Origin of the sequence: Pseudomonas fungipugnans, assembly GCF_029955235.1 — a bacterium.
Taxonomy (GTDB): Bacteria; Pseudomonadota; Gammaproteobacteria; order Pseudomonadales; family Pseudomonadaceae; genus Aquipseudomonas; species Aquipseudomonas fungipugnans.
The window spans coordinates 1-54660 of sequence record NZ_JARBWL010000001.1 but is presented as its reverse complement, the minus strand read 5'-3'; the positions used below and the strand labels follow the sequence as shown (position 1 = coordinate 54660).

68 protein-coding genes and 3 pseudogenes (1 of these 71 only partly in view) are annotated in these 54660 nt (G+C 55.4%); 18 read left to right on the top strand and 53 right to left on the bottom strand.

Features of this window, described 5'->3' with window-relative positions; genetic code table 11:
* From POF45_RS00355 to POF45_RS00315, 9 genes are all read right to left on the bottom strand, one after another.
* On the bottom strand, positions 1–278 hold the 5' portion of the coding sequence (locus POF45_RS00355) for a phage tail protein (protein ID WP_282315980.1). It extends 52 nt beyond the left edge of the window; the window shows 278 of its 330 coding nt (coding positions 1–278); the start codon lies at positions 276–278; the stop codon falls past the left edge of the window.
* Between the two features lie 374 nt (positions 279–652).
* Positions 653–1381, bottom strand: a complete 729-nt coding sequence (locus POF45_RS00350; protein WP_431978597.1) for a phage tail protein — start codon at positions 1379–1381, stop codon at positions 653–655.
* Positions 1382–1495: 114 nt separating this feature from the next.
* A complete protein-coding gene (locus POF45_RS00345) occupies positions 1496–2383 on the bottom strand; it encodes a hypothetical protein (RefSeq protein ID WP_282314730.1) in 888 nt (295 codons plus the stop codon).
* A gap of 2 nt (positions 2384–2385) precedes the next feature.
* Complete coding sequence (locus POF45_RS00340) at positions 2386–2649, bottom strand: hypothetical protein (RefSeq protein WP_282314729.1); 264 nt, start codon at positions 2647–2649, stop codon at positions 2386–2388.
* Between the two features lie 40 nt (positions 2650–2689).
* Positions 2690–6538 carry a TipJ family phage tail tip protein gene (locus tag POF45_RS00335; RefSeq protein ID WP_282314728.1) on the bottom strand — a complete coding sequence of 1283 codons (3849 nt, stop codon included), beginning with the start codon at positions 6536–6538 and terminating at the stop codon, positions 2690–2692.
* A 58-nt stretch (positions 6539–6596) separates the two neighbouring features.
* On the bottom strand, positions 6597–7202 hold the full coding sequence (locus POF45_RS00330) for a tail assembly protein (protein ID WP_282314727.1): 606 nt from the start codon (positions 7200–7202) through the stop codon (positions 6597–6599).
* Positions 7203–7248: 46 nt separating this feature from the next.
* Positions 7249–7677: a hypothetical protein gene (locus POF45_RS00325; RefSeq protein ID WP_282314726.1), complete on the bottom strand. Its 429-nt coding sequence runs from the start codon at positions 7675–7677 to the stop codon at positions 7249–7251.
* 111 nt (positions 7678–7788) lie between these two features.
* Complete coding sequence (locus POF45_RS00320) at positions 7789–8148, bottom strand: hypothetical protein (RefSeq protein WP_282314725.1); 360 nt, start codon at positions 8146–8148, stop codon at positions 7789–7791.
* On the bottom strand, positions 8145–8564 hold the full coding sequence (locus POF45_RS00315; RefSeq protein ID WP_282314724.1) for a hypothetical protein: 420 nt from the start codon (positions 8562–8564) through the stop codon (positions 8145–8147). Before POF45_RS00315 ends, POF45_RS00320 begins: the two co-directional genes overlap by 4 nt.
* A gap of 253 nt (positions 8565–8817) precedes the next feature.
* Here POF45_RS00315 and POF45_RS00310 point away from each other — a divergent pair, with 253 nt between their 5' ends.
* On the top strand, positions 8818–9072 hold the full coding sequence (locus tag POF45_RS00310; RefSeq protein ID WP_282314723.1) for a hypothetical protein: 255 nt from the start codon (positions 8818–8820) through the stop codon (positions 9070–9072).
* 224 nt (positions 9073–9296) lie between these two features.
* Here the strand turns inward: POF45_RS00310 and POF45_RS00305 are convergent, their stop codons facing one another.
* The 18 genes from POF45_RS00305 to POF45_RS00220 all read right to left on the bottom strand — a co-directional run bounded on the left by POF45_RS00305 (position 9297) and on the right by POF45_RS00220 (position 24330).
* A complete protein-coding gene (locus POF45_RS00305; RefSeq protein WP_282314722.1) occupies positions 9297–10061 on the bottom strand; it encodes a C40 family peptidase in 765 nt (254 codons plus the stop codon).
* 2 nt (positions 10062–10063) lie between these two features.
* Positions 10064–10816: a phage minor tail protein L gene (locus POF45_RS00300; protein ID WP_282314721.1), complete on the bottom strand. Its 753-nt coding sequence runs from the start codon at positions 10814–10816 to the stop codon at positions 10064–10066.
* 11 nt (positions 10817–10827) lie between these two features.
* Positions 10828–11169 carry a phage tail protein gene (locus POF45_RS00295; protein ID WP_282314720.1) on the bottom strand — a complete coding sequence of 114 codons (342 nt, stop codon included), beginning with the start codon at positions 11167–11169 and terminating at the stop codon, positions 10828–10830.
* Between the two features lie 3 nt (positions 11170–11172).
* Entirely contained in the window at positions 11173–14202 is a 3030-nt protein-coding gene (locus tag POF45_RS00290; RefSeq protein ID WP_282314719.1) for a phage tail tape measure protein, read from the bottom strand.
* 27 nt (positions 14203–14229) lie between these two features.
* Positions 14230–14502 (bottom strand): DUF1799 domain-containing protein, encoded by a 273-nt coding sequence (locus POF45_RS00285; RefSeq protein ID WP_282314718.1) that lies wholly within the window; start codon positions 14500–14502, stop codon positions 14230–14232.
* A 47-nt stretch (positions 14503–14549) separates the two neighbouring features.
* Positions 14550–14930, bottom strand: a complete 381-nt coding sequence (locus tag POF45_RS00280) for a phage tail assembly chaperone (protein ID WP_259494406.1) — start codon at positions 14928–14930, stop codon at positions 14550–14552.
* Positions 14931–14933: 3 nt separating this feature from the next.
* Entirely contained in the window at positions 14934–15590 is a 657-nt protein-coding gene (locus POF45_RS00275) for a phage tail protein (RefSeq protein WP_282314717.1), read from the bottom strand.
* 73 nt (positions 15591–15663) lie between these two features.
* Complete coding sequence (locus POF45_RS00270) at positions 15664–16080, bottom strand: DUF4128 domain-containing protein (RefSeq protein ID WP_259494410.1); 417 nt, start codon at positions 16078–16080, stop codon at positions 15664–15666.
* A 2-nt stretch (positions 16081–16082) separates the two neighbouring features.
* A complete protein-coding gene (locus POF45_RS00265; protein WP_282314716.1) occupies positions 16083–16673 on the bottom strand; it encodes a hypothetical protein in 591 nt (196 codons plus the stop codon).
* Positions 16670–17041, bottom strand: coding sequence for a hypothetical protein (locus POF45_RS00260; RefSeq protein ID WP_282314715.1), 372 nt, complete (start codon positions 17039–17041; stop codon positions 16670–16672). Before POF45_RS00260 ends, POF45_RS00265 begins: the two co-directional genes overlap by 4 nt.
* 16 nt (positions 17042–17057) lie before the next feature.
* Positions 17058–17561, bottom strand: coding sequence for a DnaT-like ssDNA-binding protein (locus POF45_RS00255; protein ID WP_259494415.1), 504 nt, complete (start codon positions 17559–17561; stop codon positions 17058–17060).
* A 59-nt stretch (positions 17562–17620) separates the two neighbouring features.
* Positions 17621–18181: a hypothetical protein gene (locus POF45_RS00250; RefSeq protein WP_282314714.1), complete on the bottom strand. Its 561-nt coding sequence runs from the start codon at positions 18179–18181 to the stop codon at positions 17621–17623.
* A 45-nt stretch (positions 18182–18226) separates the two neighbouring features.
* Positions 18227–19192 carry a major capsid protein gene (locus tag POF45_RS00245; RefSeq protein WP_282314713.1) on the bottom strand — a complete coding sequence of 322 codons (966 nt, stop codon included), beginning with the start codon at positions 19190–19192 and terminating at the stop codon, positions 18227–18229.
* 12 nt (positions 19193–19204) lie between these two features.
* On the bottom strand, positions 19205–19933 hold the full coding sequence (locus POF45_RS00240) for a hypothetical protein (RefSeq protein WP_259494419.1): 729 nt from the start codon (positions 19931–19933) through the stop codon (positions 19205–19207).
* An 82-nt stretch (positions 19934–20015) separates the two neighbouring features.
* On the bottom strand, positions 20016–21101 hold the full coding sequence (locus POF45_RS00235) for a minor capsid protein (protein ID WP_282314712.1): 1086 nt from the start codon (positions 21099–21101) through the stop codon (positions 20016–20018).
* Positions 21076–22491 carry a DUF4055 domain-containing protein gene (locus POF45_RS00230; RefSeq protein ID WP_282314711.1) on the bottom strand — a complete coding sequence of 472 codons (1416 nt, stop codon included), beginning with the start codon at positions 22489–22491 and terminating at the stop codon, positions 21076–21078. The genes POF45_RS00235 and POF45_RS00230 overlap by 26 nt, the downstream gene beginning before the upstream one ends.
* Entirely contained in the window at positions 22488–23807 is a 1320-nt protein-coding gene (locus POF45_RS00225; protein WP_282314710.1) for a phage terminase large subunit family protein, read from the bottom strand. The genes POF45_RS00230 and POF45_RS00225 overlap by 4 nt, the downstream gene beginning before the upstream one ends.
* Positions 23782–24330 carry an HGGxSTG domain-containing protein gene (locus tag POF45_RS00220; protein WP_282314709.1) on the bottom strand — a complete coding sequence of 183 codons (549 nt, stop codon included), beginning with the start codon at positions 24328–24330 and terminating at the stop codon, positions 23782–23784. The genes POF45_RS00225 and POF45_RS00220 overlap by 26 nt, the downstream gene beginning before the upstream one ends.
* A gap of 310 nt (positions 24331–24640) precedes the next feature.
* Here POF45_RS00220 and POF45_RS00215 point away from each other — a divergent pair, with 310 nt between their 5' ends.
* On the top strand, positions 24641–24829 hold the full coding sequence (locus tag POF45_RS00215; protein ID WP_282314708.1) for a hypothetical protein: 189 nt from the start codon (positions 24641–24643) through the stop codon (positions 24827–24829).
* 11 nt (positions 24830–24840) lie between these two features.
* On the opposite strand, the gene POF45_RS00210 is transcribed toward POF45_RS00215, so the two are convergent.
* The 18 genes and pseudogenes from POF45_RS00210 to POF45_RS00125 all read right to left on the bottom strand — a co-directional run bounded on the left by POF45_RS00210 (position 24841) and on the right by POF45_RS00125 (position 34952).
* Positions 24841–25029, bottom strand: coding sequence for a hypothetical protein (locus POF45_RS00210; protein WP_282314707.1), 189 nt, complete (start codon positions 25027–25029; stop codon positions 24841–24843).
* A 413-nt stretch (positions 25030–25442) separates the two neighbouring features.
* On the bottom strand, positions 25443–25790 hold the full coding sequence (locus POF45_RS00205; protein ID WP_282314706.1) for a hypothetical protein: 348 nt from the start codon (positions 25788–25790) through the stop codon (positions 25443–25445).
* The gene (locus POF45_RS00200; protein WP_282314705.1) at positions 25787–26116 is read right to left on the bottom strand and encodes an MFS transporter; all 330 of its coding nucleotides are present in this window, start codon (positions 26114–26116) and stop codon (positions 25787–25789) included. Before POF45_RS00200 ends, POF45_RS00205 begins: the two co-directional genes overlap by 4 nt.
* A 393-nt stretch (positions 26117–26509) precedes the next feature.
* Entirely contained in the window at positions 26510–27472 is a 963-nt protein-coding gene (locus POF45_RS00195) for a DUF6242 domain-containing protein (protein ID WP_282314704.1), read from the bottom strand.
* A gap of 38 nt (positions 27473–27510) precedes the next feature.
* A complete protein-coding gene (locus POF45_RS00190) occupies positions 27511–27675 on the bottom strand; it encodes a Com family DNA-binding transcriptional regulator (protein WP_282314703.1) in 165 nt (54 codons plus the stop codon).
* A gap of 170 nt (positions 27676–27845) precedes the next feature.
* On the bottom strand, positions 27846–28427 hold the full coding sequence (locus POF45_RS00185) for a hypothetical protein (protein ID WP_259494438.1): 582 nt from the start codon (positions 28425–28427) through the stop codon (positions 27846–27848).
* Positions 28424–29035, bottom strand: coding sequence for a recombination protein NinG (locus POF45_RS00180; RefSeq protein ID WP_282314702.1), 612 nt, complete (start codon positions 29033–29035; stop codon positions 28424–28426). Before POF45_RS00180 ends, POF45_RS00185 begins: the two co-directional genes overlap by 4 nt.
* Positions 29032–29619: a DUF1367 family protein gene (locus POF45_RS00175; protein WP_259494441.1), complete on the bottom strand. Its 588-nt coding sequence runs from the start codon at positions 29617–29619 to the stop codon at positions 29032–29034. The genes POF45_RS00180 and POF45_RS00175 overlap by 4 nt, the downstream gene beginning before the upstream one ends.
* On the bottom strand, positions 29612–29794 hold the full coding sequence (locus tag POF45_RS00170) for a DUF1382 family protein (protein ID WP_259494442.1): 183 nt from the start codon (positions 29792–29794) through the stop codon (positions 29612–29614). Before POF45_RS00170 ends, POF45_RS00175 begins: the two co-directional genes overlap by 8 nt.
* Positions 29791–30351, bottom strand: coding sequence for a hypothetical protein (locus POF45_RS00165; protein ID WP_282314700.1), 561 nt, complete (start codon positions 30349–30351; stop codon positions 29791–29793). Before POF45_RS00165 ends, POF45_RS00170 begins: the two co-directional genes overlap by 4 nt.
* Complete coding sequence (locus POF45_RS00160) at positions 30348–30854, bottom strand: hypothetical protein (protein WP_282314699.1); 507 nt, start codon at positions 30852–30854, stop codon at positions 30348–30350. Before POF45_RS00160 ends, POF45_RS00165 begins: the two co-directional genes overlap by 4 nt.
* On the bottom strand, positions 30854–31648 hold the full coding sequence (locus POF45_RS00155; protein WP_282314698.1) for a hypothetical protein: 795 nt from the start codon (positions 31646–31648) through the stop codon (positions 30854–30856). Before POF45_RS00155 ends, POF45_RS00160 begins: the two co-directional genes overlap by 1 nt.
* Complete coding sequence (locus POF45_RS00150; protein ID WP_282314697.1) at positions 31635–32561, bottom strand: helix-turn-helix domain-containing protein; 927 nt, start codon at positions 32559–32561, stop codon at positions 31635–31637. Before POF45_RS00150 ends, POF45_RS00155 begins: the two co-directional genes overlap by 14 nt.
* Complete coding sequence (locus tag POF45_RS00145) at positions 32558–32755, bottom strand: HNH endonuclease (RefSeq protein WP_431978596.1); 198 nt, start codon at positions 32753–32755, stop codon at positions 32558–32560. The genes POF45_RS00150 and POF45_RS00145 overlap by 4 nt, the downstream gene beginning before the upstream one ends.
* Positions 32756–32758: 3 nt before the next feature.
* Positions 32759–33145: pseudogene (locus tag POF45_RS29765) on the bottom strand (phage replication protein); the annotation flags it as partial.
* 1 nt (position 33146) lies between these two features.
* Complete coding sequence (locus POF45_RS00135; RefSeq protein WP_282314696.1) at positions 33147–34007, bottom strand: BRO-N domain-containing protein; 861 nt, start codon at positions 34005–34007, stop codon at positions 33147–33149.
* Between the two features lie 64 nt (positions 34008–34071).
* The gene (locus POF45_RS00130) at positions 34072–34689 is read right to left on the bottom strand and encodes a DUF8585 domain-containing protein (protein WP_282314695.1); all 618 of its coding nucleotides are present in this window, start codon (positions 34687–34689) and stop codon (positions 34072–34074) included.
* Between the two features lie 50 nt (positions 34690–34739).
* Positions 34740–34952, bottom strand: coding sequence for a transcriptional regulator (locus tag POF45_RS00125; RefSeq protein WP_282314694.1), 213 nt, complete (start codon positions 34950–34952; stop codon positions 34740–34742).
* Positions 34953–35004: 52 nt separating this feature from the next.
* Between POF45_RS00125 and POF45_RS00120 the strand changes: the two genes are divergently transcribed.
* Positions 35005–35697 (top strand): LexA family protein, encoded by a 693-nt coding sequence (locus tag POF45_RS00120; protein ID WP_282314693.1) that lies wholly within the window; start codon positions 35005–35007, stop codon positions 35695–35697.
* A 2-nt stretch (positions 35698–35699) separates the two neighbouring features.
* Positions 35700–35902: pseudogene (locus POF45_RS00115) on the top strand (hypothetical protein).
* 171 nt (positions 35903–36073) lie between these two features.
* Here POF45_RS00115 and POF45_RS00110 read toward each other — a convergent pair.
* The gene (locus POF45_RS00110) at positions 36074–36529 is read right to left on the bottom strand and encodes a hypothetical protein (RefSeq protein ID WP_282314692.1); all 456 of its coding nucleotides are present in this window, start codon (positions 36527–36529) and stop codon (positions 36074–36076) included.
* A 215-nt stretch (positions 36530–36744) separates the two neighbouring features.
* Here POF45_RS00110 and POF45_RS00105 point away from each other — a divergent pair, with 215 nt between their 5' ends.
* Both POF45_RS00105 and POF45_RS00100 read left to right on the top strand, forming a co-directional pair.
* Complete coding sequence (locus POF45_RS00105) at positions 36745–36996, top strand: DUF1654 domain-containing protein (protein WP_282314691.1); 252 nt, start codon at positions 36745–36747, stop codon at positions 36994–36996.
* Between the two features lie 424 nt (positions 36997–37420).
* Positions 37421–38206 (top strand): hypothetical protein, encoded by a 786-nt coding sequence (locus POF45_RS00100; protein WP_282314690.1) that lies wholly within the window; start codon positions 37421–37423, stop codon positions 38204–38206.
* Positions 38207–38392: 186 nt separating this feature from the next.
* Here POF45_RS00100 and POF45_RS00095 read toward each other — a convergent pair whose 3' ends face one another.
* Positions 38393–38737, bottom strand: coding sequence for a hypothetical protein (locus tag POF45_RS00095; RefSeq protein WP_282314689.1), 345 nt, complete (start codon positions 38735–38737; stop codon positions 38393–38395).
* A 192-nt stretch (positions 38738–38929) separates the two neighbouring features.
* On the opposite strand from POF45_RS00095, the gene POF45_RS00090 reads away from it, so the two are divergent.
* The 6 genes from POF45_RS00090 (at position 38930) to POF45_RS00065 (ending at position 42974) form a co-directional block, all read left to right on the top strand.
* A complete protein-coding gene (locus tag POF45_RS00090) occupies positions 38930–39367 on the top strand; it encodes a hypothetical protein (RefSeq protein WP_282314688.1) in 438 nt (145 codons plus the stop codon).
* Entirely contained in the window at positions 39364–39555 is a 192-nt protein-coding gene (locus POF45_RS00085) for a hypothetical protein (RefSeq protein ID WP_282314687.1), read from the top strand. Before POF45_RS00090 ends, POF45_RS00085 begins: the two co-directional genes overlap by 4 nt.
* On the top strand, positions 39552–39755 hold the full coding sequence (locus POF45_RS00080; RefSeq protein ID WP_282314686.1) for a hypothetical protein: 204 nt from the start codon (positions 39552–39554) through the stop codon (positions 39753–39755). Before POF45_RS00085 ends, POF45_RS00080 begins: the two co-directional genes overlap by 4 nt.
* Before the next feature lie 154 nt (positions 39756–39909).
* Positions 39910–40800, top strand: a complete 891-nt coding sequence (gene recT / locus POF45_RS00075) for a recombinase RecT (RefSeq protein WP_282314685.1) — start codon at positions 39910–39912, stop codon at positions 40798–40800.
* Entirely contained in the window at positions 40797–42413 is a 1617-nt protein-coding gene (locus POF45_RS00070; protein ID WP_282314684.1) for a YqaJ viral recombinase family protein, read from the top strand. The genes recT and POF45_RS00070 overlap by 4 nt, the downstream gene beginning before the upstream one ends.
* 81 nt (positions 42414–42494) lie before the next feature.
* The gene (locus tag POF45_RS00065; RefSeq protein ID WP_282314683.1) at positions 42495–42974 is read left to right on the top strand and encodes a hypothetical protein; all 480 of its coding nucleotides are present in this window, start codon (positions 42495–42497) and stop codon (positions 42972–42974) included.
* Here the strand turns inward: POF45_RS00065 and POF45_RS00060 are convergent.
* On the bottom strand, positions 42971–43273 hold the full coding sequence (locus tag POF45_RS00060) for a hypothetical protein (RefSeq protein ID WP_282314682.1): 303 nt from the start codon (positions 43271–43273) through the stop codon (positions 42971–42973). The genes POF45_RS00065 and POF45_RS00060 overlap by 4 nt on opposite strands.
* A 106-nt stretch (positions 43274–43379) precedes the next feature.
* On the opposite strand from POF45_RS00060, the gene yejK reads away from it, so the two are divergent.
* Positions 43380–44387: a nucleoid-associated protein YejK gene (yejK, locus tag POF45_RS00055; RefSeq protein ID WP_282314681.1), complete on the top strand. Its 1008-nt coding sequence runs from the start codon at positions 43380–43382 to the stop codon at positions 44385–44387.
* A 101-nt stretch (positions 44388–44488) separates the two neighbouring features.
* On the opposite strand, the gene POF45_RS00050 is transcribed toward yejK, so the two are convergent.
* Positions 44489–45145: a hypothetical protein gene (locus tag POF45_RS00050; RefSeq protein WP_282314680.1), complete on the bottom strand. Its 657-nt coding sequence runs from the start codon at positions 45143–45145 to the stop codon at positions 44489–44491.
* Between the two features lie 48 nt (positions 45146–45193).
* On the opposite strand from POF45_RS00050, the pseudogene POF45_RS00045 reads away from it, so the two are divergent.
* The 4 genes and pseudogenes from POF45_RS00045 to POF45_RS00030 form a co-directional block, all read left to right on the top strand.
* Positions 45194–45616, top strand: a pseudogene (locus tag POF45_RS00045) (DNA cytosine methyltransferase); the annotation flags it as partial.
* Positions 45617–45739: 123 nt separating this feature from the next.
* Entirely contained in the window at positions 45740–46960 is a 1221-nt protein-coding gene (locus POF45_RS00040; protein ID WP_282314679.1) for an ApeA N-terminal domain 1-containing protein, read from the top strand.
* Positions 46961–46998: 38 nt separating this feature from the next.
* Positions 46999–49080 carry an ATP-binding protein gene (locus tag POF45_RS00035; protein ID WP_282314678.1) on the top strand — a complete coding sequence of 694 codons (2082 nt, stop codon included), beginning with the start codon at positions 46999–47001 and terminating at the stop codon, positions 49078–49080.
* A gap of 3 nt (positions 49081–49083) precedes the next feature.
* The gene (locus POF45_RS00030) at positions 49084–50262 is read left to right on the top strand and encodes a PP_RS20740 family protein (protein WP_282314677.1); all 1179 of its coding nucleotides are present in this window, start codon (positions 49084–49086) and stop codon (positions 50260–50262) included.
* Positions 50263–50277: 15 nt separating this feature from the next.
* Here the strand turns inward: POF45_RS00030 and POF45_RS00025 are convergent, their stop codons facing one another.
* Positions 50278–51531 carry a DNA cytosine methyltransferase gene (locus POF45_RS00025; protein WP_282314676.1) on the bottom strand — a complete coding sequence of 418 codons (1254 nt, stop codon included), beginning with the start codon at positions 51529–51531 and terminating at the stop codon, positions 50278–50280.
* A gap of 406 nt (positions 51532–51937) precedes the next feature.
* The gene (locus POF45_RS00020) at positions 51938–52417 is read right to left on the bottom strand and encodes a hypothetical protein (protein ID WP_282314675.1); all 480 of its coding nucleotides are present in this window, start codon (positions 52415–52417) and stop codon (positions 51938–51940) included.
* A gap of 192 nt (positions 52418–52609) precedes the next feature.
* Between POF45_RS00020 and POF45_RS00015 the strand changes: the two genes are divergently transcribed.
* Complete coding sequence (locus POF45_RS00015; protein WP_282314674.1) at positions 52610–52894, top strand: helix-turn-helix domain-containing protein; 285 nt, start codon at positions 52610–52612, stop codon at positions 52892–52894.
* A gap of 8 nt (positions 52895–52902) precedes the next feature.
* On the opposite strand, the gene POF45_RS00010 is transcribed toward POF45_RS00015, so the two are convergent.
* Both POF45_RS00010 and POF45_RS00005 read right to left on the bottom strand, forming a co-directional pair.
* Entirely contained in the window at positions 52903–53307 is a 405-nt protein-coding gene (locus POF45_RS00010) for a TetR/AcrR family transcriptional regulator (RefSeq protein ID WP_282314673.1), read from the bottom strand.
* 13 nt (positions 53308–53320) lie between these two features.
* Positions 53321–54660, bottom strand: a 1340-nt coding sequence (locus POF45_RS00005; RefSeq protein WP_282314672.1) for a hypothetical protein, incomplete at its 5' end; no start/stop codon positions are given.

The following is a 54660-nucleotide window of genomic DNA, read 5'->3' as shown; positions in this document are numbered from 1 at the left end:
TCCGGCTCGGCCGGCCATACCGGTGCGGCGTACCAGGTCGGTTGGGCGGTGACCTTGCCCAGGGCAAACTTGTAGGCCTTCCAGGCTTTCAGGCTCAGCAGCAACCCGGCCTGCTCCACCTCGTCCTCTTCAGTCGCCTCACCAGCATCGATGCCGTAACCCAGGGTGTCGACACGATCCTGAATACGGGCAATCTGCGCCACGGCCTTGGTGTTCTTGGCAGTAAGCTCTGTTCTGGCCTCGGCCAGTCGCGCCGCTGCCGTCGCTTCCGCCTTCATTTCGGCCGTGATCAGCAGCGCCCAGTCGATTGCGCCGACACGTCCCTGCACCGGTGCCCACTCCGGTGCCGGCGTATCGATCGGCGACGGCGGAAGCCTTACGGCGCCATCGGGCACATTTTCCAGAGGCGCCGGAAAAGCCTGCTCCTGGGTGTAGTTCGCCGGGATCGGCAGGAACATGGCCAACCTGATTTCCCCGTCCACCTTATCGATGTCGCCCATGAACCACCTACTGGCAACCGCACCGCCCGGCAGCGTGCCGCCGTCGGCAAGGCGGGTGAAATCAAATACCTCACCATTCACCGTCAGCACGTCGCCACGCTTCTCGATTCGCAAAACATCATCGCATCGCGTCGGCCATAATTTGATCCGCATCAGAACCACCTCCCCACACACAAGATTTTCAAATTAACGATGTTCTGCCCGACCGGGCCGTTTTTGAAAACGAACGACATACTGGTTTGCGATACCGAGTACGCACTGACCACGCCGGACGTATCGTTGGTTGCGGCGGGAACGGCTACGGCATAGCAAAAGAAATCCCCACTCGCGAACGCCACAGGGACTGCAAAAGGGCCCACTACCGTCGCAGCGTTTGCCGCTACAGGGAAAGGCCCCGCATTTTTAATAATGCTGATCAGCGTCCCATCAGCGAACTTGGTGTATGAACCGCTGGAAGTGCTGCCTGACTCAATAATCGCGCCAGTCGGGACACCGCCCGACTGAGCAACGGTGCCAACGATATCGGTGATGGCGGTTCTCTTCAGCTCAAGCGCTGTCCTTGCTGCCGCTGCCGTCGTCGCGCCCGTACCACCTTTCGCGATGGGAACGACATTTTCAGTCGAGACCGCTCCCAGCCCGGCCAGTGTCGAGCCCCACTGCTGGATGATGCTCTGCGCCTGATCGGCAAGTTGCTTCACGTATCCCTGAACCGGGGCCAGCGTATAGCTCGCGCCGGCGACTGTGGGGCCGGCATATGCCGGGAAGATTGCCAGCACCGTTGCGCTGGCGATATTGGTCACCTCGTGAAGCGCACCATTCGGGCCAATAAGTGCGTCACCTACTCGGCTGTTCGATGCAAAATCGGTTCCCAAGCCGGTCACACTCGTTGACCCGTTTGTGACAGTTACCTTTCCTTCTCTGTACCAGGGCATGGAGCCTCCAAAATTTGGTCATGAAAATACCCGCACTGGGCGGGCATGAAAGTTTGAGTTGAATCAGTTAAATGGAAGTGGAAGTCCAGCGGTTTGTATGATGAGCGCTGTCGGGTATCGATCAGTTGCTATGTTGCTATAACTTATTCCAGCGGGTACGCCGCCGCCCGCCATGGCCCTGGAATCTGTGGTCCCAGCAGAAGCCCCAAACATGAAACTGATGCCTCCAGTGCGCCCATAAGCCCCCTCCACGACGCCATAAGCAGCAGCATCGCCGCTATATCCAGAGCTAAAGTCCATGATCCCTCCGCCCCGGGACCAAGGAAGAAAGGCTGCATACTCCACTCCGGGACTCAGAGGTACGTCGTAAATGCAGTCAGCCTGCGGCATTGGGTAGTTAGGCGGCACTCTCAACTGGCGGCGCTGTGTTCTTCCTCCCAGATATGTTAAATAAATCCGGCCACCTTGCGTGCGCGGGTCGGGTGGCGGAGCGGTATATTGACCAATTATATTGAGAGGTGGCTGCAGGGAATTAAATGTAAGAGCCCCGCTCTCGTTATAGATCTTCAGAAACGGTGTCCCGACGAAATTATCGGCCATCAAATCGAAACAGTAATACCGCGTTGCAGCCGTAGCATTCGAGTACAGGAATGTAATGGTGTCGCCGATTCGCTGGGAGCCGTTAAGCGTTCCAGATCCAACGAGAAAAACAATGGGATTACGCGCATTGGTCAGAGTGAACCCAAACAGGTTGTCTCCCTTATCTTGAGCGACGTTTTGAACAGGGGTCCAGTTTGTCCCCTCTCCAGGATCAAGCTGAACTGACCTTAATCCCCTTCGCGACCACGACTGCTGGAAAGTCATGTATCCACTCTTCACTAAACCATAGGAAATCTTGGTGGTGTCGAAAAGCATCTGGCCGTTGTCTTTGTATACGGTTAAGCCTGCCATGCTTAATAGTACCCATAGAAAATTCTGGCGTTGGCTGAAAAGAACCCCCAACCCCTGGTTACATAGCTGTACGCCCAAGACAAGGCCCCTGGTGTCATCGTAACGCCAGGCAGGTGACCGGCCTCCCGCTGCACGTCAACGAGCGGAACAACTGCAAAGAACTGAGTCTTTCCAATTGGCGGAGGAGGAATGGCAATAGAGCCATTGATCCCACCGGTATCGACGTATCCCTGGTCTTGGCTAATGCTCATAGTCATATCGAGCATGACCGCTCCTGCGGGACTTTGAATTGTCAGTCCAGTCATTTCACACACTCATATTGATGGCGAGATTGCCGTTTGGGTGATAAAGCTTCACGGAGTTGTTATTTATCGCCAGGCGAGCCTGCCCCACGCCTTGTCCGTTCATTTCAAACCCCCCATTCTTGAAAATTGCCCAGCCGGTCTGCCCGAGCACATAATTCGTAGAGCAGATGTAATCGCCGATCTTCGCGTTGGTGATGGTGCCGTCCTGGATAAACGCGTCACGAATGAACGTCTGCCCGCCCGATACTGCGAACGGCGAGACCGGCGTGCCGTTGATCAAGTTCAGCAACATGAAGGTGTCCGCCCTGACGACGAACTGCGACGACACTCCGCTTGGGTCAACCTGAAGACCCAGCCCGAACGAAGCGGCGTACTTTTGCCCGCCTGCGGTGGTCTCCATTTTTACCGACCACAGCGTTTCCATCTTGCCCTCGGCCGTTGCCTGGGCCTTGGATACCGTCTGTACGGCGGCGGCATTGCCATTGATCGATGCCTGCAACTGCTCCGAGCGTTCAACCTGGGCTTTGTCCGCCGTGGCCAGGGCGCGGGTTTCCTGCGCAAACAGCGCTGTGCTCTGCCAATCCTTGATCACCCCCGATAGCGCTCCGTCACCGGTATCATCCCTGCCCATGGAGTACACCGCTCGCACGGTATTCTTCACGCCAGCCACTGCTTCATCGGTGGCCGCTTGAGCAGTCTCGACCTGCTGAATGTCCGCTGCGTTGCCATCGACGCCCGCCTTCAATTGGTCCAAGCGTTCGGCGGTGGCCAGCTTGTCGGACGCGACCACAGTTTCCAGCGAGCGGATGCCCGCCTTGTTCTCGCCCACCGCTGCATCCAGTGCCGTGGTGCGCTCGACCTGCGCCAGATTATCGGAAGCCTGAACCTTCACCTGCTGCGCAAACGACGCGCTGACCTCCCAGTCGTTGATAACCCCGGCCAGCGATGCCGATCCATCGTCAGCACGGTATGCCGCCCGCAGCGACTGCAAGGCCGTTGCCGAAGCAGTGACCTTGCCGTCCACCTCGGTGATCTTGGTGGTGTTGAGCGCCACCTGCTCGGCCAGCGCGTTGGCGGATTGCAAAAGGGTTCCGACATCTGTCCAGTAGCTAGCGTTTGGTGGTGCCGTGTCGACTGGCACTGCTTCGATTGCCTGATACAGGTGCTGGCCCTGCCGAACGATCTCGCCGATGACGTACGTCTTCGCTGGGTCATACACCAAGGCATCGGTCACCTGATCAATCAGCTCGGCCAGCTCTTCTTTGGCCTGACCCAGGCGATCATTCACCGACCCCGGCCCGCTGCCAGAAATCAAATCAATCTCATCCAGCAAGTGCTTTCCGAGCTCCGTCTCAGTGATCTTGCCGGTCAACAGGTCGAGAATCGGCGCTGCTTCCGAGCTGGCCTGCCCCATCACCCCGCTGCCTACCGGGTAGAACGGCCCCACGTTGCCGGTCCGATCCACCAGGCGCGCCCAGAAGAACAACGTGGCACCGGCCTTTATCTGCTGCAGGCTGTAGTCGCTTTGTGGGTAGGCCAGATCCGCCAGCTTGGTCGCGTCTGGCAGGTTGGTGGTCTGCCCATACCAGATTTCCGTGCGCTGAGTGTCCTCGGCGCCGGCGGGGAAGCCCCACTTCAAGCTGATGCCGAACAGCAGCGGCGTGGCCGTGAGGAATGACACCGCCGGCGGCAGGCCTTCCTTGCCCTTGAGGTTGGTCAGTATCGAGCTGCGCCAGATCGACGAGATGTCGAAGGCGCTGACGGCGCGGACGCGGGCCAGGTAGGCGCCGGCGTAGATGCCGACCACGTCCACGCTGGTCGTGCCAACCCGCTGCAGCTTGATCCAGTTGCCGCTGTCTTTGCGCCACTCGACGTCATACGCGACGGCGCCGTTCACCGCTGGCCAGGCAATGGTCAGGGTGGCGACAGCAAGGCCCTGGGATACGACCGAGTTCGACGTGAGGGTGACGCTGGCCGGCGCCGGTACAACGGTGATCGGGATGACGCTGATCGGGCGCTCTTCCAGGCGGGCGCCGGTGTCGATGTGAGCGAACTTGCTCGGGTCGTACTGAACGGCCGAAATTTCGAATACGCCGGGCTCTGGCCGGGATACGCTGGTCACCCGGTACAGCGGCACGGCCAGGTCGTCGGCATCCAGCGCCCAAACGAGCTCAGGCTCTGGCGACGCTGAGTAAGCGACGGTGACGGTCAGCACGCGGCCAGCCACGGACTGAACAGTGCGGCCTTCGCACTTACCATTGGACAGGTTCAGGATTAGCCGGTCCCCAGCCTTGGCCTGCGTGTCGCGATCCAGCGTGATGGCGCGTCCGGCCACCGCCGAGATACGACCGCCGATTGCACGGCCAGCCAGCAGCTCGTCAGCAATCGGAATTACATAGCCAGGCAGCGGGATGCGGCCATCGAGGCCCACGCGGAAGCTGACCGCACGATCCTTGGAGTTGGTGAGCAATGCCCACTTGCCCCGACGCTGCGCTTCCGACTCGCGGGTGCAGCCGATCGCACTGATCTCCAGCGGATTGTCGCCGTAGCGCCGCTGCAACTTGGCGTCAGTCACTGCGGTGACGTCGGTGTCGTAGTTGTTCGCCGGGTTGTCGTAGCTGATCAGCGCGCGACTGTAGCGGGTGCGCTCCGACGCGCTGGAGTAGGTGAACTTGCCATCAATGACATTCGCCCGGGTATAGGCAAAGTCGAAGTCCGTGGCGCGCGGCATATCCGACAGCGAGAAGACCTGGCCCTGGGCCCAGTAAGTCATGCCACGATAGATGGCTGAGATGTCGCGCAGCAGCGACCAGGCATCTGCCTTGCCCTGCAAGTTCAGGTTGCAGATGAAGCGCGGCTCCTGGCCACCCTTCCCGTCCGGAACCAGTTGGTCGCAGTACTGGGCGATCCGGTACAGCTCCCACTTATCGACCTGCCACGGCTTGATGCGGCGGCCGAGGCCGAAGCGGTCGCTGACAGTGATGCCGTAGGTCACCCAAGCAGGATTGTCGGTCCATGCCGACTTGAACGTGCCGTCCCAAATGCCGGTGTAGGATCGGCTGTCCGGATCGTAATTGCTGGGCACCTGCCACTTGCGGGCGCGGCAATCGACCGTCACTGCTGGGATGTTGCGAAACTGTTCGGCAGAGAATTCGATATAGAGCAGCGCGGTATTGGGGTAGCGCAGCTTGGCGTCGATGACTTCGGTGAAGCCAGCGATCTGCATGGTGTCGGCGATTTTGTTGTTGTTCTGATTCGGCGTGATCCGGGTTACTCGGATCAGCCAACCACTCGACGCCACAGGCAAGTCAATACGCCGCGTACGCTCGTAGGTACTGGTGGTCTTGCCATTTACAGCCTCGCCCAGCACCTGCTGATAGGCGCCGCCATCAGTGGCCAGTTCGACCTTGTACTCAATCTTGTAGCCGTTTACGTTGCCGCTGGCATCGATCGATTGCAGGGCGGGCCACGCGAAACGCAGCCGCACGGCTGATAGCTCGGTGTTGTTGATTGCACGAACCCACGGCGTGCCGCTGCGCAGCTCGATACCCAGGCTCGTTTCGTTCTCTACCGACGGAATGCCCTGAATGTAGCCTTGCTCGACCGAGCCGCTGCGGAATTCCCACTTCACGTTCGGGAAGTTCATGTTGCCCTGTGGGTCTTGCAGGGGTGTGTTGTCGAGGTAGATGTCCCGCGCAGTCGGGTTACCGGCAAACTCCCCTTCGCCCATCGCGATCAGTATCTTGGCCACCGCCACCGAGCGCAGGCTATCCGGCGCCTCGGTCGGAGTCTTTGGCTTGTCCGACCCGCCTTTTTCGCCGTAGATATCAATTTTCTGTGCTGCGCCCATGCTTTTCTCCAGGCAATAAAAAACCGCCTCATGGGCGGCTGTGGTGTTCGGTGATTGGCTACATCTGGTCTTCAGCATAAATCGCAGCACTGATGATCGCGCCACCCCACCGACGCTTGCCAATACAGAGCGGCACCGGGTTGCCGGATGCCGTGGTGTTCTTGGCACTGCCAAACGCGTATCCCGGCGTGTTTTCGGGGGCTGCGCTGGTTTTCAGGCCGCCGGCCTGGGGGCTGAGCATTTGAATGACGCCGCCTGCGACCATTGCGATGCCGGAACTAAGTAAGTAGGGAGATATTGGGTTGCCGGGGACGAAGTAGTTGCCGATTAGCGCTGCCGCAATAAGTACAACCCCAACCACCGTCTGAAATACCCCCCCGCGCTTGCTTCCAACCACCACAGGCACTATTCGAATCTCCCCATCTCCGCTGTAGCTCAGCTCGCTCTCCCCAATGTTCCTCTTGCCCCGAAATACGGCGAACTCCAAGCCTCTTGATTTGGCGTTCGAAAGGAAGCGCTCGAAACCTGGGATCTGAATGCAAAGCGCCTTGATCGCTTCGGCTGGAGTTCTGATCGACAACCTGAATGAGCGGCCAAACTGGCGCAATTGCCCGTAGAGCAAAATGGTGGTGAGGGGTTGGTATTCGACTGCTGTAGCGGCCATTGAATTCTCCAGGTAATAAAAAACCGCCCGGAGGCGGTTGGTTTGTTTATTTGATCGAGCTTGGCCTGATATCAAATCCAGCCTGATCTCCACTGACTCGAAAAAGCCTGACTTGTCCCGACTTCACCGGTGCGGATTGCTCTTTGAGCATATCGGTGAAGCTGCAAAGACCGCCGCCCTGCTTATCAATTCCCATGCCGATCAGGTGGTCGCCAGCCGGTACTTTGAACCTGACAACTTCGCCAGTATCAATCCTGGCTGCGACATCTCCGTCGAGGTAGATAGCTAGATAGCAACCGCCCCCCAGCGTTCCTGTGTCTCTCGCAACAACAATCGTGCCGAATGGCACAGCTGGCTGTGCCTGAGTTGCGAAAACGCGTTCCTTGGGGACTAGTTTCGCCTGACTCAAAGGTACTGGCGAAGTCGAACACCCTGCCAGCGCCACCAGCGCCAAGGCCCCTACGATAAATTTCATGCAGGTCACTCCTGTGGAAAGCGGGAAATGTAGCACTGGGGCGTCAGAAACGAAAAAACCCAGCTTGTTGCTGGGCTTAAGTCTAATGGCATCGATGGTAACTTAAATATATCAAGGTGCTTGATGTTCCCACTCTCGAACATTCAACAACACTGCAGTATTATTTGATTCTTTATCCCATATAGCTTTATTTAGATGCCAATAATAGAAATGTACAACTTTTCCAGTATCAAGCGTTTTTTTACTGGACTTTCCTTTCTTACTGTAGATAACAACAAGATCTCCCGACTTAACCATCAAGTCAGGCAGCCAGTATGCAGATTTAGACCCCGACAGCGGGTTTCCTGACGCGCCTCGTTTAGATCGCATGAGCACGTATTTACCAATATCTACGTCCTCTTTTGCTTTCAGAACGACTCGTTCTTTCTCAATATTCCCAGCCTCTGGAATTCTGTCAATTTCGAGTTTCATTGGTTACTCCGCTTCGACCAGAAACTGCCACCCACAAGAGCCGTCCCACCTATGACAACGATAAATGTCAGAGGCCAGTTACCCCAGGCAGTTGGGAGATATCCGAGAACCAGGCAGCCGACACCAAGCATCGTTGACTGCACAGTGTCAAGCGACGCCATTCGCTTGAGCGATGACTCAGCTACGGCAAGACTGCTTTTCACCTCATAATAATCAGATCTAAATTTTTCCAAGATCAGGATTTGTTCTTCTGCAACATCAAGCCGATCCAGAATCATTTTCTGGACTCCCGGGTCTTTCAACTCCTCGTCGTTTAGTCGCCTTTCCACTCTGGCGAGCGCTCTCTTTTCGACAGCGCTTTCATTTCTTACTGGTATCGCGTCACTGTCATCAGAGGCCTGATCAATCTGACCCATAGTCCGTTATCCATTCCAAGCCCATCGGCACCTAACGCGCGAACCCATTCAAAAAAGGTCAGCGTCCAAATTAGCTTGTCCACTCTACAGCTAGCCAGTTCGATCATCCAGCTGGATGCAAAGCCAGTAACGCCCCACACCCCTTCGATAGTAGCCTCCTGCCTCCACGCAACGGATTTCCCAGTCCTTTGCCTGCAAGCCCAAGGACTGGGATGGCGCCAATTTCGGCGCGGATATGACCTAGGAGGTCAATGTGACAGAGCAAGCCCGCTTTCCCTATGTACTGATAACCAGCAGCGCATCGGTCATCAATAAAGCCTCATCGCTATCACCTACAGGCATCCATCGAGGAAAGGGAATCACCACCTTTTTGGCTGACCATCAATTCGACAAGGTTTTCTCAAGTCTGAGCGAAATCGGCGACGAGTTCGGGTTAGTGCAAGCAAATGACCTCAAATACAACCACGCCGATGGCGAACTGGCCCGAGTGTTTGATCACATCAAGTAGGCCGAGAACAACCGCTGCGATATAGCACCTTGCCGTCTCGCACCTCGATTAATGCTCCCTCAGTAAGATGATATGGGCCGCTGAGTACATACTCGGCGCGCCCATCCTGAACGTCTATTTCAATAGGTTCTCGCTTCGGCAGATTGCTCTGCCGGCTGCGCCAAGCAATCACTGGCTGATACGGGTCGCCCTGTTGCATATTTCTCTCCTGCAGCTCTGCCGCATTATATTGTTTGTTGTGCATCTTTGTGCCTGAGAATCAGGCGTGTTCGGTCCAGCCATGGGCCGCCAAATACGATGATCTCGCTCGGGCGTCCATAGAGGTGGTGCAGAAGGAAAGGCCCGGGGCCGAAGGTCGCGGCATCCTCACCCGGCAATGCCGGATCGGCTCCGAGGAATATCCCCGCATGGTTCGGGTGAACCGTCCGCCCCACCTCCAGCACAACCATGTCGCCGCGCTGCAGCTGATCAACTCGAAAGAAGCCGGCGGCCTCGTAGTTGGCCTCGTACAGGCTGGTGTTCTCTGCGCTTTCCCACCAGCCGTCAGCCCGCTGGAACGCTTCGAACTCAAGCCCCCACTCGCGCCTGTACCAATCGGCGCAGACCTGCCAGCAGTCCCACGCACCATGTACGAATGGACGATTGAGTAGCAGCGTGCTGCCTGTCGGGACGATGGTGCGCAGATCCGCTTCGGGCCAGCTAAAAATGTGCCAGGGCAAGGCCGTGGCCTCGCACATGGCCAGGTCGCGCGGTGACGGCCTGCTGGTCGCGTTTGGGTGCGAATGGACAATCCCAATGATCTCGCCCAAGTCTTCCGCTGCCGCGTAGTCCTCCGGGTCAATCCGGAACTCTTCGTTCGGCTCGGCGGCGATGTTCCGGCACGGGTAATACTGCTGCTTGCGCCCAATACCTAGCACCAGGCCGCAGCACTCTTTCGGGTACTCGGCCGCTGCGTGAGCCTGGATCGCGCTCAGGATGTGCTTGCGCATGGTCAGCTCCTGGCAATGAGGGATACGGCGGGGAACCCCCCATGACTTAACTCTTGATTCTCGCCAAAGCGCAATTTGCAGGACTTGAGCCCGCCCTTGCATTGGTCCTTGCTCGGGTCATCCGTGGGGTTGTCGTCGTCATCGAACATCGCGCCGCCGGTGTAGCCGCAGTTCGGCCCGCGAAAACCACCGGTCATCGCCCAGTGGCAGTAGGTCGTCATCTGGCGCCCAGGCAGGCCGTGGTTGTCGATCTCGCCCGGGGAGGACAGCTCCCACTGCACGACCTCGCCGTCTTCACCGGTCTTCTGGTCGATAAACCAGATTTCCAGCGCTTCTTGTGTCGGATCTGCCGTCGGATTGCCTTCGGGAAAGTTGGCCGCATCCAGGTACTGGGCCAGGGTTTCGCGAACGGTCAGTTGAAACTTCAGCAGGTCATCGAAAGCCAGGCAAAGAGCGGTGATCCGCCCATTGACGTTGCCAGCCATGAATGTCGGTCGGGTGGCACTGCCGTTACTGTCCGCGCCGATGCCTTCAATCTGCACCGGCCAGGCCGCGTACTCGGCTCCCTGCCAAATAATCGACTTCGCCGGCAGCTCGTCAGGCGAACCTTCGTAGGCCAGTAGCTCCTCCGGCGTGTGCGGGATCGCGTGGGCATGGAAGCGCAACACATCGGCGCCGTATTCCGTGCCGTCGATTTCAAACAGCCGCACTTCCCCGCCGGGCTCCAGTTTCTGGATGTCCGCGATCAATGCCATTTGGGATTACCTCAGGGGTGAAAGGTTTGTTCGAAGGTGACGGTCAGGGTGTAAACCGAGCCGCCTTTGTGTGATGGCTGGAAGCCGGCGGGGCATTTGTATAGGCCGAGTTCGCCGAGCGGAGGCGTCCACAAGAATGCTTGCGCTCCCTTGTGGCGACGCAAGAAGTCGATGATCTCCTTAATCTTCGCTGCGCTGCCCGTGAAGCTGACTGGCCAGGACTGCTGCTCATTGTTGATGCCGTCCGATACCGTCTGACTGTAGCCATCGCCGAACTGCTTGGTCCGGGTGCGCTGTTTGATCTCGCCAGCCACACCCTTCTCTGTCGGCCAGGTGAATCGCTCAATTGCCATAGTTCACCCCTTGATGGCCCGGTTGATTTTGCCGCCCTGCCGCAGGTCCTGACTCACCAGTTTCTGGTAGCGCTGGTCGACGAAGTCAGCCAGGTCTTTGCCAAACTGCTCGTAAGCTGGATCATCGGTTTTAGAGCTGGTCGAGCCGTCGCTGGCCACCACGACCTGCACGCTGATGGTCGTGCCGCCGCCCAAGCCGCCGCCGAGCGCCCGAACACCGAGCGCGCCGCTAGCAGTCCGAGTCAACGGCATGATTGCTTCTGGCCCAGCCTCCCCCATGACACCGGCTTTACCGCCAGCCATACCGAACGATGTCGGCGTATTGACCACGCCATTGGTGAAGGCGCCGCCGTTGGCAAACATCTGCACGCCGCCGGACCACGCACCACCATTGGCCTGGACGCTCCCGGGCGTGAAGTTCGACAGATCCGTACCGGTGTATCCGGCTTGCGTCGAGCCCGCCGATGAGCCACCTGTAAAATAGCTCGTCGCCGCGCCAACCAAACTGCCGAGCAACGCCGAGCTGGCCTGCCGTGTAGCAATACGCGCCATGTCCGCCAGAATCGACTTGGTGAAGTCCGCAAACGACAGCTTCCCGGTCATGGCGAAGTTGACGATCGAGTCTTCCATCGAGGTGAAAGCATTGCCGAACAGGGCTTTCGTTTGGCCGGCAACGTTGCTCGCCGAATCCAGATAATTGGCCCAGGCCGATGTCGCACCCTTCGTCCAATCGCCTTGGGCGTTTTCCACATCCGCGTAGTTCTGCCGGATCTGGTCGGTGGCTTTCTTGTTTGCGTCGGCGAGCGCCTGCGACTTACGCTTGAACTCTTCCTCCGACATATTCCGCGACGGGTCAGACTTTTGGTTGGCCAGCTCCAACGACTGCTGAGCAAACCGGTCTTGTTGGGCGTTCAGTTCACCGCTGAGTGCGTTCTGGCGGTCTCCCTGGCCCACGCCAAGCACTGCGCGTTGACCGGCAAGCTCCAGAGCCCGCTGCTGCTGCCCCAGCGCCTGCATGTAGGTGCTGATTGCGCGCTCTTGCTTGGCCAGGCGCCCGGTCTCGTTGGTAGCCAGCACTTCAAGCTGGCTATCAGCGTCCTTCTGCGCTTTGACCATCCCGGCGCGCGCGTCCGCGATCTTCTGGTCCAACTGAATGCTTTGCGCGGCGGATGTGGTCTTCTTGCCCTTGGCGGCTTCCAGCGCGGATATCTCGGCCTCGTAGGCTGCCGTTACCTGGTCGCGCTCATTACCGATGAGCGCTTGGCGTCGAAGCAGGTAGTCGGACTCCGATATCAGCCCGGCCTTCTGCGCTGCGTCCAGTTCCTTCTGGTAGTTCTTGTAGTCGGCAGCTATGGCCGCCAGGTTGTTTTTGGCGGCGTTAAAGCCAGTCAAATCGACCTGAGTTGCGGCAGACTTTGAATCTTTGAACTGATCATTGATGTTCGCGAGGTTCTTATCGATCGCAGCCTGATTCAGGCGCGGGTCATTCGGTGCAACCTTGCGAATATCTTCGAGCTGCCGTTTGTATTCCTTGATCGCTTCGCTGCGCTTTTGCTCATTCGTCCATGCGGACTTGGTGAGGGCGTCGATTTTCGTCATCGACGTTACGGCATCACTCTGCGCCTTGGCCTGCTCGCCTTCCCACTTGGCGATGTCGGCCTGAGCTGCCTTCTCATCTTCCAGCATGTTCACGCGATTCTGCCGGAACTCGATCAGAGCATCTTTGGACTTTTTGTTTTGGAACAATCCATCCATGTTCTGCGCTTCTAGCAGGTCAGTCTTCGCGCTTTCGATATCTGCATTGATGTCGCGTCGACCTATATTCTTGATGCCGTCAGCAGCACGAGCTACTGCGTTGTATGCCTTCTCCCAGAGGCCGAGATTCGCAAGGATCTTTGGCGTGCGCTCGTTGATCGCATCGGCATAAGTATCGGTCGCGAGCTTTACGGCGCCAGCGTGGTCGCCTTGCTTCTCCAAGGCGACAATTTGCGAGTAAACCGAGGCCGTCAGGTAGTGGTATTGCTCATTCAGGGCGGCGGATGCCTTGACTGGGTCATCTGCCAACTTGGAAAACTCGGCGACCGTCTCGCTGACAGCCTTACCGGTCGCCTCCTGCATCGATACGGCGGCCCGAGTGATTTCCGCAAAGCTCGCACCCGCGATCTTCCCGTTATCGGCCAGTAGAGCCAGAACAGCGGCTGCTTGCCCAGTGGAGCCGACAGTCGCGCTTACCTGGCGCGCCATATCCCCAAGCTGGCCAGCGCTGACTCCAGCATAGTTTCCGGTCAGGATTAGCGACTCGTTGTATTTGCCGGCCTCAGCCCTGCCTTGGACAAAACCGTAAGCCAGTGTGCCGACCGCTGCGACAGCAAGTCCTATAGGGGCGGCCATGGCGGCTATCCGAACGGCCGAGGCGCCGGCATTGGTCCCGAGCTCCAGAACGTTATGTGCCGCTACACGAATGTTTCCTTCAGCCAGAGCATTTCCGAGCTGCACTACATTCTGCCTGGCGGCTTTGGTGTTCAATCCGAGGCCGGCAAACGCTGAGCTCGTCTTGTCTATGTCGGCATATTTGCCGTCAATCTTCTTCAGTGCTTCGTTGTACTGAACTTGGCTGATGCGGCCAGCATCCAGATGCTTGCCGAGTTGCTCGACCTGAGTATCGAGCTTGGCCATAGCCGCTCGGGCCGGATCAATCGCCCCCAGCAGGCTGTTCAAGGCCTTTTGTTCATCCAGGGCAGACTTGGCCAGAGCGATCTGCTGCTTGTCGAGTTGCGCCGAGATCTTCGCGGCCTCGGCCTCGCCATAGGCACCGGTCTTGGTCAGCTTCGCCAGAGCGTCACGCTGCTTTGCCAGGTCCTGGGTGGTTTTGGCGCTGGTGGAAAGCGATTTCTCCAGCGCTTGCATTTCGTTCATCAGCGAAACAGCGGACTGCTCGGCCCGGCCGCCGGCCTTCGCCATCTCATCCAGATTCGTTTTCGCCTGGATTGCATCGGCCGAGTCGATCTTGACGCCGAGTTCTGAAATGTTCATCGACTCACCTTAAATAAGTGCCCGTAGTTACGGGCTGTTTTCCCTTTCCTCTGCCATGACGCGCAGGGCTTCGCCTTCCAGCACCTGGAGATCAGGAAAGATTTCAGCGAGTTTCTTTTTCTTGATGCCGAGGAATCCGGACACATCACGAATGCACGTGTAGTCGAGACCGATCGCGCCGCCGGCGCCCGCTCGCCATTGAGTCGACATCCTGTTGAACAGGTAAAATGCCGGCCAGTTGCAGGGCCAGACTTCGGTCACCTCTTCAAGGTCGCCCGGGGCAAGGCCGAAAAGCCCCATCAGTTCAGCAGGCGCCGCCGGCGCGTAGAGTGCACGAGCGGCGTCCGTCAGTTTCCCAGGCGGGCCTGGTTGAATGCGTTCTGGTAGGCATTCACGACCGCCTCAGCAGCACCCTGGCAGGACGTCACCAAGGCCCGAATACCCTTATCGTCGAACTTGTCATCGAAGCCCCAGCCGACTACCAAGTCCTTGATCTGCTGCGACTGCTGCTCAGTGTCAGCGGCAACGATTTCGGAAAGCGTAGGGCTGTCACCCAGGGCGGTCCGAGCTTCGTCGCGCTTCAAGTTCCACTCATCAAACAGAGCGGCAAGCCCCAGGCGATCCCGATACTTGAAGGTGAACTCGATTTTCTCGGGCTCACCCCCAACGATCGGGATCGACACGAAGGCCTTAAACGTCGGGTTCTGGGCGATTCTGATCTTTGCCATGGGTTACGCCACCGCAGTCAGGTAACGGGTCGGTTCGCCCTGTAGCGCCAGGTTCACGGTGCGGGTAAGCAGGTTGCTCCGGGACACGGTTGGCTGGTTGGAGAACGAGGTGAAGGCGCCGTAGAACAGCGTGTCGTTACCCGGCAGGTTGAGGCGCGCGGCCTGAATGGTCTGGCTGGCGTCAGCAGCGCGCAGGATGGCGTTGAACGCCTGCGCCGGGTCATCGGCGATGGTCAGCGCCAGGCTCGCGGCAGCCTTGTCGGTTGGCATCTGGCGGCCCTGCTTGTCTTCCAGGAACACCACGTCCAGATAGTTCTGGGTGCCGCCGGCGAAAGCCACATCGGTGATTTGCGGAATCTGTACCCAGGTCAGCACCTTCTTCAGCGAGCCGATGCCGGAACCGGCCGGGTAAACCTGCAGGTCAGTGGTGTCGATGCCTTCAAGGGTGATGGCAGTAGCAGTGGCCGCCTTTACTCGCACAACGCGATTGCCCAAGCGAGTCCAGCCAGAGGTAACGATCACGATGTCGCCAGCCGACAGTGTGCCGCCCGATACGGTGGCCACGGCTTCGGCCGAGTTGCTCAGCGCCGAAAACGGGATATCAGGGCCGTAGGTTGCGCCGTGCTGGAAAGTGCCGCCGTCCGGAATTTTGTAGCCCATGGGGTATTTCCTCTTTGCAGATATGAAAAAACCCGCTCAATGGCGGGTTTGTGGGGTTGCCCAATGGGCGGAATCAATTGGTGTCGGCTCGATACAAGAACGAAACCGGAACGGTGTAGGTGGAATCGCCGGTGATGCCGGGGCCCGGGTCAACGGGAGACATGGTCACTACGGTGAGCCCCCCCTTCGAGTCCCGGGCGTAAAGCGGGAATAGAGTCGTCAGCTCGGACGAAATCGGGTTCGTTTTAGCCTTGCCGGTGCCCGCCAGCGCGATGATGTTTACCTGAAACACGCCTGTGAAAAGCCGGTGATCGCCGCCGAGCGTGTTGCTCGCGGTATCGCCCGGGATCGTGAACGCCCGCAGGTAGGTTTCGCCCGCTGCCGGCGTGTAAGCCGTGTTCTCGAAGACGATCTTCAACTTCTCTGACCTGGCAGCATTCCAGGCGATCAACTTTGCCTCGTAGATTGAGGCGATGATTGCGTGACTCATACCTAGTTGTTCCTGATGGCCTCCAGCACGATCTGCTGAAAGCGAGCTACGGTTACCCGGACCATGCCGCCGGGGGCCTGGGCGGAATGGCCGAACTCCAGCGGAATCGCATAGGGCAAGTTGTTGATGATGTAGGCAATTTGGCCGGCGGTGAAGTCGCTCATCGCAGCGACCAGCGCGGCAGTGGTTTCGGCGCCGCTCGGGTCTACCTCGTCGAAGGTGACGCTCTCGATCACGCCGAGCGATATATGCCAGTTCGCGCGGAACCGGCCGCCGACGTAACCTTCAGGCGCCACGATATCCATGCCGTCGTTGAGCTTGCGACCCTTCTTCAGCCTGCCACCCTTGGTGAGGTTGGCCGGGTCGCTGCGCAGCGCGCTGTTGTGATCGTCGACGGCCTTGTTGTACTGCGTCGCCACGGCGTTCTGCGCCCAGATCTCCGGGTTACCCACAGGAGACATGCGGATAAGGCTGCTGCCGACCTCGATGATGATCTCGCGCACACTGGCGTCGATGGCCTCACTTGTCTGAGCGGCGAACTCGGCCAGACTCAGGGCGAAACTGCCGGACTGTCCGGCGCCTGCACGGCTCACGACCGCACCTGCAGCTCATACAGAATCGGCGTTCCGGCCGGGTTGATTTCTTTCAGCGGCGGGACAATTGACCAGGCGCGGCCTTGGACAACGACCTTGTTCAGCAGATCAGGTACCCACTCAAGCCCCTGTGCGGCGATCTTGAGCTTCTTGTCACCAACCTTGATCAGACTGTTGTTTTGGAATTCTTGGCCGGTGAAGTCGAGCAGGATGCCTTGGGCGATCTGCTCGATGATCGCACCCGGCACTTCACCACCCATCTCGGGGTCGTACTCGCCCGGCTCCGCCTTGCTGATGGTCACGGGCTGGCCGAACTCTGTGATCATCTCCAGAGCCATCACGGCCATTTCATCGTAGAAGCTGGCCATGAAAGCTCCATTTCAGTTATGCGCGGACGGCGAACAGCCCCCGCTTTTGTAGGTAGTCAGCGAACTGCGTAGCGCTCGGCCGATCCGGCGCCGCTGGCAATAGTCGATTGCTGGTGTTCGGGATAGCGGCGTATTGCCGCGTTACTGCCCCCTCGACACGATCCAGCAGAACCGCGCCTTTGCGCTTCTCCACCGGGTCAATGTCGTCCTGATGAATCTCCGCAGCCAAAGCCATCTGGCCGTACTGGATTCGCGCCGGGAGATAGTTGTCAGGCTTGATCTGCTGATCCAGATGCACACCACGACGAGGCCACGCCAGGGCCTGATCGCTATCTGTCTTGCGCCCTTTCCATGTCATGCCATCCATAGCCAGGGCGGCCCGGCGCAGCAGTGCTTCTTGCGCAACGACATCGACAGGAATGACCACGCCAAACTTCACGGCGTACATGGCCAGGTCTTCGGCGCTCGCGTAGCTTTCGGCGTCTGGCTTGCCGGTGCCGTCCTCGATGATGAGTGTCATGGGTCAACTCGCTGGAATAGTTTGCAGATTGGCCGTCGGCTTACCGACAGCCAGCAGTATTACGTTCTGGGCAGATCAGCGACGAGCTTTTCCAAGGACTCTTTCGAGGCGTTGGCTCGGTAGCTGACGCCAGCTGCGTCGAGTTTAGCCTTCAGCGCTTCAACCTCAACGCCTTGAGCCTTCAACTCGGCGAGTTCATTGCGTAGCACCTGGTTCTCCGTCGCGAGATCGTCACGCGCACCGGCCAGATCGACCATTTGCAGGCGAATGCCGTCGAGCGCCTGGAACAGCCGGATCGCGAGCTCGCCAGCTTCTGGCTTTTCAATCTCGCCGGCATCGAGACCGTCGATGACGACGCGAACCGTATCGCTTTCGATCTGCAACTTGCCAACCAACTCTTCCAGTTCGGCATTGTTACCACCGAGAGCAACTGGAGCTCGAGCAACCTCATCAGCTGATACGCCGACACCAATTTTCTCGTAGGCATCGACCACCTTTGGCCAGTCGCCAATGACCAGGACACTGGTCACACCAGCCTCTGGCTTATCGAAATGCTCGGGGTTCCTGTAGCGCTTCTCGGGGTCGAATCCGCCAAGCTGATTGCTGTAAGTCAATTCCACGATGTTCTCCATGGCGGCCATTACTGGCCGCGCAGTGATTTAGGTTTAACCGCCAGTGACAGGAGGCGTCGCCGTCAGCTTGATCATCACGCCGGCGGTGACCTTGTTGCTGCCGGCGTGCTTGACCCAGTTAGCAGCGGAGCCAACAGCAGCCAAAGTCGGATTGGAACCACCGGTCGATGCTTTCCAGCTGTAACCCAACACATCAATATTCACGGTGCCTTCGGCGCGGTAGCCGATGCCGAGGTTTTCTTCGTCGTTTACTTCATACGAGCGGAAACCAGGGGCTTGGGACTCGGTGATCGTCACAGCGTTTGGCAGCAGGCCGAAGATCACGTCCGAAGGCGCGGTGTCGGTCACCAGTACTGGCTTGCCGAGGGTGCCCGGCAGGCCGCCGTAGATCACAACGCCCGCTTCTTCGTAGATCTTGTTGGTGATCGCTTCGTCGACAATGTCGAAGTAGGCGCTGGAGTGCATGACCCAGAGAGAGATGCGGCCGAACTTGTCACCAAACTTGCGCATACCGCGAGTCAGCGTCTTCTTGCCGTCGGTTTCAATGTTGGCGGACACCACCATATCGACGTTGGAGCCAATGGCTGCGCGAAGACCGGCGGTGGCGTACTGGATGAAGCCTTCCAGTGTCGCATCGGCCACGTCGGCGCCGACGATCTGGGAGAACTCTTCGACCGGACGGCCGCGGCGTTTGAACGCCTCTTCGGTCGTCTGGTACGGGCCGTACTTCCACGGAGCCTTCACGCCCACCGCCTCGCCGGCGCTGATCTTCTTGGCAATAACCTTGCCTTCAGAGTTGACGTCGCGGTGCTCCAGCGAGCCGTTCAGCTTGTAGAGGGCGCGCTTGCGGAAGTCGCCTTCGATCAGCTCGTTGTCCAGCACCATCGCGCCGTTAGATGATGCATTGAACACGTCGAGGTTGTCCTGAACGCGTTCCAGGTAGGCGGTTTGCGCCTCGTCGTTGTAGATGATCAGGTCGCTGTTAACGGTTGTAGCCATGGGTCAATCCCCTTACTTGGGCAATTGCAGATATGCGGTTTGGCCGTGCTTGCGCTGGTAGTCGCGCTTCTGCTCGGAGGTCATTTCGGAGCGCTTGAATGCAGCCTGGCCGCCACCCCCGCCCGGGGCTTGTGTACCTGAAGCCCTTGGCCACAGGTGAGGTGCGCTTTCGCGCAAAGATTCCGCCCATTCGAGCGGTGTCAGAGGCGTCTTGCCGTCTTTACCGAGGATGGCCTGGCCTTCCTTGTCGACTGCAACAGCATCGCCCTCTTCATTCAGGGTGAATTGCCCGCGTGCGCGCAGGATCAAGTCGTCCGTCGCTTCAGGCAGCGCACCGGCCTTGATCGCCGCTGCGCGAATCGAATCACCGAGGACCTTGTCCCGGAATTTGTTGGCGAACGATTCGGATTTGTCAGCTCGGGCTTTCTCGCCAGCGAGCTGCTTCTCGAACTCACCGCGCAGGCGCTCTGTGCGCTTGCCGAAGACCTCGTCGATCTTGCCCTCGGTGAGCAGTTTGGTTTCTTCATCTTGACCAGCCTTCGCAAGCAGCCCTTTCACGGCGTCGATGTCGATGCCCTGAAACTGGGTTTCGAAGTCGGTGAGCTTGCCGGAGGTTTCCTTCAGCTTGCCGAGCAGCTCGCTGTTCTTCGTTTTCAGACCCGAAACGGATGTTTCAACGGCAGTCGCGATAGCGGCCTTGATTGCCGGGTTGTCCAGGTCGATTTCGTTTTCTTCTGCCACGTTGATGCACCCCTTGGGTATGTGCTGCCCGCTTTGCAGGCAATAAAAAACCGCCCGGAGGCGGCTGATTGAAAGTGTTTGATCAAATTCCGGACTTAGCGAATGCGAGTGGTTCTAAAGCCTTCATCTGCGCCAGGGTCAGCGGTGCAAAGTTGCGATCAAGCTGCAGCTCGGCGAAGCGCTGGACGCTCAGCCCGCCCTCGCGAAACAGCTTTGCCCGCATCGGGCCGATAGCCACATCCTGAAACGTCGCCGGCTGCCGCTGGAGCCAGTGGTAATAGTCGAGGCTCGCGCTGACTTGCCCAGGGCCATCAGCACCGACCGAAGCCCGCGTCGCGCCCTTGGCGAACATCTCGCTCATCTTGGTCAGGAATATGAACGTGGTGCGGCAGTTCGGGTGAAACGGCGGTCTTGGCCCGGAATCAACCGGGAATCGGCGGCCATCCATCGAGCGACATTGCTGGCTGGTCTTGCTGTCCAGCGTGGCGACCATTTCAATTTCGGCCACGATATCCGTGTTGGCCTTGGCCACCTCCATGCGCGCCTGGGACGAAACATGCTGAATCGCCGTGTGCACGACCGTGCTGGCATTGCGGTTGGTGGTGGCCAGGATGCCGTCTTTGTACCCTGCCGCCTTGGTACCGCGAATGTTGCGGATGATCTGGAAGTTCGTCTGCCCTTCGAAGAAGCCCTGCCGGATCTTCCCAGTGACGCGCTCGCGCTCGGCAGTGGTCCAGCCCTTGATAAACGACTTCAGCAGCTTGCCGCCGCCGGTGCCACGCACGCTGAGTGGATTCGTCAGCACCGCCGCCCTGATGGCCGCCGCTGTCGGCGCCGCAACGTCCAGTGACACGCCGACCGGCGCCGACCTGGCCAAACTCGTCGCCTCGAACTCAGCTTCGTAGTTGGCAATGTCGATCAGGTCGAGGCTCAGCTGCACGCTGTAGCGGTCAAAGATGCCCAGCAACAGGCTATCGACTTCCTTGAGCAGCGCCTCCAGCCGTTTGACGTTGTATTCAGTCAGATCCGACTGGGTGAGGCGATCGCGGATTGAGCGGTCAATCTCCTTGAGGAACGGTGCGAACTTTCCGACCTCTCCCGCCTTCAGCTTTTCGAGGAAGACCGCGTGCCGGATCGTGGCATCAAGAATTGCCTGGTTTGCTGCCATTCGGTGTTACCTCATCATCCAGGCCCAGGCCATCGCCCTGCTCTTGAAGCTCGCCGTCGATCTGCTGGTCGGTGCGCTCCGGTGCAATCAAGCCCAGCTTGCGTAGGTAGGACCGCAGATCCGCCTTCGCGAACCCGCCGTTCTGCCATAGGCCAACCAAGGCCGTGATCATTTGCGGATCAGCCGTCAGTTCGACGAACTCCTGATTGACCTGGTACGCGACTTTGTCGGAAACGCCCATGTACTGGCCGCACCAGATGATTGCGCGGGTGTAGGCCTCGCTGACGTTGGCCACACAGCCGGCCAGCACCGAGGTGGATGCCGACTGATCGCCGCGCGCCTCGGTTGCCGTCTTGGACGACAGTGACGCCACAACCATCCGGGCGCCCAGCTCGATCATCATCTGGTTCTTGTCGCCCATGGCCTCTTTGACCAGAGTGTTCGGCAAAGGCTGCGCATAGGCGAAAGCGCCACCTGCAGGCAGCAACATTGGCGCCCGAGAGCCGACGTAGACGCCGCTTTTCTCCATGTGGTCGCGCCAGTTTTCATCGAGCCCGGAGATAAATGGCTGCGCTTGGCCACACCAGAAGACGCTGTCTTCATAGTCGGCGCTGTTGCGGTAATGGCCCAGGTTGATCATTGCGATGTCGTACAAGGGCGACTCATCGATGGTCGGGTCGTTGTTCTGTGCCCCGACGAAGGTGAACGGGATTTCCTTGAGGCGCCCGGTGACCCCTTTCGGGGCAAATTCTTTCGTGACTTCAAGCGGCCCGCCACCTCTTGGGCCGGATCGGCGCCAAACCCGACAAACGAAACCGTCCGGCTCAAGAGCAAGCTCGCGGAACTGCTCGACAGCCTTGAACCCGAAGCCGTCCTCAATCTCCAACATCTCACGCAGCACGACCAGAGTCAGCACGTTGTGGCCATTCACCATGCCGGTGCGCCAGTTGATGATGTCCTCGGCGCAGTACGACAGGATCACCGAGTGCCCGCCGGCGCCTTCGTCCTGGTGATAGTCAACGTACAGACCGTGACGGCCCCCCTCGAGCACCTTTTCCAGCGTACCCTGGGAGTGCTGGTAAATGCTCACGCCGGAACCGTTGGCATTGTCCTGCAAGTACTCCAGCTTCTTCGGTACGGTCAGCGTCGGGTCTTTGTGGAAGGCCAGGCCCAGCAAACCGTTGCGGGTATGTCCCGTGGCGTTTTTGAACACGGCTCGCTCGCGGTAGGCCTTGTTCCGGTCCACGTTCTCGGGCGACTTGTCGTGTGCATTGATGTACGGCAGGCGCGATACCACCCGGTGCTGGCCGGCGCAGACATCGCGGACGGTTGCCCAGCGGTCCAGCACTTCGATGTAGTCCGCCCGCCTGAAGGAGACGTCGTTGCTCATCGGGCGTATCCCATTTTGATAGAAGTGACGATCGCTTTGATCGGATAACGCTTGGCGATGAAGTAGCCGGCAGCGTCGTTCATGTGGTCGTGCCCCTTCTTCGGATCTTTATCCGGCTCACCCTTGTCGGTGTATGTCTGTCGCTCCAGGCACAAGGTGAGCTGAGGGCACTGATCGATGTTCACCTTCAGGCGGCGTTCGCCGTAGGCGTTCAGGAACATGGAATTGACTGAATTGACCCGGTCTTTGACGCCCGGGTTTGTCGAATCAACGATCACCGTAAAGCCGGCCTTCTTCAGCAGCGATAGGTCCGACTCACTGGCGTTTTTGCTGCTGGTGTTCTGGCCGCTGGCATCGGGATAGACCGCAACTGCGTGGCCCGGGAATCTGGCTTTGATTTTCTCGATCATCTCCGGCGTATCTCGCACCCCGTGGAACTCATCCAGAGCCAGCGGCAGGTCGTCGCGCACGACATAGACGACTGACGCCATCTTCATGACGTTGAAGTCCATACCGATGTGCAGGGCCTCGCCGGGCTTGATTCGCTCGGAGGTACGGCACTCATCACGGCTGAATGTGTAGTAGACGACGCCCGCATAGTTTTCGAAGCCGGCCTCATACTCTTGCCGGAATGTTCGGGGGTCCATCTTGCGACGGGCCGCTTCCAGCTCATCGGCAGGCACGTTGCCGCCCTGCAGCGATGTGTACTGCCAACTCATGTGGTCTGGTTCGCCGCCTGGCTTGCCGTCAAGATAGGTGTCGTAGCAGTGGTTGAAGCCTTTGGGCGTGCCAATACGCAGTGCATGGCCACCCCTGCGCAAGACCCCGTCCACCATATAGGTGCAGGTCGACAGCATGGGGCGGATAACTTCCTCCCAGGCCGCGTACTTGCAGTCAGCCCACTCATCCACAAGGATGAAGAACAGGCCAGAGCCGCGAAGGTCATCGTAGTTCTCAAGGCCCACGCAGCGCATCAGGTGACCACTGCGAAGCGTGATAAGCATGTCTGTTTCGTTCGGTTTGCATTCCATCCACGCCTTCGGGATGGCTTGCTTCAACCGACGCCAGAACACTCGGCGAGCCTGCTTCTGCGTCGGAGCGGCATACCAGATCTCATCTTCAACACTCACGCCCCACTCAGCAGCGAGTCGAGCGGCTCGACGCATCTCAGCCTTGCCGAGAAACGTCTTGCCAAACCGGCGACCACATACCGCATCGCGGAAGCGAGCAACGGCTTGGAAACCCCACACGTAAATATTTGCCTGCTTCGGCGTCAGCTGTACTGGCGGATCAAAGGTACGGGGAAGTTGGGGCATCTTCGTCGGGGCTCAGTGTGTACTCGGCGACAGCGTGTTCGCTGACCTCTTCCTTGGGCGGATTCAGTTCGCGACGCAGCTTCTCGTTCGTCAGTCGCCTCGTCTCAAGGTCTTCTTTGGTTCGCTCCAGGCTCTCAACACGAGCAGTCAGCCGGTCGATCAGGCTCGAGTAGTCACGAACCTTGCTGGTGGTCGTCTTCTCACCCTCTTCGAGCTTCTCAGAGTCAATTTCCAGCTCATTGCCGAACTCGTTTTCCCTCGCCAATGCGCGCATCAGACGAACACGAGTCAGGCGCAATTCATCATCGACACGCCCCAACTCAATACTGGCAAGGATGTCGTTCTCTTCATCGGTCAGGAACTGGCTGTAGATCGAACCAGGTTTCGCGGCGTTCTTGTTGCCCCGTTGTTCTTTAGGACCCGAACTCTTACCGCCGTGTAGTTTGCAGCGCGAGGAACCCGGTATTGCGTGACGCTTACATGGTTCCCCGTTGCCGCGCTTGGATGCGCCACATAGGGCCATGTTCAGCCTCATTCATGGGGTTGGTTTTCGCAGAACGATTCATTCAATGCATTCGAACGTCGTTCAACGATTCATTCAGTATCTAGCAGCACATCAATCAACTGCTGTTCGGCAAGCCGGAACAGCGTAAGCAACTGCATGCCGCCGGCCTTCAGCCAAACCCATACACGTCGACGAGCAAGCTCAGCGCCCACCGACTCAAGGTCATCGATGTTCTTGCGGCGAAAACAGACACTTCATCGGGCCGCACCCGGATCCATGGCCATTGGACTATGCTTATAATCTGATCAACCCAAAAAGGAAGCTGGAAATGATCGAACGCATAACTGAGGGGGTGGTCGTTCAGGCCGCCAGGGAATGGGCCGCACGAAAAAATACAGACGATGCGACCCCAGTAGGTACTGCACAGGAAGCGATGCTCACACTCAAGTTCAAGCTGAGTAGTGACGAATACGACCAAGAGTTAAAAAAGCTTTTCCGTGAGTACGAGGAGTCGTAACAGCCGCTCACTCAGCCCACCATGACGTTGGTCTGCATCTGGGCGTGCCCGTGCAACAGAGCTACGACCAAGCCCTGAGGTAGGCCGGCAGCCTTGGCAGCACTCACCGCATTGGCGATGGCGCTATCCAGATCGGCGATGGCCTTGTTGATGTCGGGGCTCATCGGTAGACCGTGGCGCAGGCGGGTAACGTTGCTCATGCCCTTCTCCAATGTCGCGACACGATTTGATGATTCGCGAAACGTGTCGCGCTATAGCAGTCAGTTATTCATTTGCTGGCTGATAACGCGCATAATCGGCAATCTCTATTTCTTTGATTTTTATCGAGCAAGACATGCCCACTGACGCAGCCACCGCCATGTCACAGGCACGCGAAAACTACAGGTATCTGGCTGTAGCCCAAGATAAAGCCCACCTTTTAACGCTGAAGAATGGGGCTTCCGGCTATAACCAATCGCTAAAGAGAGCGGGCATTATCAATGAGGAGCAATTGGCTCTCCTGACAGATGAGCTCGAATCAGTGTGCACGACATGGCACGCGTTGCGCTCATAAGCCGGTCCGCTACACCACCTCTGCCAATAAGCACAGAAGAAAAAAACTGCACGCTCCGACTTATGATTTCCGGCGGTCGCTCTCGCCCGGCCCGTGCTTGTCACACGCCAGGCAGTGCTCACAGTTCAGCGTCCGACAGAGCCATACCTTCACCGGCTTCCAGAACGTGACCATGAAGATGTGGCGGGCGCCGGCCAGGGCCAGGGACACATGCAGCGTCAGCCCGGCAGTGGTCGGACCGAAGAAGATGTTCTGGCTTCGGGCCATGACCACAAACCCGCTGATGGCGATGGTCGAGTAAATCAGCTTGCCGAGGATGCCGTCCCTCACCTTCCCGCTCAGTACACACCAGGTGGCCCAAAGCGAGATCAGGCCAACGGCGATGGAATTTATCAGTTCGTAGTTCATGGTGGATTGCCTCCCCCGAACCGCTGGCGAATGAGAGCCCAGAGGTCAGCGGCATTGATCGCTCGATTGACGGCCAGCAGAAGCGAACCGCCGAATGTGCCCAGGAGAAAACCAATCCCGGCAACGATGCTCGGCTCGGTTACGCCAAGGTAGGCGCTCACCATGCCAGTGAGGTACAGCGCGCAGACAATGCCGGTGAATAGAAACTTGGCCCAGGCACGCCAGTCGGTCAGGTCTTCCTTGTGCCACCAGCTGGCGACGATGGCACCAATGAGGCCCGCGATGACCCACTCGATCTTGTCGAGCAGGCGGTGAAATAGATCCATGCGCTCGACTCCGTGGGTGCATGTTTGAAATAGGTCGGCCCCAGCAGCACTCACAGCTCAGAGCGATGAGTGTGGTGGAGCCGAAAACGAAAAAGCCCCAGCAGATGCTGAGGCTCGAAATAGGTGTGAGGGTCTTTCCCCTCCTGTCCGCCAAAGGCCTACTCTGCGTCGACGCCCCTGTGCATCGATCTCGCTGATCCAGTCTCGCGCCACCCCGAAAGCAAGTTTGAGGTCAGGGTGCGCGGGCTGCCGGTGTTTTCTTGCATCGCGGCACTACCGGCTTATCCGCGTCCAGGCATCCCCCGAAGGGCCACCCTGGCTGTGGCGAGCCTGAATCAGAAATGAAAAAGCCCAGCGCGATGGCTGGGCTCTATTACGCAAGGAGATAGAAGATCATGGAGTCCAGTAAGCAATCTTGCCGCCTGCACCAACAGCTATAAAATTGCCGTTGCCGTAGGCGACGCTCCGGATATCGGTTCCTGCGAAAGTGTTGGCTTGCTGAACCCAGCCGATCCCATCCTCGGAAACGGCTGTCTTGCCGCCGTCGCCGACAGCTACATACTTGCCATTACCGTAAGCAATGTCGCGGATGATGGTTCCACCGAAACTGGTATCTTCAACAGCAGTCCAGCTAAGCCCATCGGATGAATATGCCATCTTGCCATCCGCACCAACGATAAACATTTTCCCGTTGCAAAGCTTCATGGAAAGGATGGTGCTATAGCCGAAGGTGCTGGTTCTGGTCGAGAATGTTTGCGGATTATCCGTCGCCATCTTCACAGCGCTAAGCAGCTTCCCATTCGATCCCGCAATCAACACAAAACTGCCAATGACGTTGACGCAGTACACAGTCTCGCTAGAAGTGAAGGTCGTAGTGCGCTCCACCTGGCCTGACCAATCGCCATAACGGGAAAAGACTTTACCGTTAGACCCAACCAGTATCCAGGTGTAGTTCTCGCCGTAAATTGGCTGATAAAACACAATGCCTTGCAAGTCTCCGGACGTGCGAACAGTTGCCGTAAGGTCTGTCCAAACCCTTTCAGGGTGGTCTGTGCTGCCGAAGATCAGATTGCCGGATTGAGAAAGGGCTTGAAGCGATGACCCAATACCGTTCCAGTACAGCTCGTTGAGGACCTTTCCGCTATCAGAGGTGAGGGCGCCCTTAAGCTTGGTCCACGCTGTACCAGTTGCGCCTCCGCTGACAACCTGAGTGGTTGTGGTAAGACCGTTGCCACCAACCGCATAAAACTTGCCTTGCGCAAAAACCACGCGCCTAAGCATGCCGGTGTTATCCACCGGTTGTACTTGAGTCCAAAGATCTTGCAAGGTTTGAGACGCTGAGTTTGCGTTTTCCATTTTAAACTCCGTTACTGAGCTGATTTAAGTTCAGGCCTCTATATTGGGCGTATGGCGCTCATGGGCGATTGCTCGAGGCTCGCGGCCTTCACATGATTCAGCGTCCCGCATCGGGAACATTTGATCTGGAGCTCGGTAAACTCACCCACGCGGGCGAGAAGTCGTTTGCAATTTCCACATCTGCATTCTTTCAACATCTGCAAATTCCTTTTGCAAATTGCTTTATTCAGGTAACAAAAAGCCCCGAACTTGTCGGGGCTCTGTGCTTTCTGGCGGGCATAAAAAAACCGGCTCTATGGCCGGCTTTTTCGAGTAAGTTGCCGAAGGCAAAATACTAACTATGGGGAAATCATGCCCTCAGCCGTGCGGGAAGTCAAGCAGCCTCTTTCATCTTGTTAATTACCCCGCCAATTGAGCTCAACGCACGAGCGTCAATGTCGTGACAGGCGTCGAAACAAAGCTGCACAAAAGGCGCCCAATCCCTACCCCATGCCGCGGACTGAAGCTCGATGTCGTACTCCCCTTTCATCCATGCCCGGAACAATTCCGGCTTGATCAGCAGATCAGGGTTGGATGACTGGCCACCTTGGTGCATGTAGCGGTAGCGACGAAACACACCCTTGGCGACATACTCGGCTCGCTCCCGCTTACTGGCGGTCATGCGTTCTACCCACGAACAAGCCAGATTGAAAACTGCCTCTTCGGCTTCCTCCTGGTCATCATCGCTCGGCTCGGCCGCATACATGGCATTGCCGAAGGCCCGCAGTTGAAAGTGAAGTCGCGCGATAGCTGATTGAATATGGCCGGCCAGCGCCCCATGCATCGCTGGGTTCGCCGTCGGGCCTCGCTCCGTGCTCTGCACCACCACGCCCAGTTCGGCTGCGTCAGAAGTCTGGCCGGGGGCCGGGTTGTAGTTGCAGTCGTGCCAAGCCTGGCGCGCGGAATGGATTTTCATGCTGCTCTCCCCTTCAGCTCTCTTGTTTTTGCCCGGTAGTCGGCGGTCATCGCCTTCAGTTCTTCGACGGTGTATTTCTTCGGCTCATGCGGGCCTTCCAGCCAGTCGACCTGCTCTGCACCGATCCGCTTCACCAGCTCAATGCGGTAGTTCACGATGTTTCCGGAAAGCCGGGTGTTGCACGGCGAGCACTGGCGGTGGCAGTTCAGCGGCTCGAAGCGCAGCGTAGGGTTGCTCCCGACGGTGCGGTAATGCCCTGCGTCGTACTTGCCCTGGTGGTGACGACCGCAACTGATGCACGGCAACTCAGCGTCCCGGGCACGCACCCAGGCATTGAAAGCGACCTGCGTGTCCTTGAGGTGCTCGGCCCTGCTCTTCAGCTTCTCCTTGCGAACCTCGATCTCCCGGCGCTCGAAATCCGCCAGGGCTTTACGCGTGCTTTCCCGGCCCTTCTCCGACTGCCCGTGAGCGATGGCGCACTCGATCTCTCCGCACACAACTTGGGAGTCGCGCGCAGCCGTGAACATCACTCGGCAGGACGGGCAACGCTTCCGGCGCGGGCCGCCGGACGTGAGCGGGGTCTTGCGCTGTAGCGGGGTGCGCTTCATGCGTAACTCCCCAACTGATCAGCAGCAGAAAGCGCGTCAGCTTCACTCTCAAAATGCGCAGACAGCACCAACCGCCAGCAGGCGTTGAAGACGTCGCGGTAAAGCGGCTCGAACGCGGTGTCATCCATGTTGGCCCAACTGATCGACTTGGCTTCCTTGCGGATGCCTTCAGGCGTGTGCACCAGGTGGAAGTGGCCGGCCTCGATCGTCACCCATTCACGGAAAGCTTCGCGGGACTTGTCCACGCACGGGAAGCGTTCGGCGCGGGCCGACTCAAGGCCAGAGATGTACGCCGCGACCGCGTGCGACAGTTGCCCTGGCTTGCCGCTCTGCGCTTCGAAGAACTTGGCCAGCCCCCGAATGCCGCGCATCTCCTGGCGCGGGATCAGCCCGCCGACCGGCTCCCAGTATTCCCACGCCAGATCGAGCATCGAGAAGAACTTGCCGTGGAACTTGCCATTGCGCATGCGGGTGAACTTGCCGTGAATGACCTGGCCAGCTTTCCATTTCTGGACGGTTTCACGATCGGCTTCAGTGGCTGGCACAAGGCCCTGGGCCGTGCGTATCAGTGCGAGCTCAGCCATGAGGCGCATCCTCTGCTTCGTCGGCTAGCTTCCCAATGCGTTCCTTCGCCAGATGCACGAGATCGGAATAATCGCTCGCATTCATCGCAGGGACGCAGACGAAAAGCACTCCGGCTTTGGCGAAAGTTTGCGCAGTCTCCATGGACTTATGCAGATCTTTTGGGTGAGCCTTCATGACTGCTCTCCCTTGTCCGTGGCGGCAGCACTCAGCTCGCCCACGACTTCGCAGGCAATTGCGAAGACGGGATCACCAAGCCGGGCGGAACGCATTATTCGCGTCATGGCATCGAACAGCGCCTCGTTCTCGGCCTTGAGCTGCCCCGCACCACGCTGCACAGCTTCCACCTGTGAGCGCAGCGCGCCGTTCTCAGCATTGACGTGGCTGAACTGGGTCGCAATGTGTTCTTCCAGCGACATCTGATCTCGCTGCCAGTCGATATCGTCATGGAAATAACCGAAGCGCGCGCAAAGGCTGCGGTGGAAGTTTTTGAAGTCGGCCTTATGCTGATCGCGGTTCGCCACTAGCACCTGGCAGTCACCACGCAGCGAGCGTATAGCGCGACTTGAAGCGTCTTCGGCAAGGCGCTCGTTCTCGGCGACCAAGCCGGCAATGGTTTCAATCGTGCAGACGTCAAACAATTCACCGACGGCCTTACTGAATTCACGCGGGCCATTGCAGTTTTCGGCACGGCAGGCGTCGAGCAGGCGCTTCAGTTCGGTGTGATCTGTCATTGCGATATCCCTTTCAGCAGTTCCTGCAACTGTTTCAGCTTGCCGACTGCTTCGGCGTTACCTTCACGCTCAGCCTCAACCGAAAGAGCAACTTCCTCAATGCGGCCGGCCAGCGCCTTCATGCGTTTGCCGATCTCATCGGAAAGACCGAACACTTCAGCGGAAAGGCTGGCCAGGACGTCCAGGGCGCCAGCCTCGGACCTCTTGATCGAAACTACGGCCTGCTTGGATACCTGGGTCACGGACTGCTCCTTGTTTGGTTTTGGGGTTGCTGCATCACGCTGAAATTTTCCACCCGCCGGTTCCCGAATCAGGCCGGCGTCTTTCAGCTCACCAAGGGCGCGACGTATGGCATAGGGCGATGCACCAGTTGCTTTGGCTGTCGAGGTAGCGCCATGGATCTCATGAGTGCTCCAACTCGTTTGGATTGGGACGTAGGCAAAGACTTTTTGGGCTATCGAGGATTGCCCGGCGAGAATCTGTTTTTGTCTTGCTTCGTTCATCAGGAGCTCTCCTTGCGTTGCGCCACAGCGATGGCCACACGGACCTTCCGCTTGCGCAGATATGTGTCGACCCGATCTGCCTGAGCCTTCTTGAGTCGCTCGCGCCTCTGCCGAGCCTTTGCCGCATCAACGATCTGGCGCACTTCGGCGAGCTTCTCTCGCAGGTGCGGTGACGGCTCCGCGGCGGAACCTGTGATGAGCCCGGCTATGGCTTGGCCATCTGCGGTGATGGGTGGGATGCGAAGGTCAGCCAAGTACTGGGTACCGGCCTGCTGGGTGATCAGTTGCATACGGACTGCCGACTCGATCGCTGTAACCCGGCGCGCAGGATCGAGGCCGAGGGAAACACTCCAAGTTGTCGGTTTGGCTTCAGCCCGGGCGGCAGACACCAGACGCTCGTAGGCGCTGTTGAACGCCATCCGAGCACCGACCACATCACGGCGACTCAAGACCGGCTGTGCAGCGACCATCGCTTGGCGTATCTCGGCGGTCATCACGACTGTTTCGAATTCGTCACTGCCGGTAAGAGCGATTGACCACGCTTCGTCCTTGCCTGGGCGGCCGTCGTAGGACTGGACGCGCTGCAGAATGTCAGCCATACACAGCCGGCCTTTCACCTCAAGCCGGCAGGCTTTCAGCGCGGCGCGGACAACCGGCACTGAATAGGCACACAGATCCTCAGCCATCATTGCCGCAGTGCCTGGGTTCATTTCCTGACCCATAGCCTCGGCCGTGGCGATGATTGCGGAGGCAAGCCCGGCGACTTGAGCGTCGTTCATTTCAGAGGTATTCATTGCGCTCTCCCGCCTGGCGCTTGGCCAAGACCATTTGAGCGGCCTGTTCAGCTGCGGAGAGGTTTGCCTCGGTCCGCTCCATCTGGCGGGCGGTGGTCCCGTTGATGCGCTGACCGGTCACCCACTGGGTGTGGTAGCTCTCTGCATTGGCCAGCAATTCGTTAAGGCTGTGGCACTTGCGCAGAACCTGTGCATCGCCGGTTTTCAGGTAGTGGGCAGCGACGTGGTGTGCGACGTCCGCACCAAGGCGGCTGACAAGCTGCCCGAGCTGGCCACCGACCTTGGCGTTCCACACCGGCCAGGCGCCATAGCGCTTGCGGTAAGCCATGGCGTAGTTCGCCCAGGTCTTGAACGTCTTGCAGGTTTGGTCTTTGGGGCCAGGCATGTCGGCGGGGATCTCAACCCGTGGGGCATCGGTACGATCAACGACCAGAACCAAACCGCGAGTCTGAACCGGCACGACCTTGGCGGAAGCCTGGGGCGTAATTGGTTCAATGACAGGTTCCATGACTGGTTCAAGAGAGTGACTGGTTCTGGGTGCAACTGCTGCACTACCCCCTGGTGCAGGAGATTCACTAGGGGGTGAACCTGCTGCGCTACCCGGGTGAATCTTCTGCACCACCCCTGGTGCAGGAGGTGCACCACCATCCAGAATCAGGAAGTAAACGTTCGAGGAGTTCCCCTTCGGTCCACCCTTCCGAATTTCCTTACGCAATAGTCCTGCGTCACACAGGGCGGTAATGTGATTCATAACAGAGCGCTTGCTGATCTCACACTGGTCAGCGATGTGCTGATAAGACGGCCAGCATTCGCCCATATCACTGGCATTGTCAGCCAGCTTGATCAGCACAAGCTTGCGCAGCGGATTGCCGACGCGAAGCTTCATCGCGGCAACCATAAGGCCCATGCTCATGCGGCACCTCCGGCGAAGGCGCGGAAATCAATCGTCTGCACGCCTTTCCAGCTATTGCAGGACATGCAGAGGGTTTGAAGGTTTGCCATCGACGCCTCGCCCCCTTTGCTCTCGGGAACGATGTGGTCGGCTCTCAAGCGCAACGGCTCCGAGCAGCTGCAACGCAGGCATGCATGGCCATCGCGAGCAAACACCTGGGCGCGCAAACCTGAAGGGATGGGCGACTTTTTTGACCTGCGCCGCGGAGCCTGTACGGCTGGCTGATGGATAGTGAAGTGCCCCATGCGGTTCGGGTTCCATTCACGCCCTTTGTCCGTGAGGCGAACCCCTTCCGCGTGTAGCTCGATAAGGCCGGCATCGCGCAAGGCTTTCAGCAAGCGATAAGCGGTGTCCGGTTTGTCTGTGAGCAATGGCAGTTCATCGACGATCTTGGCCTTGCTCAGCGCAAAGTAAATCCCGGTATCCGTCTTGACTGGATTGGCCCAGCTCGGGCACTCGTAGACGAAGGCGAACAGCAGGGCCTGCTGAGAATTCAGCCCCCACTCCAGCGCCTTCGCCTGATTGATCGTGACGGTGTACTGCATGTCAGGCCTTCCCAATCAGTTTGGCCAGTTCGAGGAAGCGATCCACGTACCAGTGAGGCTGCGTCTCGCGTGGGGATTGGGGGTTGGTGAGGTTCTTGTCGTAGGTCATGCCCTTTTCTGTCACACACCAGAACGGGACCATTTCCCGCTTGGAGTTCTTCCGCTCGAGCTGCTTCAGGAAGCCTTTGTCAGCAAGCAGCTTGTTGAAGGCCGGCGCTGATGTGCGCAGGTCGAAGTCCTTGATCAGCGCCGTCACGGCCTTGGTCGGCATGGAACTACCGCCGGTGGCGTCAGGTGCTGCGTCGATGGCGTAGCCAGGTAGAAACTTTGCATCGAGGCCGTTGTTCGCAGCGATCTTGGCCAGCATCAGCATCTTGCTCGACGGTGCCGGCTTCAGCAGGCGGTCGAAGCATTCGAGGATGGCGAGCTCGCCGACGATCTTCGAATTGTTCGGCGCCTGGGCCGAGAAGCTTCCGGTCTTGCGGATACTCGGCAGGACCTGCCCCACCACCCATTCTTCGAACTGCTCGGCAGCTGGCAGCTTCGACTTCATTACCAGCCGGTAAAGGTCGCGCTCAGGGATGATCTGCACAGCGCGGACCTGACCTCCCATTTCGGTATGGCAGGTACTTACTGCTTTGCAGTGAGCGTTGATTGCCTTGGAGGTGTTTGCATAGCCCAGGGCTTCAGCGATGTCCTTGGCAATAAACCAGGGTTCGCCATGGCCGTCATCAATGACGCGGACCGGGAGGCCATGGAAGTCAAAAGGGGTAATCGGCTTGATCCGCGCCACGTTTTCAGAATTCACAAAACGTGTCGCGACATGGTTCGGGGTATTGCTTGAAATGGGTTGGCTCTGCATAATCGGCCCTCTCTAGTTTTGCGAATCAGCCGACCTTCTCCGTCGGCTTTTTTGTGCCCGGGATTCAGGCGATTTTCAATTTCGGTCGATGTTTTTCGAGCAGATCCTCTGCCTTCCGGCCGAGCTCCCCTGCCCGCGCTTCTACTTGGCGGCATTGCGAGGCGAACGCCGGTAGATGCGGCAGGTCCTCTTCACACATCACCTGGTCGTCAAAGACTTCGCTGCCGGTATCGATCACATCACCCAAAGCACGGATCAGCGCGCCGAAGCTTTTGTTCGCGCATTGATCGTTGGTCATCTGGCGGGCGCCGATCAGCCCGTGGCGGCCGGCCAGTTCGTTGATGCAGTGATCACGGAACTCAGGCTCTAGAGCATTCACCCACGACTCTTCTAGCCAAGACGGCATTTCCTGATCGCCGGAAAGCCAGCGCTGCACACGCTTCAGCCAGCGGCCAGTAGCCTTCACGAACTCGCCCACTTCGTTCAAGCGCGCCAGCTCATCGAAGTCGGGGACCTTAGCGTCATTGATTTTCGTGACCGGGACGGTCAGGTAGATCTGACGACTCAGAGCCTGGGCGAAATCGTCTTGGCTCAGACTGGTGCGGGCGATCTGGTTTGCCGCGTGCGCCACCAGCACCTGGTCACGGGTTTGCGCGCGGTGTCTTAAACTGGACGTTTCCATGGGGACTGCTCTCTTCTAATCTGGCTTCAATGGATCGACGGACAGGGATGTCAGGCGACGGACTGGGTGCCCTTTTGGCGCATGCACAGGTCGCGAGCCGTGACTTTTCCGCCGGTTAACTCTTCCGCTTTAAATGCTTTCTCGGCGCCCATTGGATGAATCCCGGCAACCCAGTACGAAACTGCGGCCTGGGAGACATCGAGCGCCAAAGCTGTTTTGGTTTGCCCGCCGAAGAAGTCGACGAGCCTTTCGATAGGGGTCATATGAGAGCCCTCCTAATAAGCTTGCTTATATCCTAATTAGAAGGACACTTATTTGCAAGCCGATAAGGGAACTTATAAATTCCAGCGGATGAGCACACTCGCCGAACGAATCAAATCCGCACGAAATCACGCCAAGCTGACGCAGAAAGCCCTCGCCCAAAAGGTGGGAGTTGAGCAGCCAGTAATTTCGCAGCTGGAGACAGGAAAGAACCTCCAGAGCGCACATCTGCCAAAGATCGCGCATGTATGCGGCGTGAATGCTATTTGGCTATCCGAGAACACCGGCCCGATGATTGGCGCAACCAGCACTGAATCAAACGTCGGAGAGGCCCGTCAGCCCGTTGAGTCCTACAGATATCCAGTGATCAGTTGGGTAGCCGCTGGCGCTTGGGCCGAGGCTATAGAGCCCTACCCTGCCGGCTTCTCGGATCGCTATGAGTTTTCCGAATACGACTCGAAGGGGGCCGCGTTCTGGCTGGAGGTCAAAGGCGACTCGATGACCTCACCGGTCGGGCAAAGTATTACCGAAGGCACGCTGATCCTCGTGGACACCGAAGCTGAGGCCGCACCTGGCAAGCTTGTGATCGCCAAATTGCCCGAGAGCAATGAAGCGACCTTTAAGAAACTGGTAAATGATGGCGGCAAGCTATTCCTGAAGCCGCTTAACCCTGGATACCCGATTGAACCGTTTGACGAGCATTGCCGGATCGTGGGTGTCGTCGTACGGGCGCTACAGAAGTTCTGACAATGCCAAAGAAGAGGCAGGCAGACACCTCTACAGCAACCGCTGCAGACATCGAAAGATCTATCCAGGCCCTGAACAAATGGCTGAACGTCTTTGGGGTGACGGTCGGGAATCTGAGGCGAAAGCCCTACGTGATGCCTTGGATGCATTAAACCGGGCCCTCGATCGTGTCAGGATTGGAGAGCGTCGCAGGGTCCTTCATTAAGACTTGCGGTTCAGCGGCGCGACGTAGATTTGCAGGGGGTTCTATGCCCCTCACTCTGCCCCGTCCCGTCATACCTTCGTCACATCCATCAAGGACAATGCGATCAGCCAAAGGGATTTGGCTCCATCTACAGAGAGCCCGGCCCAGCGCCGGGCTTTTTCGTTCTGTGACCTATTGCGGAAAGCTGGATATCGGTGCCAAAGAAGCTTGAGGCAGGGCAACCGCCGATAGGTTGCCTGTAGCATCTTCTGGCAGCGTGTACATAGCTCCGGTAAGAGGGTCGACTATAAGCATACCGATCAAACCGCCGACCAGCAGATTGCCCCAGTACCAACCGCTCACCGTGGACTTCAAAGGAACAGTCGTCTCTGCGTAGCCATCCTTCTGGAAGGTGACTGTGTAGCTTTCGCTTTTGAAGTAACCGCGACTGGTCTCCAGAATGGCCGCGCCAGGTGTGATGCCTTTCATCACAACGCCTCCCTTGCTGTCCTTAATCACGTAGTTCGCCTTGCTCGGCATGCTGTACAGCCCCACCTTTGGCTTGCTGTCACTGACAATGCTCGCGCAACCGGATACTGCAAACGCCAAAACTATCGCCATCCCAGCGCACGCTTTACGAAAAACCATCACACCACTCCATATCGCCATCATTGGCTCGGCCGTAAATCGGCCGGCGCGGATTGTATCCGAATGGTAGCAATTAGACATCCACCAGCACCCCGTCTATTCCGGGCTTCTAGAGGGATCTGTCTCGCAAAACGGACCGAGGCCGCCTGGGACTATTGCCAAATTGTGCCAAGATGAATACTGTATATATATACAGCCAAAGCAAGGAGCGTTCTATGCCCGAAATCGTCTTACCCATATCCCATGCCAGAGACTCATATGAGTTAGTCGGCCGTCGCATCCAGCGTCTCATTGCTGCGCCCGCAGTTCAAAAGGTCCAGGCGATCACTGTTACCAGGCTTGAAGCAGAGCCTGCTGAAGCATGGCTGCAAGTTCTTTCGGAGATTGAAGAGACCTGTGGAGTGCGTATGGAACGTCTCGAAAGCGGCTCGGTAAGGATTGGGTGGCGAGAGTATTGCGAAGCTTGAAATGAGCCCGCCTTTGAGCGGGTTTTTTATCGCCCACAAAAAAATATATAAGCGTGCTTATTGACGAATAAAATAAGTGCGCTTATATTTCAATCCAAGCCAACGCAACACCGGCCCAGCAGCGAAAGCCGCGCAGCTCTTTAGCGATACCGCTTCACCTTGCCGGATCACCACCGGCCCAGATTCAAAGGCAGCGATGAACCGGCCTCAACGGTTCAGAGGGTTGGCAACTGACCCGGGCGTGCAGCGTAAAACGTCGAAAGCAGTTATCCAGCGGGAGAACAAGCCGAAAGGCCCGTGGCTGGAAGAACAATTTGAGTTAGGCCGGTGATCGACGCCAGTAGCGGATCCCAGCGGAAAGTTTCACTGATGCACCTGGTGACGGGTGCATTGGGAAAACAACCGATCAAGCACGGAGCATCAAATGAGCGAACAAACCCTTCAAGCGCTGCTTGCCGAGCGCGTCACTGCATACGCCCAGTCCGACCGCCCGCGCGAATTGATCGACGAGGGCATCGAGAAGCTGTTCAAAGAAGTTGTGAGCGATACCTTCCGCTCTTACGGCGACTTCGGCGGAGCAATCAAGGACGCCGTCAAGGCTGCACTGCCGGCCAACGTCACCGACATGTTCGAGCTTCAGCGCTACAACGCCCTCGTAGCCAACGCCCTCAGCCAGCGCTGGGAACAAGCGGCCATGGGTTCGCTCATCTTGGAGCGCGCCGAAAAGTCCATAGCTGATGTGCTCACCGGTGAGGGCCTGCTGACCGGCGAGGTTTCGCTGAAGAAACTGCTCGACGAATTCGTGGAGCACCACAAAGAGAGTGCCGCCGAAGGCCGATGGGAGCGTCCGGAAATTCGCGTTGAAGAAGGCGACGGCAGCCACTCCCACAAGACGATGCACATCTACTTCGATCCAGAGCCGGAAGACAGTTACCGGAGCAGCCACTACTCGTCTTCCTCGCGCAGCAACTACAGCCTGAAACACGCGCTGCACATCAGTATCAAGGGCGAGCGTGAAACCGGCGATCGATGGAAACCGACCTTGGCATTTGGCGAGGTCTACAGCGCCAAGCTGGATGACAAGAAGATCGCCATCGACATGCAGGTGTATTCGAAGTGGGAGCGCATGTTGGCGTCCCTGTACTTCGGCAACGCAATTCTGGTGATGGACTGCGACCCAGATGACCTGAGCTACGGGCTCTACGACTGAACAACCAGCGCCACGACAGCCTGTCATTAACTGCCCGATCCTCTCTATGAGAGCGCATCGGGGTGTGATCTGAGGCTAAGTCTCGGGCAGCGGATGTGCCAACCGGTCGCCTACAGGGCAGCCCCTTCCGCCGAATGCCAGTTGAGCCCCGGCCAGATCACACCCCGATGCGACAAGCGTGCGCCGCTACCGCTTTACCACCTCTTTGTAATAGCTATCACATATGGCTTCCACCAAGTATTGGTCAGCCTCAGTGTTTATTTTTCTGACCGCCTCCTCTACTTCGCTTTTGTACTGCGGCTGTGAAGCGACTTCTCGGACGTGATTCGCTAACTTGTCAGACATGTGCGTATGCAACGATATGAATTGGTCCAAAGACAAAACCATATCAGGGTGTTTCTTTCCGCATTCCTGATGAAAGGCGACCGACACGACGGCTAGTTCGTGATCGCTGGCAGCTTGTGCGGTCGACGCAAAAGTGCAGCCAACAAGAGCTGCGAATACGCCAGTACGCGCTTTATTCCACGGCATTTCATACTCCAGCTTTCATGTTTGGCATCAATGCCGACGCAAGCCTATCGGCTTAGTCCAATCATTTCTTTAACCCCGCCCCGCTGCCGACACCACCCGAATGCACTCACCTCCGCGCCCAACGGCAACCAGCGGAGCGGATGAGTGCATCCGAGTTTTGTTGGATCAACACCCGCCGCTCTGGAGGCAACCATGAACGCAGCAATGAATATCTGTCAGTCCATGCACGATGCGAAGTTGCCTCCGGCGGTGAGCGAACCGGACGAACAACGGGAGTGGCTGGAAAGCGCCGCTGAGCAGTTGGTGTGCGGCTCGGACGTGGAATGGAAGCGCCGATTTGCCCCGGTCCAGAAGGTGACCAAGGCGCAGTATGCCGAACACCTGCAGCACTACCTGAACCAGCGGCAGATCGACGGGCTGGATGATCGAGACTCGTTCGCCAACCTGGTCCTGGCGGTGGTCGTAGGCAGCCGGGCCGAGGCGCTGACCCACGCCAAGCACCTGCTGGGCAGTAACAGCCCGGTCACGAAGCTCGAAGCGATCGCCGCTACCTTCCTTCGCCCGCACGCCTCCGATGCGGTGGCCGCCGAGCAGGAAGCAGCCGAGGACGACGTGGACGGTGATCTGTGAGCCCTCACATCCTGATCGACCAGGCCCTTGATGGCGTTGCTACGCCCTTCGGCGCGGAGGACATCAGTCTGCTGGTACAGGCGCTGATCACCCGCCTCTTCACCGATGGCGCAATCACCATTGACGAGTTCAACCACTACTGCAAGCGGCTGCGTGACATCTGTCAGCGGCGCAAGGAGACGGAATGAGTACGGCACCGGTTAAATCGTTGATTGACGAGCAGCTTGAAGACATCAGCGCTCACAACTTGCGCGAGGCTTACGGCCTGGCCGAGCGGCGCGGGTTCTTTGGTGCTCCAGTTGAGCAATACGCCGAGCCGGGTTACGGCGGTCGTGTTCTTCAGGTGCTGCGCTATCGAGTGCAGAAACAAGAATCGCGCAATGAGTAATCACCAGCGCGCCCGCCGCCTTGTCTTCTGGCGCAGTTCGTTCTTCGCGCTCGCCACCTGCACCGCCCTTATGTTGTTCGGCGCCCTCTCCGCGCCAATCCCTCAATAGCACACACCTTTCAAAAGCTGCGCCAGCGCGCGGCAAGGAATTGTCATGTCCGCACAAAGCGTGGCGCCGGTGGCGCACGAACAAAACCTGCACGTTCTTCCTCACGCAGCGACCAGCACCAGCGCCTTGGTGCTCGATGGCGACAGTCTCGACAAGATGATGCGCCTGGCCGATGTCATGGCCACCGGCCGTGCCACGGTGCCGAAGCACTTCAACGGCAACTCGGCCGACTGCCTCGCGGTGATCATGCAGTCAATGCAGTGGAAGATGAACCCCTTCGCAGTTGCGCAGAAAACGCATCTGGTGAACGGCGTGCTCGGCTACGAGGCCCAGTTGGTCAACGCGGTGATCACAACCTGCGCACCGGTTCTGGATCGCCTGCATTACGAGTGGTACGGCGCCTGGGAAAAGGTGATCGGCAAGTTCGACATCAAGACCAATAGCGAAGGCAAACAATACCGCCAGCCAGGCTGGAAACTCGAAGACGAGGAAGGCCTAGGCGTCAAAGTCTGGGCCACCTTCCGCGGCGAAGATGAGCCCCGTGTTCTTGAGCTGCTGCTGGCCCAGGCCCGCACCCGCAACAGCACGCTCTGGGCTGACGATCCGCGCCAGCAGCTGGCCTACCTCGCCACCAAGCGATGGTCGCGCCTGTATTGCCCCGACGTGATTCTCGGCGTGTACAGCCCGGACGAGCTCGAGGAAACCGCCCCGCCCGGCCGCGATGTTTCACCCCGCAAAGGTTCGGCGCCGACGGCATTGCCCAGCTATCCGGAAGAAAAGTTCGAAACGATGCTGCCTACCTGGCAAAGCGGCGTCGACCAGGGAAAGACAGACGCTGAAAGCCTGATCGCCTTCCTCGAATCCAAATACACGCTCAGCGTCGAGCAGACAGATCGCATCCACCGCATGGCGCCAATTGCAGGAGAAACCGAATGAAGATTCATAACGTAGTTCAGGGCTCCGAAGCCTGGCACGCACTTCGCGCCAACTACTTCACCGCCTCCGAGGCACCGGCCATGATGGGCGCCTCGAAGCAGATGAAGCGCACCGAACTGCTCAGCGCCAAAAAGACCGGCCTCGACCGCGACATTTCGTGGTGGGTACAGAAATACCTGTTCGACAAAGGCCACGAAGCTGAAGCCTTGGCCCGGCCGATTCTGGAAGCGCGGATCGGTGAAGACCTCTTTCCCGTTGTCGGTACCGACGGCGACCTGCTCGCCTCGCTCGACGGCTGCACCATGCTCGGCGAAATGCTGTTCGAGCACAAAATGTGGAACGAGCAGCTCGCCGCCGATGTACTGGCCGGCAACCTGGACCCGCACTATTACTGGCAGCTCGAGCAGCAACTGCTGGTGAGCGGCGCCGAGAAAGTAATCTTCGTTTGCTCCGACGGTACCGAGGACAACTTCGTGTCGATGGAATACACCCCGGTACCGAGCCGCGCCGCGACGCTCGTCGCTGGTTGGAAGCAGTTCCAAGCCGACCTGCTCGACTTCACTCCGGTCGAGGTCATACCTGAGGCGGTCGGCAAGACGCCGGACAGCCTGCCCGCGCTGCGCATCGAAGTGACCGGCATGGTTACCGCCAGCAACCTTGAACAGTTCAAGGCTCACTCGTTGGCCGTCTTTAACTCGATCAACACCGAGTTGGAAACGGATCAGCACTTCGCCGACGCCGAAAAGACCGTCAAATGGTGCGGTGATGTCGAGGAGCGTCTGGAAGCTGCCAAGCAGCACGCCCTGAGCCAAACCGAAAGCATCGACGCTCTGTTCAAGACCATCGACGATATCGCCGCTGAAGCGCGACGCAAGCGTCTAGAGTTGAACAAGCTGGTGACGGCTCGCAAGATCAGCATCCGCGAAGACATCGTCATGAATGCCGCCAAGGCGCTGCAGGCACACATCGACCAGATCAACACCTCGCTGAGCGGCAAAGCGCGCATGCCTGCCATACCTGCCGACTTCGCTGGCGCCATTAAGGGTAAGAAGTCGATTAGCAGCCTGCGCGATGGCGCTGACTCGGAGCTGGCCCGGGCGAAGATCGCCGCCAGTCAAGTCGGTGACAGCATCCGCGCCAACTTGACCAGCTTGGTCGAACTCGCCGGCGATCACCTGTTCCTGTTCAACGATACCCAGCACTTGGTGCTCAAGGCCAATGACGACCTGGTTGCGCTCATCAAGGTGCGGGTCTCGGAACATCAGGCGGCTGAGGCCAAGAAGGAAGAAGAGCAGCGCGAGCGGATTCGCACCGAAGAGCGCCAGTGCCTGGAGCGGGAGCAGCAAGAAGCCGCGCCGGCCGAATTGGCGTCGCCTCCCCCAACGAAAGCGGCCCCCGCCGTTGCAACGATCGTAAAGCCTGCTGCCTCAGCAAAACCGGTGAGCTACCGCGCCAAAGTCACCGATCTGGAGGCCTTGGTACACGCGGTTGCCGGCGGACTGGCGCCGCTCAGCGTGCTGACTGTCGACTGGGATGCATTGGATGCGCTGGTCGCCCAGCAGGGTTCGCTCTTCAGCATGGCCGGTGTGACTCTGGTGAACGCCGCGGCATGAGCAAGATGAAGCGAGTAACAAGTCAGCGACGCCGGCAGCCTTGGCTGGACCTGCCGGCCAGCGGAATTGAAGAGGTAGGCCATGGCAATGGATGGAAAAGCGCGATCAGCAAAGGCAGCGCTGAAGCGGCAAGCGATGAAGGAGGTGGAGTTGCGGCACACGGTCCGATACGGCATCAAGCAGATGCTCGGCGACCTCATGCACTGGAACAAAATTAGCGAGATGGGCGAGGCTCTACAGTTGTTGATCCTGAATGCAGTCCCTGAAAGTGCTTTGCTATATCGAAACGCCGACATCCCGCTGATGCCCGCCGAGATGATTCGGCACCACGCACGGCAAGGGATTCAGGACCGACTTGATGATCTGGCTGGCCAGATGTTCGGGGCCAGTCACAAGCATGTAATCGAGCTTCTGATTCTGTGCGCTCACGACGCCGGGCCTGAAGGTTCTGCCAAACATCTGCGCATTCCGCGACACGAAATCACGATCAATGAAAACGTGTCGCGAAAATTGGATCAGGCACGCATTCGAGAAGAGCTGAGAATGGGACGTGATGACTAGTTCTTCACCACAACTGACCCAGCTTTTTCAGTTACTAACTCGGTGAGTCGAGCCAGAGTTTCCATGTAATCAATTGATGTGTCGCCAACCAGTAGTTGCAGAGCTTTTGAATCTAAAACTTGCTCGAACCTGAGCTTTCCGTTCGTCTCGTAAACTCCAGCGAAAGCCTCATCAACCTTTCCGTCAGACAGAGATACGGCCACTACAGATGTAACGCCGTCTTGGTGAGTGTAATCACGACGCTCTGCGGCGGGACGACTCTCAAAAAACTGAAAATACTCTTTTCCGAAATGTTGCATCACTTGCTCCTTAAACCGGCCTGATGCCGAGAGCTTGTAATACCCCAACCCAAACCAAATTGCCACCACCGGACACGGAGGGCGGCGCCTACCCGAGGTAACCGCAATGTCAGTTCTCCACAGCGCAATCCACAAGATCGACAAGAAGCCCGACGGCACACCGGCTGTTCTGTTCTTCGGCAGTGCCGAGCAGGTCGAGAGCCAGGCTCGCGACGATCTGGTGCAACAGTTCAACGAAAGCTACAACGCCGCCGCCGGCAAGGGTTGGGGTTTCTTCCACGCAGAATCTGGCGCGCACCCACTCAGCGGCTGGCTTGGTAAGTATCTGGCGGGCGGCTCCGACTTCCTTGACTTCAGCACCATCGCCGTCGAGCACCTGACCCGGCTGATGGAAGAGTCGAACCTGACCACCGGCGGGCACGCCCTCTTCTGTCACTACCGCCAAGGCCTGACCGACTACCTGATCATTGCTCTGGTGCAGGAAGCGGAAGCAGTGACGATGACCGAAGAGCTGCACCTGATGACGGTCAAGCGCCTGGACCTGGACCATATCCGCCTGGCGGCGCGCATCAACATCAGCGAATGGCAGAACAACCCACAGTCGCGCCAGTACATCTCTTACCTCAAGGGCAAGCAGGGCCGCAAACTCAACGAGTACTTCCGCGATTTCATCGGCGCGCAGGAAGGCATCGACGGCCCGGGCGAAACCCGCGCCCTGCTCAAGGCGTTCAGCGACTTCGTTGAGAGCGAAGACCTAGGGGAAGAATCCGCCCGCGAGAAGACCGACACTCTAGTCAGCTACGCGATGACCCAGGCCAAGATCGGCGAAGCGATCACCCTGGATGAGTTGTCCGAAGTGCTCGACGACGATCAGCCGCTGGCGTTTGCCGAGTTCGTCCAAGGTAAGGACTACGGCCTTTCGGCCTCAATCCCGCCGGACAAGAAGACCCTGAACAAATTCCGGCGCTTCACCGGCCGCGCTGATGGCCTATCGATCAGCTTTGATCACCACCTACTGGGTGACGGGGTCGAGTTTGACGAAGCCGGCGGCACGCTGACGCTGCGCAAATTGCCTACCCAGCTCACCGACCAACTAAAACGCGCAGCAGCATGACGGCTAACTGAAGGTTTCGCCCGCTTCGCCACAATATAGCAACCTGAAACCGGTCGTGACAGTTTGAAGAGTTCGCCGCGACCGGTTTCGAGCCATAAGAATTATTTATTTAGTTCGGCTTGAAGGTCAAAGAGTTTTGCATATTCTGCCAGCGCCTCTTTAATTTCTCCCCGATAATTTTCAGGCTTTGGGCTAGTAGCCGCCTCCGCTTCTTGTATGCCCTTAACATCAAATGCTATCGAAGCCAATTCCAGCGGATCCAAATAAGGTTCAGCGGTACTTATTCTTTCATCCCTATTTCTCATCGCAATGTTCCCGATTTGCGCGAAAAGAAGCACGCTTACACTTAGCTTAAGCTCGTCTTTAAGTTCATCAAAACACCTGTATTCTCTAATCTGATCTAGAAGCTTCCAGAAATCACGCGCCCGAGGGTCTATGGGTGAGGAGCTAGCAAACCCACCTGAATGCTTAAGAGCGAGTCCCAAAAACACTCGAAGCATATCAATGCGCGACTTATTCAGACTATCGATGGCTTTTAACGCTTCAGCCTTAACTTCTTTCAGTTTAACGACGTTACCTGCAATGGATATTTCCTGAACTTCTGGAGCATATGCTATGACCATTGCCAAAACCGCAAACGCCACAACAAATGCAGTAAATTCAGCGCCTGAAAACTTGCCCACATTAAGCAAGTAAAACGCTATTGATGCTGCTGCTGCGAACAGCAAAACACCCAACACACCTAAAAATATCCGCATAAATTACGCCCCCTAAAAGGCAGGGACTATACCTCCCGAGGACCAACTATGTCCGCACAACAGAAGAAACACCCCTCCGATTTCAAAACTCAATACGGACTCGGCTTCAGCACACAGGACGATGAGATCGTTGTCGACTTCTTCTGCGGAGGCGGCGGCGCTGGAACCGGGCTGGAAATGGGCCTCGGCCGCGCGGTGAGTGTCGCGAAGAACCACAGTCCTCAAGCGATCAGCATGCACACCGTCAACCACCCGGGCGCCGTGCACTACACCACCGACGTGTTCGAGGGTGATCCTGACACCGAGTGCGGAGGTAAAGCCGTCGGCTGGTTCCATATGTCACCGGACTGCACGCACCATAGCCAGGCCGCCGGTGGCCAACCGCGCAAGCGCGAGATTCGAAACCTGTCGTGGATCGGACTGAAGTGGGCCGGCAAAAAGAAGCCTCGAGTCATCAGCCTGGAGAACGTGCCGGTTAGGTGGACATGTCAACACTGTCGCCTCGTACCACTACCATCGTCGATGGTGGCAGATCGCTAACATGCTATAAACTCATCCTCTCCGTCCCCAAAGACCCAAAAGGATGTGGCAGTCGTGAACAAAAGCGTGGAAAGCACAGAAACACCCGCCCAGATTTTAAACGGCGTGTTTTGGGTGCCCGTAAAACTCGATAGAAAGATCCCCGGAGAAATAAAGATCCAACACGACGGGTCCTTTATTTTAACTACACAGAAAGCATTCAGCCGGGACGACTGCATCATTGAGGATACGGTCTATGGAGAGCTTGACTCGGGAGAAGCCGTATCAATACATAAAGCGATGTACCATCAAAAAGCTTTCGGTGTGGGCGAGATACCACCTTCGACATTAAGCTCTCCCATTTTATTTATTGGTAACACTTACCTAAAATCTAAAGAAAGCATAAAAGGCACTAACTTCGAATTTGAAATTAAAGGGTTAGCACCATGGTTTGAAGATGCGTCGTCACTTGAGGGAAGTTACGAAACAACTCTAATGTTTTCTGGATTTAAAATAAATCTACGATATTCGCCCGCTAAAGAAAATAGTCCGACAAAATCCACCATAATCAGCCCCAGGCCTGCAACAATTGAACAGTTTCAAACTGTTCTTCATAGAGCTGTCACTTTTATATCATTTGCAACAGGAAAGATTTTACTTCAAGGAAAAACAGAAATAACAGATGGACAGGAAAAATGGTGTCTGTATTACAAACCAGCTTTTTTTAGTTCCCGAATCGAAGAGGAAAACCCTCCATTATTCGGGAGCACGCTCGCACAACTTCAACATAGATTCAACAGCTGGAACAAATTGTATAACAAAATCCTTCCGTTAATTATTTTGTACTTTCTACCAAAAATTAGTGAATCCGATCTAAATACAAAGTATTTATTAAGAGCCCAACTCATAGAGGCGCTACATAAGAAGCTAGAAAACAATAACGAAATGGACTACTTCGAAAGAGTTCGCGAAGTGGTATCGAGGCAAAAATATAAGGCACTCCTATTTCGCGTAAAAAGCGAAGAAGCACAAGTGATTGAAGGACTATGTAGAGACATCACTCGTTCGAGAAATTATTTCACTCATTACAGCCGTGAACAACCTCCAGCAGCCGCTAATGCTGAAAATCTTCCATTCTTATATTCTAAGATCGATATAATTATAGATCTATTTTTGCTTGATAAATTAGGCTTCGATGGAGCGCACTTTAAAAAAATTCAGACCGACTCGATCTCTGATCGCTTCGAGAGAAAGAAAAAACTGGAACAATTTCTGAACAATCGACGTTATTACTAATAATGATGTAGAGCCGATCATAGCTGGAGGCAATCAGGATGGAATCTAAAGATATCCTTAACAAGGGTGAGCTAGATCTAGTAGAAAAAATAAAAAATTATAGTCAAACGGGTCAATCAGCAAAGACCAAACTAGAGACAGATGAAAAAGTACTCGCACGCGTAACAGATGGCATTTATAGGCTGCCCGGCTCAGCCATACGAGAGCTTATATCAAACGCGTATGACGCAGACGCCGTTAACGTCACAATCAACACGGATGTTCCTCGATTCCAAACCATTACTATCCGAGACGATGGGAATGGGATGTCTATTGAAACGTTAGTTAATCTTCTCAATCATGTCGGGGCAAGCGCCAAAAGAAGCGGCAAAGGTGGTTCATTAAAAGTCACAGACGAGAAAGATAGTTCCCTAAGCCTTAACAAGAAAAGAAAGCTCATCGGCAAAATTGGTATCGGCCTGTTTAGTGTTGCTCAGCTAACCCGCGACTTCGACATAATTACAAAGCAAAAAGGCGATGACTTCTATTTAAAAGCTCGGATACGCCTTCATAACTACTCAGAAGAGTATATCCGGGAAAAAGAAAAAGAGTTTGAAGACAAAGTTTCAGCCAGCGATGAAAACACCGCGACTGGCGGAGGTGACGGAGATGTTGAAGCGAGAGGAGCAAGCTTCGAAACAGGAGAGGTAGAAATATGGACAGACAACACCGAAAATATTGACGCGCACGGCACTGACATTGTACTGAGAAATATAAAAAAGAGTGCGAGAGACCAACTGAGAAGTGTCGACATATGGGGTCAAGAAGCCGCCGAAACTGAGCTGGAGTCGAGTATTCCGAGTGATGACCTGCTTAACTCCTCAAAATTAGAAAAACCAAAATTTCATGTTGGGAACTATTTCGGCAAAGATGGATTTGAGTTTTACGATGGCACAGACAGAGAGCCAGAGCTACCCTGGAATGAAACTGATAAAAGCGAAGACAAACTACTAAAATTATACAACTCGGTACTTTCACTAACAAATGTAACTACAAACCCTAAGCTAGCAATCGTCTTCGACAACTATCTAAACATGCTATGGACGCTGTCGCTATCAGTACCATTAAACTACATCGAAAAACATCCGTTTCGATATTCAACTAAAGAAATTAGTGATGTTTATATCATCAGCAACAAACTTAAAGGCCAAGCTAATCGATACAAACCTGATGACAAAGAGTCACCGATAGGTACAATTTTACCTTCATTAGCGACATATGATGATATCGATTTCAATGTCGTAATTGACGGGGTTAAACTGTTTCGTCCACTAAAGTTGAGTGGCCTACCCAAATCTAGCGGCGCGGTTAAACGTCCAATTTTATTCGTGGGCAGTTACTCTCCAGATTTATCAGCCGTAGACAATCAGGACTCCGGCGGGAAGATCTCTTTTGATGCATACCTACTATGGACACCGAAAGTAATCCCTAGAGATCACAACGGTGTTTTGGTTCGCGTTCATAATTCGTCAGGTACCTTATTTGACGAAACATTTATGAAGCATCAGGTTGCCGAGCACACGATTAAAAGCCAGTTAACAGTCGAGATATTTGTCAACAATGGTCTTGACTCCGCACTCAATATCGATAGGGAATCTTTTAACATATCCCACCCGCACTATCAGATAATGATGAAATGGCTTCATCAGGCCATACGACAAGTCGTAAATAAATATAAAGCAATTAAAAAAGAAGAAGTAGATAAAAATCAAGATAGTAGCAGAAACAGCTATGACGAGAACCTATCTCGCATTGTGCTCAATAGTATAGGACGTAGCGGCTTAGATTATAGCGATGTGAGTAATCTGTACTTGGTAGATGGTGATAAGGCGTCATCGAGTGTAAAAGGAGACATGTCGATTTCCGATTTGCCCATGGAGTCGATAAAAATTGAAAAAAATAGGTATCTAGAACTTTCCGGGTTGACCACTTCAAAATCTAAAAAAAGCTACTTCATCGAAAGCAAAACCGAAGCAATTATTCAAGTATTAGAAAGCTATAGAATCCTTAATGATCTGTCCGCATCTCAGCGAGAAAGCCTCATTGAAGATATTATCCAAATCATCAGTTTCGAGGGATAGAAAATGAGCAATCTTTTTGGAGATGATGGCGGATTATTTAATCTTAACGACGTTACAGGGGGAGTATCTCCTGTCGCTGCCACTGCAATTGTATTCAAGCCATGGCACAAGCCTCGCAAACAATTTGTCAGAGACAAGCAATGGTGGTATCACCTGGATTTTTTAATTAGAAGATTCGAAGAATATAAAGAAATAAATACAATAAAATATTTTGGTCTCCCGGGAGGAGACCTGCTTGATATAAATTTCTTCAGCAAAAAAATGATGGCGACTGATAAATTTGAAAGCAAAAAACTTCTCGTCCACGGTTTCATTGACACAGAAGCGGAAAAAGAGAGAGCTGATATCAGGCTAAGCGAGCTCCTCGATAGACCTAACGTGGACCGCGAATCCAAAGTCGAACATTATAATTTTCACGCATTGTCTAAAAAAGGCTCTCTTGCCTTAAAGCGTGTTGGTCAACATGGTGCTTATCATCTTATAAATTTGGACTTCTGTGACGGCGTCTTCAAGCAAGAAACAATCGACTCGATGATGGCGTTGTTCACAGTACAGTTCAATAAAATGCTAGATACACCGTGGCTGTTCTTTTTAACAACAAGGGCGGACAAAGAAGGTATAACGCAGGAACTGCTTGCCAACTTAGATAGGGTTTTTCGAGAAGAAGTCAGCGATGATGTGGCATTCGTTGCCGCATTAGAAGAGTACCGTCGCGAGATCTACGAGCTTGCCCGAGAAAAGAAGAGTTTTTCAGACGATAAAATATCGAAGGTTGAGTTGTCCGAAATCCTACAAGCGTGTTTTATTTATTGGGTCATCCGCCTGACCCATGCGAATGACGCAAGGATGCAGGCCGTGAGTGTGATGAAGTACAAAGTTCACGGAGGAAACGATTTTCCAGATATGTTTTCTTACGTAATCCGCTTTACCAAACAAGCCACAGTCAGAGCTGACGCTCTGGGGTTGGCACAGCACCACACTGAGCCAACCTCCGCACTGAGCGAGCAAGATAAGTCTTCAGATAAGCACGCGGCTATACACAAGCTTTGCATGTCTCTCGACATCGACCAATTGTTGGTAACAAACCAAAATCTATATGCTGCTTACGCTGAAGATATGAAGGTGCTGCTCAAAGAATCAGGATGGGATGTAACAACGTATGACGACGAAATGAAAGCCTAAGCTTAAGGGGCCGTCTTAGACGGCCCCTTTCGACTCATGCCTACTCAACAACATCCCCAACGCTTCTGCCAGTATTGGAGGTACCGCGTTGCCAACTTGTGTATATCGAGGGCAAGTATACTTACGTTGCTTACCCCCTGTGGTGTAAACACCTTGGAATGAAAACCAGTCAGGGAATGATTGAAGTCTTGCGTTCTCTCGAACCGTTAATATCCTAGGCTCAAGATAATGTAATATGTCGTCAGGCAGCGTTGTAACTGTCGCGGACGGCAAATCTCCATCAAGCGGAGTAATAGCTTGTTTTTTTATATTGAAAGCTGTCCTAAACTCGTCCGATATAGTTACACCGCGCTCACATTTATCTAGTATTAGCTGAAAGCGAGAGCTAACAACATCACTATGCTTAGCTAACCTTCTGCTATTTGGTGGCTCACAATTCTCTGAACGGAGAAGCTGTAGATATTTGCTGGGAGATGCAGACTTAATAAATTCAGCTTCGAAAAACCCAGTCCTACCAGAGTCCAAATTAGGAACCAGGCTTTTCCCATAAGTTTCTAAATCACCTATAGCGTCACGGACAGTTACAGGATTTTCAGTACTAAGCCCCTTACGCGATAAGAAGTTCCGGCGAAATGATTCAAGATCTACAAAAGGATCAAATTGATCACTATCTGTGGCACGTTTGGCTATCATAATAAAACGAGGCCGGTGTTGAGGCACCCCCCAGTCTGAACTTTTTATGATCCGAAACGAAACACCATAGCCGAGCGCTTCAAGCCGCTTCTTCACGACTAGAGAATAGGGGATGCTGCTTGCATCACCAGAGCTTTTAAATTTAGTGTTAAATCCTCGTACATTCTCCAAGAGCAGATACTTGGGCTGCACAATTTCTACAACTTTTATGTATTGTTCCGCTAACTTATTACGGGGATCATTCGGATCTCTTTTCCCTGCGTGTGAAAAACCTTGGCAAGGCGGCCCTCCCGCGATTAAGTCAACTGTTCCTCTAAGCGCTTCAAGCTTATCTTGATAATTATCGATTAAATGGCTGACCTCCATATTGATCTGAGGTAACCAATCAGGCCAACTATATTTATATCGTGGGCCTTCGATTAAATTATGCTCTAGCGTTTTATATGCTCCGGATGTTTTTTCAATAGCAAACAGGCCATCCCAGCCAGCTTGCATCAAGCCAAGAGAAAGGCCACCACATCCTGAAAAAAGGTCAATGAACGTACCCTTCCTTTCTGGGCGTTCCGAAAAACCCATAACGTTAAAGCCTCTGCTGGTCAATGACAATACTGAAAAATGGCTCGCCCAGGGTAAGCTCAAAAAGCTAAAAGTCAAGAAAAGTAGGCGTCTGCCGACGCTGAATTTTCGACATGGGAGGGTATAAGTCAGATATTAGGGTTCACCCTGTGCGACAGGAATTGCCGCAGCGTATGCAACAATTTAGGACGTCAGCGACAAAACGACTGTCGCAGCCCTAAGAGCCGACAATGCGCCTACCCCCAACCCTTTCACGAAAGGATCACCAAAGGAGCTTGCAGGGCCATTGAGCAGCCTCCAAGGCCCCCTTAGCCATAGCCTATGGCTTTAACTGAGCTGCCGAGGAACGTTATCATTCTAACGCACCGATGATTTACAATGCTTCCAGATTATCTCTTCATCGGAGCTAATCAATAAGACGTGTGGCAACGTCTTTATTGACCAGAGCGTTTGAGTTCCAATATGAAGTCCAAAGCATCAATTCTTTCATTGACTCCAAAACGAAAACCTCTTCATTTCTAGATCTCAATCTGACAACGGTCTTTGGTCCATTTAACGGGCGGGGAACTCTCACCGCTTCACCATCAAGATCCTCGCTCCACATGCTATAGTAAGTAAACTCCGTTCTAGTGCTCTTACGGAACTCATAATAAGCAATGTCAGATACAGGCATTCTAAGAAGGCAAATTTTTCTCATGAGAAAAATAGAAAACTCTCTGAAATTTGACTCTGGGAAAGACAACAATGTAGAGCGAAGATCGGAATACTTAGGATAGCCCAGTAATTTGGCAACCTCATTGTGACGATCGGATGAGACAAGACTATCTATTTTGTCATTAACTTTTAACATCAATATTAAATCTAAAATCTCATTCCGATCTAACATTTCCTCTCCCGCTCAAGCTGTTAACGTTCTTCATACGTTATAAATAAATTCGTTTACCCGGCCCCACTGGTGAACCATCTCCGCTGGAGCAACAGAATCGGTTAAATTACAGCTCATTGCTCAATTATACTCAATAGAGTATAGCGATTTTTAGCTCCAAAAGGCTTCATCATTCCTTTTGGGGATTGAGACGTGGATCTGAATCGAGCGCTGGGCCGAGCACTGAGGGAGCTGAGACAAAGCAAGGGCCTTTCTCAGGAAAGCATTGGGGCCAGCCAAAGCTATATAAGTGATGTAGAAAGAGGAATTAAGACTTTATCTGTTGAAAAACTTGAGGAGTTTGCTATCAATATCGGAGTACATCCTGTAACGCTGCTAACTAAATGCTACCTGATAAAAAATGACGACATAAATTCCGAAATGCTGCTCGCCACAGTGCATAATGAATTGGAAAATTTCAGCAAACAAAAAGAATAGAACCTTCCTTATTTAACTGTTTTTAGAACAACCTTCTTACTCTTGGCAAGAGCACTCTCAAGAAACGTTATCTGCAAATTTTTTGACTCCAGCGCATCTAAATATTTGGCATTAAGTTCGATAATCTCTACCAACTGTTCTGAGCAAACGTTGGTTAGCATACCCACTAGCACCCTTTGCTCTTTGAGCTGTTTTTTCAAGATGTACAATTTTAAACTGATTTTCTCGATATTAGACAAAGAAAACTCGCTAGCCCCTCCTCTAACTTTAATGACAATATCCGGGTAGTACTTATAAATAGATGAACGACTGATTTTAGCAATTTTAGAAAGCGCCGTTATGCTGATGTGACTTGGACCTTTCGCGGTCAACTCTGCAAGCGATTTTAGCAACAAGTCTCGTGTAGTGGTCATAGCCAACTCCTAACTAGATTATTCTTAAAACTTCTTCACATTCCTCAAGTCTTGATGTCAATATAAGACGAGTTTGCTGAGGCAAGTTCGACTGCCGCAAAAATCTTAAACTATCATCCTTATAATTTTGCCACCATAAACGATGTTTAGGTGTTGCAATAAAATTCAAACAACCTACACACGTACTGGGTGACCGATTCTCAGGATTAGGTTCTTGCTTGCTTCCCTTGCAGGCACTCGTTTCCTGCCTATACATGCACACACCCCATTGACATGGTACTAAGATAGTACCTCGAGACAACAAGATTCGAATTTCTTTAATACTTCTAACTTGGCCAACAAACTTACCTATTGTTCGACTTTCAAACTTGGCTCCGACATTATGAAATATTTGCTGAGGCGAAAGCCCGGCTAATTCTAAAGCCACAGATTCCATCTCTACATTAAACTCCTCTTTTAGAAGCCTCCGAAACTCTGAATCCGGTTTCGCATAACTTATGTCCACACTATATGCAGAGGTATGGGAGTATTGTAGAGCTAAATCGCCTAAAGCCGCTCGATCGCGCTTAGCTATAAACCTGGCGAAGTGTTTTCTACCCATATGAGAATAAAGCCTCCCCTCCCACCCTATTGTAGATTTTAAATTCATAAATACTGCAAAACTGTTTAGACGCTTATTTATAGCGGTAGAGGAGATCACGCTATATCCCTGTCTAGCATTAAACGGCCATAAAGCGTTTCCTGCTGTAACCAACCATAGGTTATCTTTCTTACTTTTTGCTCTAGCGGGCTCTGAAAGCCTTTTCAATACTCCAAACGCAATGACCCCAGCAGGAGATAATACCCAAGGTGATTCATCCTCTGTCGCATTCGAAACATTTCTATCTCCAGAGAAGCGCTTTTTAGATCTGGCAGCATAATAATAAGGAAATTCGCGGCCTTTAATGTGTCGTACATATTTTAGACTTTCGGTTGATGCTCGTCGAATCTCACTTACTCTCGGCCCAGACGTATAGCTAATTATTACGAAACACGCTGTTTGCAAATGATTTAATAGAGATGCAATATCGTTGGGTTTATCTGCCTTTAGATTTTTTATTAATGTGTCAAACTCACTACCCGAAGGAAAATTCTCGCCCTTCAGAACTGCATTAGCGAAAGCCGAGATTTTCTTTTTAGTTACTAACCCCTGACCTTTAGCTTCCTCAACTGCGAAGACATATTTGAAAAATATTCTTAAAAGCTCTTCGGTCATTACATCTAAAAATCGAATCGCCGATCTCAGTAGATATATACAGACAGGCTCAGGTGGCGCCTCCCACGCTCGCGGTTGAGTTAAGTTAGCAGAGATTT

Coding starts and splice junctions, on each gene's coding strand:
- POF45_RS00335 (WP_282314728.1), bottom strand. CDS start 6,538: ATGGGCGCAGCACAGAAAATTGATATCTACGGCGAAAAAGGCGGGTCG.
- POF45_RS00325 (WP_282314726.1), bottom strand. CDS start 7,677: ATGAAATTTATCGTAGGGGCCTTGGCGCTGGTGGCGCTGGCAGGGTGT.
- POF45_RS00025 (WP_282314676.1), bottom strand. CDS start 51,531: ATGGGTTTTTCGGAACGCCCAGAAAGGAAGGGTACGTTCATTGACCTT.
- POF45_RS00010 (WP_282314673.1), bottom strand. CDS start 53,307: ATGACCACTACACGAGACTTGTTGCTAAAATCGCTTGCAGAGTTGACC.
- POF45_RS00170 (WP_259494442.1), bottom strand. CDS start 29,794: ATGAAGGCTCACCCAAAAGATCTGCATAAGTCCATGGAGACTGCGCAA.
- POF45_RS00210 (WP_282314707.1), bottom strand. CDS start 25,029: ATGAGCAACGTTACCCGCCTGCGCCACGGTCTACCGATGAGCCCCGAC.
- POF45_RS00160 (WP_282314699.1), bottom strand. CDS start 30,854: ATGAACGAAGCAAGACAAAAACAGATTCTCGCCGGGCAATCCTCGATA.
- POF45_RS00050 (WP_282314680.1), bottom strand. CDS start 45,145: ATGCGGATATTTTTAGGTGTGTTGGGTGTTTTGCTGTTCGCAGCAGCA.
- recT (WP_282314685.1), top strand. CDS start 39,910: ATGTCCGCACAAAGCGTGGCGCCGGTGGCGCACGAACAAAACCTGCAC.
- POF45_RS00135 (WP_282314696.1), bottom strand. CDS start 34,007: ATGCAGAGCCAACCCATTTCAAGCAATACCCCGAACCATGTCGCGACA.
- POF45_RS00070 (WP_282314684.1), top strand. CDS start 40,797: ATGAAGATTCATAACGTAGTTCAGGGCTCCGAAGCCTGGCACGCACTT.
- POF45_RS00165 (WP_282314700.1), bottom strand. CDS start 30,351: ATGACAGATCACACCGAACTGAAGCGCCTGCTCGACGCCTGCCGTGCC.
- POF45_RS00225 (WP_282314710.1), bottom strand. CDS start 23,807: ATGCCCCAACTTCCCCGTACCTTTGATCCGCCAGTACAGCTGACGCCG.
- POF45_RS00130 (WP_282314695.1), bottom strand. CDS start 34,689: ATGGAAACGTCCAGTTTAAGACACCGCGCGCAAACCCGTGACCAGGTG.
- POF45_RS00155 (WP_282314698.1), bottom strand. CDS start 31,648: ATGAATACCTCTGAAATGAACGACGCTCAAGTCGCCGGGCTTGCCTCC.
- POF45_RS00110 (WP_282314692.1), bottom strand. CDS start 36,529: ATGGTTTTTCGTAAAGCGTGCGCTGGGATGGCGATAGTTTTGGCGTTT.
- POF45_RS00260 (WP_282314715.1), bottom strand. CDS start 17,041: ATGGCCAGCTTCTACGATGAAATGGCCGTGATGGCTCTGGAGATGATC.
- yejK (WP_282314681.1), top strand. CDS start 43,380: ATGTCAGTTCTCCACAGCGCAATCCACAAGATCGACAAGAAGCCCGAC.
- POF45_RS00275 (WP_282314717.1), bottom strand. CDS start 15,590: ATGGGCTACAAAATTCCGGACGGCGGCACTTTCCAGCACGGCGCAACC.
- POF45_RS00285 (WP_282314718.1), bottom strand. CDS start 14,502: ATGGGGCTTTTCGGCCTTGCCCCGGGCGACCTTGAAGAGGTGACCGAA.
- POF45_RS00180 (WP_282314702.1), bottom strand. CDS start 29,035: ATGAAGCGCACCCCGCTACAGCGCAAGACCCCGCTCACGTCCGGCGGC.
- POF45_RS00280 (WP_259494406.1), bottom strand. CDS start 14,930: ATGGCAAAGATCAGAATCGCCCAGAACCCGACGTTTAAGGCCTTCGTG.
- POF45_RS00100 (WP_282314690.1), top strand. CDS start 37,421: ATGAGCGAACAAACCCTTCAAGCGCTGCTTGCCGAGCGCGTCACTGCA.
- POF45_RS00330 (WP_282314727.1), bottom strand. CDS start 7,202: ATGGCCGCTACAGCAGTCGAATACCAACCCCTCACCACCATTTTGCTC.
- POF45_RS00245 (WP_282314713.1), bottom strand. CDS start 19,192: ATGGCTACAACCGTTAACAGCGACCTGATCATCTACAACGACGAGGCG.
- POF45_RS00220 (WP_282314709.1), bottom strand. CDS start 24,330: ATGGCCCTATGTGGCGCATCCAAGCGCGGCAACGGGGAACCATGTAAG.
- POF45_RS00345 (WP_282314730.1), bottom strand. CDS start 2,383: ATGGCAGGCTTAACCGTATACAAAGACAACGGCCAGATGCTTTTCGAC.
- POF45_RS00315 (WP_282314724.1), bottom strand. CDS start 8,564: ATGGGTCAGATTGATCAGGCCTCTGATGACAGTGACGCGATACCAGTA.
- POF45_RS00030 (WP_282314677.1), top strand. CDS start 49,084: ATGAGCAATCTTTTTGGAGATGATGGCGGATTATTTAATCTTAACGAC.
- POF45_RS00125 (WP_282314694.1), bottom strand. CDS start 34,952: ATGACCCCTATCGAAAGGCTCGTCGACTTCTTCGGCGGGCAAACCAAA.
- POF45_RS00105 (WP_282314691.1), top strand. CDS start 36,745: ATGCCCGAAATCGTCTTACCCATATCCCATGCCAGAGACTCATATGAG.
- POF45_RS00060 (WP_282314682.1), bottom strand. CDS start 43,273: ATGCAACATTTCGGAAAAGAGTATTTTCAGTTTTTTGAGAGTCGTCCC.
- POF45_RS00020 (WP_282314675.1), bottom strand. CDS start 52,417: ATGTTAGATCGGAATGAGATTTTAGATTTAATATTGATGTTAAAAGTT.
- POF45_RS00255 (WP_259494415.1), bottom strand. CDS start 17,561: ATGACACTCATCATCGAGGACGGCACCGGCAAGCCAGACGCCGAAAGC.
- POF45_RS00215 (WP_282314708.1), top strand. CDS start 24,641: ATGATCGAACGCATAACTGAGGGGGTGGTCGTTCAGGCCGCCAGGGAA.
- POF45_RS00185 (WP_259494438.1), bottom strand. CDS start 28,427: ATGAAAATCCATTCCGCGCGCCAGGCTTGGCACGACTGCAACTACAAC.
- POF45_RS00235 (WP_282314712.1), bottom strand. CDS start 21,101: ATGGCAGCAAACCAGGCAATTCTTGATGCCACGATCCGGCACGCGGTC.
- POF45_RS00035 (WP_282314678.1), top strand. CDS start 46,999: ATGGAATCTAAAGATATCCTTAACAAGGGTGAGCTAGATCTAGTAGAA.
- POF45_RS00230 (WP_282314711.1), bottom strand. CDS start 22,491: ATGAGCAACGACGTCTCCTTCAGGCGGGCGGACTACATCGAAGTGCTG.
- POF45_RS00195 (WP_282314704.1), bottom strand. CDS start 27,472: ATGGAAAACGCAAACTCAGCGTCTCAAACCTTGCAAGATCTTTGGACT.
- POF45_RS00080 (WP_282314686.1), top strand. CDS start 39,552: ATGAGTACGGCACCGGTTAAATCGTTGATTGACGAGCAGCTTGAAGAC.
- POF45_RS00270 (WP_259494410.1), bottom strand. CDS start 16,080: ATGAGTCACGCAATCATCGCCTCAATCTACGAGGCAAAGTTGATCGCC.
- POF45_RS00295 (WP_282314720.1), bottom strand. CDS start 11,169: ATGGCAATTGAGCGATTCACCTGGCCGACAGAGAAGGGTGTGGCTGGC.
- POF45_RS00300 (WP_282314721.1), bottom strand. CDS start 10,816: ATGGCATTGATCGCGGACATCCAGAAACTGGAGCCCGGCGGGGAAGTG.
- POF45_RS00090 (WP_282314688.1), top strand. CDS start 38,930: ATGAACGCAGCAATGAATATCTGTCAGTCCATGCACGATGCGAAGTTG.
- POF45_RS00200 (WP_282314705.1), bottom strand. CDS start 26,116: ATGGATCTATTTCACCGCCTGCTCGACAAGATCGAGTGGGTCATCGCG.
- POF45_RS00320 (WP_282314725.1), bottom strand. CDS start 8,148: ATGAAACTCGAAATTGACAGAATTCCAGAGGCTGGGAATATTGAGAAA.
- POF45_RS00175 (WP_259494441.1), bottom strand. CDS start 29,619: ATGGCTGAGCTCGCACTGATACGCACGGCCCAGGGCCTTGTGCCAGCC.
- POF45_RS00305 (WP_282314722.1), bottom strand. CDS start 10,061: ATGCGCAAGCACATCCTGAGCGCGATCCAGGCTCACGCAGCGGCCGAG.
- POF45_RS00150 (WP_282314697.1), bottom strand. CDS start 32,561: ATGAGCATGGGCCTTATGGTTGCCGCGATGAAGCTTCGCGTCGGCAAT.
- POF45_RS00290 (WP_282314719.1), bottom strand. CDS start 14,202: ATGAACATTTCAGAACTCGGCGTCAAGATCGACTCGGCCGATGCAATC.
- POF45_RS00095 (WP_282314689.1), bottom strand. CDS start 38,737: ATGCCGTGGAATAAAGCGCGTACTGGCGTATTCGCAGCTCTTGTTGGC.
- POF45_RS00340 (WP_282314729.1), bottom strand. CDS start 2,649: ATGCTCGATATGACTATGAGCATTAGCCAAGACCAGGGATACGTCGAT.
- POF45_RS00205 (WP_282314706.1), bottom strand. CDS start 25,790: ATGAACTACGAACTGATAAATTCCATCGCCGTTGGCCTGATCTCGCTT.
- POF45_RS00065 (WP_282314683.1), top strand. CDS start 42,495: ATGGCAATGGATGGAAAAGCGCGATCAGCAAAGGCAGCGCTGAAGCGG.